Genomic DNA, 56,968 nt, shown 5'->3' with positions numbered 1-56,968 from the left:
GTCGGCGGCGACGGCGGCGGCATGCTCGTCGGACTCGTGGTCGGCGCGGCGGTGCTCGTCGCCGTCGGCGCCGCGGCCTTCGCGGTGGTCCGTGCGCGGCGCCGCCGCCGCACCGACGACGACGGGCTGCCCGAACCGATCCGGCTGCACGTCGCCAAGCTTCGCGCGCTGAGCACCGCCTACGCGCAGGTCGGCGCCGCCGGCAACGCGGTGGCCGCGCAGACCGCGACCGACGTCGCGGGCATCGCGGTCAACGTCGAGGAGCTGTTCGCCCGACTCGACCAGCGCAGCGGCGCCGGCCAGCGCAGCCTCGCCTCGATCGAGCTCGACGCCACGCTCGGCAAGCTGACCGCCGCGCTCGACCGCGACTACCTGCTCGACATCCTCACGCACCCGCAACTGTGGGACGACCCCGACGAGCGGGTCCGCGAGGTGCGCAACGCGACCACCGCGGTCGCCGACGAGCTCGTGCAGAACATCCGGCAGGTCAACGCGCGGCGGGGCCTGCACTTCCAGGTCTCCCTCGACGGGCTCGTCGGCGGCCGCGCCGAACTGCAGGAATGGGAGCGCGCCTTCGAGCGCGCGACCGACGACGGGGAGACCCCGAGCACACCTGCTTGAATCAGAGCATGAACACCCTGCTCAACATCATCTGGCTCGTGCTCTCGGGCTTCTGGCTCTTCCTGGGCTACCTGGCGGCCGGGGTGATCATGTGCGTGCTCATCGTGACCATCCCGTGGGGCATCGCCTCGTTCCGCATCGGGCTCTACGCGCTCTGGCCGTTCGGCCGCACCGTCGTCGCGAAGCCGACGAGCGGCGTGTGGTCCTTCCTCGGCAACGTGATCTGGTTCCTGCTCGCGGGGCTCTGGCTCGCGATCGCGCACCTCGTGTCGGGCGTGCTGCTCTGCATCACGATCATCGGCATCCCCCTCGGCATCGCCGACTTCAAGCTCATCCCCGTCTCGCTCGCCCCGCTCGGCAAAGAGATCGTCGACCTCTGACGAGGCGCCCATGGAACCCCGACCCGCTCCCCCGTCGAACCCGCGAAGCGTCGACCGCGAGATCCTGCGTCTCGCGGTGCCGGCCCTCGGCGCCCTCATCGCCGAACCCCTGTTCCTGCTCGCCGACACCGCGATGGTCGGCCATCTCGGAGCCACCCCGCTCGCCGGACTCGGACTCGCGAGCGCGGTGCTGCAGACGATCATCGGCCTCATGGTGTTCCTCGCCTACGCGACGACGCCCGCCGTCGCACGACGGCTCGGCGCCGGCGACGAGCGCGGGGCCGTCTCGGCCGGCGTCGACGGGCTCTGGCTCGCGCTCGGGCTCGGCGCCCTGCTCGCGGTGCTGGGCTGGTTCGCGGCCCCGTGGCTCGTGCACCTGTTCGGCGCGTCGCCCGAGGTCACGGCCGAGGCATCCGTCTACCTCTCGATCTCGATGCTCGGGCTCCCGGCGATGCTGCTCGTCTTCGCGGCCACGGGCCTGCTGCGGGGGCTCCAGGACACGACCACGCCGCTCTGGGTCGCCGGCATCGGGTTCGCGGCCAACATCGGCCTGAACTTCCTGTTCATCTACGGCCTCGGCCTCGGCATCGCCGGCTCCGCGATCGGCACGGTCATCGCCCAGTGGGGCATGGTGCTCGTGTACGTCGTCGTGGTCGCCCGGCACGCGGCGCGCGTCGGTGCGAGCCCGTGGCCGCACCACGCGGGCGTGCTGAGCGGCGCGACCTCGGGCGGGTGGCTGTTCCTCCGCACGGCGAGCCTGCGCGCGGCGCTGCTGCTCGCGACGTGGGCCGCGACCTCCCTCGGCCCCGACGAGCTCGCCGCCTACCAGGTCGCGATCACGGTGTACTTCACGCTCGGGTTCGCGCTCGACGCCCTCGCGATCGCGGCGCAGGCCCTCATCGGCAAGGGGCTCGGCGAGGGCGACGTCGAACAGGTACGCGCCGTGCTGCGGCGCTGCGTGCAGTGGGGCGTCTGGTCGGGCGTCGCGCTCGGGCTCCTCGTCATCTCGACCGCGTGGGTGCTGCCTGGGCTGTTCACCTCCTCGGCCGAGGTCGCGGCGCTGCTCCCGCCCTCGCTCGTCGTGCTCGGCCTCTCGGCGCCGCTCGGCGGGCTCGTGTTCGTGCTCGACGGCGTGCTCATCGGCGCGGGCGACGCCCGCTACCTCGCGTGGACGGGCCTCGTGAACCTCGCCGTGTTCGTCCCCCTCGCGCTGGGCACGGTGTGGGGGTCGGATGCCGCGGGCCTGCCGAGTGCGGCCTCGCTCGCGCTGCTCACCGGCGCGTTCGCCATCGGCTACCTCGCCGCCCGCGCGGTGACGCTGTCGCTGCGGGCCCGCGGGGCGAGCTGGATGGTCACGGGCGCTCCGGCGGCCTGACGGGCGGCGCGGTGCGCGGCGCGCGGCGGGCGGCGCGCGGCGGGCGGTGCGCGGTGCGCGGCCTCAGCCGGTGCGCGGCGGCGCCGTCGTGTCGCCGACGTGCAGCACGCTCGTGAAGCACACCGACCGGGGGGTGTCGCCCGCGAGCAGGCTCACGACCGCCTCTCCGGCGGCGCGACCCTTCGCGACCGACGGCTGCACGAGGGTCGTGAGGTCGTGCTGCAGCCCGTCGACGCGGATGCCGTCGAACCCGAGCACGCTGAGTTCGGCGGGCACGGCGATGCCGAGCTCTTCGGCGGCCTGGATGACGCCCGCCGCGAGGAGGTCGCTCTGCGCGATGATCGCCGTCGGGCGCGATGACGGATCCGCGAGCAGCGCCCGCCCCGCTTCGAGGCCCTCCTCGATCGAGCTCGCACCGGCGACCCGGCCCGTGACGTCGGGGAACACCTCGCGTGCGCCGGCCAGTCGCTCGCTGGCGGTCTCGGCGGTGCTGCCGTGCTCGAGCTCGGACGTGATGGGCCCCCGGGTGCGCGCCGCGTCGAACGGGAGCGTGACGACCTCGACGCGCGTGTGGCCAAGGTCGCGCAGGTACTCGGCACCGCGACGGGTCGCCTCGCGGTTGTCGATCGAGATCTTCGGGATCCCGTCGCCCGCGTCGCCCTCGATCGCGACGCTCGGGATGCCGCGGCGCCGCAGCACCTCGACCGACTGGCCGAGCCTCGGGCTGCAGCCCACGAGCACGACCGCGTCGACGGGAGCGCTCTCGATGCCGACCGCGTTGCCGCCGGCCTCGCCCGTGTCGGTGAGCAGCAGCAGGCCTGCGCCGAGGGAGCCGATGCCCTCGGTGATGCCGTCGAGCATCTGGATCTTCACGGGGTCGAGGAACGCGGCGCGCACCCGCTCCTCGAGCACGACCCCGACGATGCCGGAACGGCCCCGGCGCAACGACTGGGCCCGCGGGTCGGGGCCCGCGTAGCCGAGCGCCGCGGCGGCCGCGTGCACCTTCTGCTTCGTGGCATCCGATACCGGGCCCGAGCCGCTGAACGCGAGCGAGGCGGTCGATGCCGAGACGCCGGCGCGTGCGGCGACATCGGCCAGCGTGGGGCGCGGGGACTCGGACATGCGGTTCGTTCCTCAGGTGGGCGGTTCGGGTGGGCCGACACGCCCGATCATAGATCATTGCCCTCGAATCGATTCGAGAACGGGCGCGCGGGTGCCGCACGCCCACCGAAGTGCCGAATCGGCGCACGAGTGCGGATACCGCCCCGCCGAATCGGCCCGCGCGCGCCGATTCCGCACTCCGGCACCGAGCGGGCGAGCGGATGCCTCGTGCCGGGCCGGCGCGGACCTGCGGCGTCCGGCCGCGCGCGACGCTGCACGCCTGCACGCCTAGGCTTGGGCGCATGCCCAAGACCGCACTCATCACCGGCGCGAGCTCCGGGCTCGGCGCCGAATTCGCCCGCCAGCTCGCCGCCACCGGAGCCGACCTCGTGCTCGTGGCCCGCGATCGTGCCGCGCTCGAGCGCATCGCCGCCAAGGTGCGTGCTCGGTACGGCGTGACCGTCGAGGTCCTGCAGGCCGACCTGTTGAAGCGGCGCCAGCTCGCGAAGGTCGTGGCGCGGGTGTCCGATGCCGAGCGCCCGATCGACCTGCTCGTGAACAACGCGGGCTTCGGCCTGCCGCTCGACTTCGCGGCGAACGACATCGACGACGAGGTGCGGCATCTCCAGATGCACGTCGAGGTGCCCATGCGCCTGAGCCACGCGGCGCTCGGCCAGATGCTGCCCCGCCACCGCGGACGCATCATCAACGTCGCCTCGGTGGCCGGCTTCATCCCGCGCTCGACCTACGGCGCGTGCAAGGGCTGGCTCATCAGCTTCAGCCGATGGGCGAACGAGCAGTACGCCGTCCGCGGCGTGACCACCACGGCCGTGTGCCCCGGCTTCACGCACACGAACTTCCACGAGCGCATGGGGCTGCCGCCCGGCAAGGAGGGCGTGCCCGCGTGGATGTGGCTCGACGCACGCACCGTCGTCTCGACCGCCCTCCGCGACACCGCCCACGGCAGGGCGGTGTCCATCCCGTCGCTGCGCTACCGCATGCTCATCGCGCTCACGCGGCTGCTGCCCTCGACGCTCGCGATGCGGGTCGGCTCGCGCGGGCGCTGACCTCCCTGCTCACATGAAGGAAACGAGGCGGCATCCCCGCTGTGAGAGGGGGATGCCGCCTCGTTTCCTGCAACTCGGTCGGGACGTGCGCACGAACGCGAGATCAGATCGCCGCGCGCGCCCCCGCGAACGCCTCGACGCAGCGCCGGATCTCGTCCTCGGAGTGCGCCGCCGAGAGCTGCACGCGGATGCGGGCGGCCCCTCGCGGCACGACCGGGAACGAGAACGCCGTCACGTAGACCCCGCGCTCCTGCAGCAGCTCGGCCATGCGCGCCGTGACGACGGCGTCGCCGAACATGACGGGCACGATCGCGTGCTCGCCGGGCAGCAGGTCGAATCCGGCATCCGTCATCAGCTGGCGGAAGAGCGCCGCGTTCGCGTTGAGCCGCTCCCGCAGTTCTCCCGACGACGCGAGCAGCTCGAGCGCCTGCAGCGTGCCCGCGACGATCGCCGGCGCGAGCGTGTTCGAGAAGAGGTAGGGACGCGCGCGCTGGCGCAGCAGGTCGATGATCTCCTGCCTGGCCGCCACGTACCCGCCGGATGCCCCGCCGAGGGCCTTGCCGAACGTGCCGGTCGTGATGTCGACACGGCCCTCGACCCCGCAGAGCTCGGGCGTTCCCCGGCCGTGCTCGCCCACGAAGCCCACGGCATGCGAGTCGTCGACGAACACGAGCGCGTCGTACCGGTCGGCCAGGTCGCAGATCTCGGCCAGCGGGGCGATGTACCCGTCCATCGAGAACACGCCGTCGGTCACGATGACGCGCCGACGGGCATCGGATGCCGCGACGAGCTGCGCCTCGAGGTCGTCGAGGTCGCGGTTCCGGTACCGGTGCCTGCGGGCCTTCGAGAGGCGGATGCCGTCGATGATCGACGCGTGGTTCAGCTCGTCGGAGATGATCGCGTCGTCGGGCCCGAAGAGCGTCTCGAAGACGCCGCCGTTCGCGTCGAAGCACGACGAGAACAGGATGGTGTCGTCGTAGCCCAGGAACTCCGACACCCTGCGCTCGAGCTCGAGGTGCTGCTCCTGGGTCCCGCAGATGAAGCGCACGCTCGCCATGCCGTAGCCCCACTCGTCGAGGCCGCGATGGGCCGCCTCGACGATGCGCGGGTCGTTCGCCAGGCCGAGGTAGTTGTTCGCGCAGAAGTTCAGCACCTCGGCGCCGCCGACCGACACCTCCGACGACTGCGGGCCGGCGATGCCGCGCTCGCGCTTCGTCAGGCCCGCCCGTTCGATCTCGTCGAGCTCGGCCTGCAACTGCGCCTTCACCGATCCGTACATCTCAGACCTCCGTCCAGTCGAGGATGATCTTGCCGACCCCGGCCGCCCTGGCCGTGTCGAACGCCTGACGCCACTCGTGCGCCGGGTACCGCTCGGAGATGATCGACGCGACCCGCTCGCCGAGCACCGGGCTCGTCTGCAGCATCGCGCTCATCGAGTTCCAGGTCTCGAACATCTCGCGGCCGTAGATGCCCTTGACCGTCAGCATGTGCGTGACGACCTTGCCCCAGTCGATCGCGTACGGTTCGCTCGGCAGCCCGAGCATGGCGATGCGGCCGCCGTGGTTCATGTTCTCGATCATCTCGGGCAGCGCGCGGGGCGAACCCGACATCTCGAATCCGACGTCGAAGCCCTCGCGCATGCTGAGCGCGGCCTGCGCGTCGGAGACGCGTTCCCGGGACACGTCGACGACGGCGTCGGCCCCCATCGACCTCGCGAGCTCGAGGCGCGCGGGCGAGACATCCGTCGCCACGATGAATCTGGCGCCCACGTGACGTGCGACCGCGATCGACATGAGCCCGATGGGGCCGCACCCGGTGACGAGCACGTCTTCGCCGACGACCGAGAAGGCCAGCGCCGTGTGCACGGCGTTGCCGAACGGGTCGAAGATCGCCCCGACCTCGGGCGCGACGGGCGCGTGGTGGACCCACACGTTCTCACCCGGGATGACGATGTACTCGGCGAAGGCGCCGTCGCGGTGCAGCCCGACGCCGAGCGTGCGGATGCACATCTGACGGCGGCCCGCGCGGCAGTTGCGGCACATGCCGCACACCACGTGGCCCTCGCCCGACACCAGGTCGCCCACCGAGATGTCGTGCACCAGCGGCCCGACCTCGACGACCTCGCCGAAGAACTCGTGGCCCGGCACGAGCGGCGTCGCGATGTTCGACGCAGCCCAGTCGTCCCACGCCTCGATGTGCAGGTCGGTGCCGCAGATGCCCGTGCGGAGTACCCGGATCTTCACGTCGGCCGGACCCGGATCGGGCTCTGGGCGGTCGGTGTACTCGAAACCTGCGCCCGGGGCGGGCTTGAAGAGGGCCTTCATCGATACCTCGTTGTTCGGTGCAGGGGCCGCTGGGTGCGGCGGCCGCTGCGAAGTGGTCCGGTGGGTGCGCCGGATGGCGGATCCATCGTATCGGGCGGGGGTGGAATCCGGCCGGGCGGATGCGCCGGGGCCGGTTGCGCCGGGCCGGTTGCGCCGGGTGGTTGCGCCGGGCCGGTTGCGCCGGGTGGTCGCGCCGGGTGGTTGCGCCGGGGTGGTTCACGCGATTCGGAGTTCTGGGCGACGCGCCGTGCCGTCCCCCCTGCGGTGCGGCGCGTCGCCCGAATCTCCGAATCCGGCAACTTGGTCGGGCGACGGATGCCCCGGCGGCATGCATCGCGCGCGCGACTCGGATACAGTGGTCGAATCGATTCGACCCCTCAACGATTCGACCCCGAATCGCCGCACCGACGAAGAAGACGAGAAGCATGACCGCCACCACCACGAACCGCCGCGGCCTCACGGCCTGGCGCAACGCCGTCTTCGCGATCTTCTTCCTCTCGGGTCTGAGCCTCGCGAGCTGGGTCGCCCGGCTCCCCGAGGTGCGCGACGAGACGGGGCTCAGCACGCAGGGCGTCGGGCTCGTGATCCTCTCGGGGTCGATCGCCTCGGTGCTCGGCCTCATCGCCGCCCCGCCGCTCATGGCCAGGTTCGGCGCCCGCACGGGCATGGCCGGCGCGCTCGTCGCGGTCTCGGTCGGACTCGTGCTCATCGGCATCGGCGGGTCGCTCGTGCCGTCCGTCCCGCTCATCGCGATCGGGCTCGCGTTCGCCGGCTTCGGCAACGGCGCGGTCGACGTCATGATGAACGTCGAGGGCGCCGAGGCCGAACGCGAGATCGGCCGCACGCTCATGCCGCTCATGCACGCCTTCTTCTCGTTCGGCACGGTCGCCGGCGCCGGCGTCGCGGCCGCGGCATCCGCCCTCGACGTTCCCGTCGTGCTGCACCTGTCGACGATCGGCGCGATCATCGCGGTGGGCGGCGTCGTGGCGGTGCGCTTCGTGCCCAAGCGCGCCGAATTGGGCGACCCCGCGAGCACCGATGCCGACGCCGACGCCGATGCCGACGGACGAGCGGATGCCGCGCCCGCACGCCCCTGGACCGAACGCCTTCGCGACAGCCTCCGGGTCTGGTCCGACGTGCGTCTGCTGCTCATCGGCGTCATCATGCTCGGCATGTCGTTCGCCGAGGGATCCGCGAACGACTGGCTCACGCTCGCGGCGGTCGACGGCCACGGGTTCGACCCCGCCGTCGGCGCGGCGATCTTCACGGTGTTCGCGGTCTCGATGACGACCGCCCGCGTGCTCGGCGGCCCGCTCGTCGACCGCTTCGGCCGGGTCGCGACGCTCCGGGTGCTCGCCGCGACGGGCGTGGTCGGGCTCAGCCTGTTCATCTTCGGCACCGAGGTCTGGGTGATCGTCGTCGGCACCGTGCTGTGGGGCATCGGCGCGTCGATGGGCTTCCCGGTCGGCATGTCCGCGGCGGCCGACGTGCCCGACCGCGCGCAGGCTGCGGCCCGGGTGAGCGCCGTCGCGATCATCGGCTACTGCGCATTCCTCGTCGGCCCGCCGTTCATCGGGTTCCTCGGCGAGCAGTTCGGCCTCCTCAACGCCCTGCTGGTGGTGCTGCTGCTCATGGTCATGGCCGGCCTCGCCGCACCCGCGGCACGCGAGCGCTCGCGCATGCCCGGCGCGACGGGCGGCGAGTCCGACGGACCGGCCGCGTCGGAGGGCGCGACCGGCGCGGCATCCGACCGCTCCGGCTCGTAAACCCGCATACACTCGTCGGGTGCGTCTCGTCATCGCCCGCTGCTCCGTCGATTACGCGGGTCGGCTCTCGGCCCACCTGCCCCTCGCCCAGCGCCTGCTCATGGTCAAGGGCGACGGCTCGCTGCTCGTGCACTCCGACGGCGGCAGCTACAAGCCGCTCAACTGGATGAGCCCGCCGTGCGTGCTCGAGACCGTCGCGCCCGACGAGGCGCAGGCGGCCGCCGGCGTCGTCGAGGTCTGGAAGGTCACGCACAAGAAGACCGCCGACCAGCTCATCGTGTCGATCCACGAGATGCTGCACGACTCCACCCACGAGCTCGGCATCGACCCCGGCCTGCAGAAGGACGGCGTCGAGGCGCACCTCCAGAAGCTCCTCGCCGAGCAGATCGAGCTCCTCGGCGACGGCCACCGGCTCGTGCGCCGCGAGTACATGACGGCGATCGGCCCGGTCGACATCCTGGCGACGGATGCCTCGGGCGCGTCCGTCGCGGTCGAGCTGAAGCGTCGCGGCGACATCGACGGGGTCGAGCAGCTCACCCGATACCTCGAGCTCATGAACCGCGACCCGCTGCTCGCGCCCGTCTCCGGGGTGTTCGCCGCGCAGGAGATCAAGCCGCAGGCCCGCACGCTCGCCGAAGACCGCGGCATCCGCTGCGTGGTGCTCGACTACGACGCGATGCGCGGCCTCGACGACAGCGATTCACGGCTGTTCTGACGGCGGGTGGGCGGCCGGGCGGTGGCGCCGAGGCATCCGCCCCATCGAAACCTGAGTGGCGCTCGCATTCTCGGGACGTAGGATGACACGGTGATCTCCCCCAGCCACACCAGTACCGTCGCGCCCACGAGGACGTGGGCCGCCATCCTCTTCGACCTCGACGGCACCATCGTCGACTCGGCCGCCGACATCACCGACTCGCTCGCGCACATGTTCGCCGAGCTCGGCCTCGACGTTCCCGGCCGCGAGGAGCTGCTCGCCTACGTCGGCCCGCCGCTGCTCGACAGCCTGCGCCTGCTCGCCGGCTTCGACGACGCGGGCGCCGAGCGCGCACTCGCGATCTACCGCAGCGACTACGCCGCCCGCCTCACGCAGTCGCCGGTGTTCCCCGGCGTCGCCGGCGTGCTCGAGCGCGTGCACGCCGCGGGCATCCCGATGGCCCTGGCCACCTCGAAGCCCGAGTCGATGGCCCGCGTCGTGCTCGACCACGCGGGGCTCACCTCGTACTTCACCGTCATCGCGGGCGCCAGCGACGACGAGGTGCGCAGCACCAAGGCCGAGGTCGTCGCCGACGCGCTGCGCCGCCTCCAGGCCGAGGGCGTCGACACCACGCACGCCGTCATGGTCGGCGACCGCGGCTACGACCTGCTCGGAGCCGCCGCCAACGACGTGCCCACGATCCTCGTCGAGTGGGGCTACGGCTCCCCCGCCGAGGCCGAGGGCGCCATCGCGGTCGTGCACTCCGCAGACCAGCTGCGCACGCTGCTCGTCGGCTGACCCGCGGCACAGGCCCGGCACGGGCAGCGCTGGCCGAGCGGCATCCGCGCGCGCCCCGCGGCATCCGCTCGCGCCCCGGCACGGCGCGCGCCCCGTGGCATCCGCTCGCGCTCCTCTCCCTGCGCCCGCGTCGGCCCATGGGTACCGCACACGCGTCGAACGGATGCCACGACATGCGGAACCGACGGCACAGAGCACCGGATGTGCATCGCGCAGCGATCCGGCGCGCACGATCGACGCCACAGCGGATTCGACGCAAATATTCTGCGAATCCATAGCGACAGGGTTTACCCCCCCAGATCGGGGGGTCTAGATTCCCCAGTACGTCCGCCCATCGACGGACGACATCGCGGCCGACGGTCACCTCCGAAGGTCGCATCGAGGGGAGAAGAATGTCTGGAAACTCCAGGCGCGCCCGACGGCGCGCAGTGGCGTTCGTCCCGGTCCTCGCGCTCGCAGCCGCCACGTTGGCGGCGACGGGCGCTGCGGGTGCCGCGACGGCATCAGGATTCGAGCCGCCGGTGATCAGCGACTCCGAGTACTACATGAACTACGTCGAGCCCCGCACCGAAGCGGCGTTCGGCACCGACCTGACGGTCTCCGAGGGCGCCATCGAGGCGCAGGAGCAGCAGGCGGCGCTGATCAAGGCGGACGCGCTCGAACGCAAGTTCACCTCCGGCAATCCCGTCGCGGCCGAGGGGCTCGCGAAGCTGGAGTCGAAGTCGATCCAGACCGGCAAGAGCCCGAAGTGGTTGAAGCACTTCTACAAGACGGCGAAGGACACGCAGACCGCGAAGCTGCTCACGATCCTCGTCGAGTTCGACCCGAACGCAGCCGATGACTTCTCCGACGTGCAGGTCCCGACCGCGTTCGGCGCGACCGACTGCAAGCCGGGCGACGTGCAGAGCGGACCGCTGCACAACAACCTCCCCAACCCGGCGAACCTCGCGAACCTCGACAACAACTCGATGTGGGTCCCCGACTTCTCGCCGAAGCACTACAACGACATGCTCTTCTCGAAGAAGGGCATCACCGAGCGCGTGCGCAAGGACCTGAAGGGCCCCGATGGCAAGAAGGGCATCGACATCTCGGGCTACACGATGAAGGCCATGTACGAGGAGATGTCGCACGGCGCCTACACGGTGACCGGCACCGCGACCCCGTGGGTCACGGTTCCGCACTCCGAGGCGTACTACGGCGCGAGCGTCTGCCACCTCAACGACGAGGGCGTCTACGAGGCGGGCGCGATCCAGGACATGCAGGGCCACCCCGACAACCCGCTCGGCCCGGGCCAGCTCCCGATCGACGCGGTCAACGCGCTCGCCCAGGCGCAGCCCGACTTCCCGTGGGCCGACTACGACATCGAGGACCAGGGCGACCGCGACGGCGACGGCAACTACAACGAGCCCGACGGCGTCATCGACCACGTCGTGCTCGTGCACGCCGGTGCCGACAAGTCCGGCGGCGGCGGCGACGAGGGCACGTACGCCATCTGGGCGCACTCGTCGGCGGTCGCCGGCGGCGCGGACATCCCGGGCACGAACCTCAAGCTGTCGAACTACATCGTGCAGCCTGAAGACTCGGGCGTCGGCGTGTTCGCGCACGAGTACGGCCACGACCTCGGCCTGCCCGACCTCTACGACACCTCGGGCGCCGGCGACTCCGACATCGACTTCTGGGACCTCATGTCCTCGGGTTCGCACTCGGGGCCGATCTTCCAGTCGCTGCCGACCCACATGGGCCTCTGGGACAAGTGGGTGCTGGGCTGGGCCGACCCGGTCGAGTTCAACCCGGGCGACCGCGCGAAGTCGGTGCTGCTCGGCCAGAACTCGCGACCGCTCAAGGGCACGCAGGACGGCGTGAAGATCAACCTGCCCGACAAGGTCGTCACCATGACCACGCCGCACAGCGGCGCGAACGCGTGGTACACCGGCGCCGATCAGGACTGGGGCGACATCCGTCTCTCGCGCAACGTCGACGTGCCGGCCGGCGCGACCGACGCGAAGTTCTGGATGTGGAACGACTACATCATCGAGGAGGACTGGGACTTCGGCTTCGTCGAGATCTCGACCGACGGCGGCACCACCTGGACCGACCAGAAGGTGTTCACCGAGGCCGGCGGCGAGGTCACGACGCCCGACGGCTACCCCGACCCGAACGGCAACCTCGCGACCTTCGGGGGCAAGAAGTACGGCCTCACGGGCACGTCGGGCGGCTGGCGCTACGACTACATCGACGTCTCGGCGTACGCCGGGCAGACGATCGGCGTTCGCCTTCGCCTCGCGACCGACGCCGCCTACCAGGACCGCGGTTGGTTCTCCGACGACTTCTCGCTGGTCGCCGACGGCACCACCACCTGGAGCGACGACGTCGAGGGCGGCGAGAACGGCTGGACGAACGAGGTCGCATCGTGGGCGAGCACCACCGGTCCGGGCTGGCGCATCGACTCGGGCACCTCGACGCAGGCGCAGTACTACCTCGTCGAGTGGCGCAACTTCGACGGCTTCGACGAGGGCCTGAAGTACGCGTACGACACGGTCTACCAGACCGATGAGGGTGCCTGGAAGGTCGACAAGATCAAGTACAACGCCCCCGGCGCACTGGTCTGGTACCGCGACACCACGTACGGCGACGCGAACCACGTGCAGTCCAACCTCACGGCGCTGCCGAGCGGCGGCGCGAAGGGCGGCCTGCTCATCGTCGACAGCCACTTCGACCCGCTGCGTCGCACGGGGGCGGCGGCGACCGTCGACACGTCGACGCTGAAGAACATGCCGTCGAGGGCGCAGTCCTCGAACGCCGCGTTCGGCGTGGTGAAGACGTACCCGTTCAAGGAGTGCGTCACCGACGCCGCCCTGACCGAGTACTGCACCGACGTCGCGGCGCTGCCCGCGGTGAAGTCCTTCAGCGACACGAAGGGCTGGGTCCCCGGACTCGAGTTCCGCAACGGCAATCTCTACTGGCGGTACGCGAACGGTTCCGTCGTCGTGCCCTCGGTCGACGGCGCTCCGTACAGCACGCGCATCGTCAACCCCGACGGCAGCCCGGCCACCGACCTCTACGGCGAGGACCTCGGGTTCACGGTGCTCGGCACCGGCAACCCGGCCGACGACGGTGTGGCCTACGGAACCGGAATGGACGTGCAGCTGCCGCTTCTCGGCAACCGCGCGGCGCTCGTGAAGATCACTCCTCCCCAGGGCTGATCCGAGCGGATGCCACGAAGAGGCGTCGACCCTTCGGGGTCGGCGCCTCCGCGCCGATCGAGGAGCGAAGCGTCTCGAGATCCGCGCCGATCGAGGGGTCTCGAGACGCTCCTTCGTCGCTCCTCGACCGGCGGGATGTGGCATCAGACGCAGCTACGCGACCGCAGCGACGCCCAATCCGTCGAGCAGACGCGCGAGGCCGTCGTCGAAGGGATCGGCGCCTCCGAGCAGGTCGGCCGCCTCGGTGAGCGGATGCTGCGTGGCCTCGGTCCAGAGCGGGGCCGGCGCGTCCGCGGCATCCGCGTCTCGTCCCGTTTCGGAGGCGTCGACCGTGACGGCGCCGAGCACGTAGGCGCGCACGGCCGCGGCGGCGCGGGAGGCGTCGGCGAGCGGCATCCCGTCGCTCGTGAAACCCTCCAGCAGGGTTTCACCGAAGGAGAGCGCGTGCCGGCCGTCGAGCGGGCCGCTCGCGACGAGCACGATCGATCCCTGATGCTCCGCGAAGCGGGCCCGCAGGTCGCCGGCGAGACGGTGCACGCGGGCGCGCCACGCCACGGACGGGTCGGATGCCGCGGCCAGGTCGACGCCCGAGAAGACCTGCTCCACCATGGCGCGCTCCAGCGCGTTCTTCGACGTGAAGTACGTGTACATCGCCGTGGGCGTGAGCCCGAGGCGGGCCGCGACGCCGCGGATCGAGACGGCGTCGCCGCCCTTCTCCTCGAAGATCTCGAATGCGGCGTCGACGATGTCGGCCTGGCTGATGCTACGCCTGGGTCCGGGCTTCATGCGGTGGTGCTCCTCGGGGTCGCGACTACGCTACCCGGCCCGCGCGGCGACCCGTGGCCGGGACTGGCCGCCCTCCGGCGGTTCCCGGTCGGCTCAGTCGCGCGAGAGGAACGTGAGCACCGACCCGTCCTCCACGATCAGCGGCACGAGGGCGGCATTGAACACCGCGCCGTACGGCGCGGAGAGGTGCGCCGCGAACGCCTCCGCGTCGCGGTACTCCTCGGTGACGATGAACCGCGAGCCGACCGGCGCCGGCCCGGCCGCGACGTCGACGGTGGCCGGCGGTGCGACGACGCGATGCGGCTCGAACCCGAGGCACCCCGGTTCCCGGCGCACATCGGCGGCGAGCCCGAGGAGGAGGCGCTCGACCTCCTCCTCGTGACCCGGCAGCGCGGTGAACTCCGCGATGAGCCGAACGACCGGCCCCGCGGCATCCGCCTGCTGCACCTCGGTCATTCGGTCGCCGCGCCCGTCATGATCGCGACCGCGTCGGTCATCGAGTGCGTCTGCGGCGTGATCGTCGCCGCGCGCTTGCCGAGCCGCTGCACGTGGATGCGGTCGGCGACGTCGAACACGTGCGGCATGTTGTGCGAGATGAGGATCACGGGGATGCCTCGGTCGCGGAGCTGCCGGATGAGCTCGAGCACCTGGTTGGACTCGCGCACGCCGAGCGCCGCCGTGGGTTCGTCGAGCACGACGACCCTCGACCCGAAGGCCGCGGCGCGGGCCACCGCCACCGCCTGCCGCTGGCCGCCCGAGAGGTTCTCGACGGGCACGGTCACGTCCTGCAGGGTGGAGATGCCGAGCGCGCTCAGCTCGTCGCGCGCCCGCTGCCGCATGCCCTTCTGGTCCACGACGCGGAACACCGAGCCGAGGATGCCCTTCTTGCGCAGCTCCCGGCCGAGGAACAGGTTCGACGCGACGTCGAGCGCGGGAGAGACCGCGAGGTTCTGGTAGACGGTCTCGATTCCGGCGTCGCGCGCATCCTGCGGCCGCTTGAAGGCCACCCGCTCGCCCTCGAGCCAGATCTCGCCCTCGTCGGGGATCTCGGCACCCGTGAGGCACTTGATGAGCGTCGACTTGCCGGCGCCGTTGTCGCCGATGACGGCGAGCACCTCGCCGGGGTAGAGCTCGAGGCTCGCCCCGTCGAGACCGACCACGCGGCCGAAGGTCTTCACGAGGCGGCGGGCCCGCAGGATCGGCTCGCGTTCGGCGACCGCGGTGGCCGACGGCGCGGCGGATGCCTCGGATGAAGCGGATGCCTCGTGCCGACGGTCACCGGACAGTGCGCCGATGGCCGACGGGTCGGGGGTCTCGGCCGCGCGGTCGTGGCGCGGCGCGCCCTGGTCGTTGGTCATTTCCGAACCTTCCTGATCCACTGGTCGACGGAGACCGCGACCACGATGAGCACGCCGACCGCGAAGGTCTGCCAGAGAACGTCGAGACCGGCGAGCGAGAGCCCGTTGCGGAACACGCCCACGATCAGCGCGCCGAGCAGCGTGCCCCACACGGTCCCCCGTCCGCCGAAGAGGCTCGTGCCGCCGATGACCACCGCGGTGATCGAGTCGAGGTTGAGGTCGGCTCCGGCGTTCGGCGATGCCGCGTTCGTCCGTCCGATCTGGATCCACGCGCCGATCGCGAGGATCGCGCCGGCGGCGAGATACACGCTCATGAGCACTCGGTTCACGCTGATGCCCGCGAGGCGCGCAGCCTCGGGGTCGTCGCCCACCGCGTACACGTGCCGGCCCCACGAGGTCTTCTGCAGGATGAACGCGATCGCGACGTAGAGCAGGAGCATCATGATCACGCCGACGGTGATGTTGACCCCGCCGAGGCTGATGACCGAGCCGGTCCACGTGAGCAGGTCGGGCATCTCGCCGCCGCGCACGGTCGCGCCGTTGGAGTAGAGCAGCGTGAGGGCGATGAAGATGTTGAGCGTTCCGAGCGTGACGATGAACGGCGGCAGCTTCAGCCGCGTCACGAGCCAGCCGTTCAGCGCGCCGGCGCCGAGGCCGACGGCGAGACCGAGCAGGAGCCCGATCACGGCCGGCACGCCGAGGTGCACGGTCGTCTGCGCGGTGACCATGGAGCTGAGCACCATCACGGCGCCGACGGAGAGGTCGATGCCGGCGGTGAGGATGATCAGCGTCTGCGCGATCGCAAGGGTGCCGACGACGGCGACCTGCTGGGTGATGAGCGAGAGGTTCGCGGGGTTGAGGAAGCGCTCGTTGAGCAGGCCGAACACGATGATCGAGAGCACGAGCACGATGGCCGGGCTGATCGCCGGGTACCGGTGCAGCGTGTTGCGGATGCGGCTGAGCGGGGTGGTGCGGTCGAGGAACTCCTCGGCCAGGTCGAGCGCCGAGGTCGGCGGCTCGCCCTCTGGGGTGCGATTCGCCGACGGGGTCGGCGATGCGGTCGTGTGGCTCACGTGTGCTCCGATTTCATTGGTGCGGGAGGCGTGCGGTCGGGGGTGCGGGCGAGTGGGCCGGTCGGCCTGCGGTGAGCGGATGTCTCGGGCGAGGCATCCGCCCACCGATCACGTGCCCGCGGTGGGGATCCCGAAGGTCAGCCCCAGCAGATGTCGCCGCCCTCGGCGGTGTCGATCGACTCGACGCCGTCCTGGGGGTCGTCCGTCACGAGCGCGACGCCCGTGTTGAAGAAGTCGAGTCCTTCGGACACCTCGGGCGTGGTTCCGGTCTCGACGAGGTCGAAGATCGCCTGCACGCCGAGCTCGGCCATCTTGACCGGGTACTGCTGGCTCGTCGCGCCGATCATGCCCTGCTTGACCGCGTCGATGCCCGCACAGCCGCCGTCGACCGAGACCACGATGAGCCCGTCGGTGCTGCCGGCCGCCTTGAACGCCTCGTACGCGCCGTAGGCCGCGGGCTCGTTGATCGTGTACACCACGTTGATGTCGGGGTTCTTCGAGAGCAGGGTCTCGGCTGCGGTGCGGCCGCCGTCCTCGGCACCCTGGGATGCCTCGTTGCCGACGATCTCGTAGTCGCCGCCGCTGTAGCTGCCGGTCGAGTCCTCGTCGCCGTTGGCGCCGTCGTCGGCGAGCTCGATGCCCATGCCGTCGAGGAAGCCCTGGTCGCGCTGCACGTCGACCGACACGATCTTGTCGTCGAACAGGTCGATCATCGCGATGGTCGCCTTCTCGCCGCCGAGCTTGGCGGCCGTCCACGAGCCGATCTCCTGGCCGGCCTCGAAGTTGTCGGTCGCGAAGGTGATGTCGACCGCCTCGGGGTCCGCCGGCGGCGTGTCGAGCGCGATGACGTAGAGGCCGGCGTCGCGGGCCTTGACGAGCGCGTCTTCGACGCCCGGCCCGTTCGGGGTGATCAGGATGCCGGCGTCGCCCTTGGAGATCGCGTTCTCGACGGCCTGGATCTGCGTGTCCTCGTCGCCGTCCTCCTTGCCGGCCGCGAGCGTGAGCTCGACGCCGAGATCGTCGGCCGCGGTCTTGGCGCCCTCCTGCATCGCGACGAAGAACGGGTTGGTGGTGGTCTTGACGATGAGCGAGACGCCGATCGTGTCGCCGTTGCTCGCTCCGCCGTCGGCACTGTCGCCCGACGAGGCGCATCCGGTGAAGGCGAGAGCCGCGGCCGCCGTGAGCGAACCGGCGGCGATGAGGCGGCGTCGGAGTGCGCCGGGTGCTGCGTGATTCATCGGTGAATCTCCTCTGGTTTCTGAGAACCGTTGCCCAATTGACAACGATGTCAGCGTTAGGTCTAGTCGATGAGGATGTGTATAGTCAAGCCCACAACGCACATTGGAGATCGAATCGTGACACCGTTGTCAGACACAGACTCGACGGAGACCGAGCGCGGCGGGGGTCACGTCGACGAATCCGTCGCCGCCGACGCCCGCTCCAAGTCGCGGCCGACCATGCGTCACGTCGCCACCCTCGCGGGCGTCGGCGTGAAGACCGTCTCTCGCGTCATCAACGGCGAGCCCAACGTGTCGGCGGCGACCATCGAGCGCGTGCTGAAGGCCGCCCGATCACTCGATTACGAGCCCGACCTGCACGCCGGCAACCTCCGCCGCGCCGATGGCCGCACCCGCACGCTCGGGCTGCTGGTCGGCAGTGTCGACAACCCGTTCGCCGGCGCCGTGCACCGGGCCGTCGAAGACGCCGCGCTCGCACGAGGAGTCGCGGTCTTCGCCTCGAGTCTCGACGACGACCCCGAACGCGAACAGGCGGCGGTCTCGGCATTCCTCCGACGCCGCGTCGACGGGCTCATCCTCACGACCGTCTCGGAGAACCAGGCCTACCTCGCGCCCGAACTGCGCCGGGGCACCCCCGTGGTCTTCGTCGACCGTCAGCCTGCAGGCGTCACCTCCGACTCCGTCGTGAGCGACAACACCGCGGGCGCCGCACTGGCCACCCGCCACCTCATCGAACAGGGTCATCGTCGCCTCGCCTACCTGGGCGACCGGCACGACATCCGCACCGCGCAGGAACGTCGGCGCGGCTTCCTCGACGAGCTCGGCCGCGCGGGCATCGCGACCGGCGACGCCCCGCTCATCGAGGGCCTCCACGACGAGGAGACCTCCAGGCGCGCGACGCTCGCGCTGTTCGACGGCGAGAACCCGCCCACCGCGATCTTCGGCGCCCAGAACCTCGTGACCATCGGCGTCATCCGCGCCCTCCGCGAACTCGGCCGGCAGCTCGACACCGCACTCGTCGGCTTCGACGACGTGCCGCTCGGCGACCTGCTGGAGCCCGGCGTCACCGTCGTCGCCCAGGATCCCCACGCGATCGGCCGCATCGCCGCCGAACGCGTCTTCGCCCGCCTCGACGGCGACGATTCCCCCGCCGAACGCACCATCGTGCCGACCCGACTGCTGCAACGCGGCAGCGGCGAACTTCTTCCGCGGGTGGACGCTCGATGAGCGCCGGCACGCCGGCGCAGGAGCACCGAGCGCGTGTCGTCGTGATCGGCGATGCCCTCATCGACGAACTGCGCAGCCCCACCGGAATGCGCGAGTTCGTCGGCGGGGCCGCACTCAACGTCGCGGTCGGGCTCTCGCTGCTCGGCGAAGACGTGATCCTGCTGGCGATGGTCGGCGACGACGAACCGGGCCGACGCATCCGCGAATACCTCGACGGCCACCGGGTTCGGCTCATCGCGAGCCCATCCCCCTCTGGCACCTCGCGGGCGGTCTCCGACCGGGCCGACGGCGGCGAGCCGCGGTACGAGTTCAACGACGCCGCCAGGGCGAGGCGCATCTCGTTCGACGCCGAGGCACGCGCCGCGCTCGACGCGGCGGATCTGGTGGTGGTCAGCTGCTTCCCCTTCGACGACATCGAGCAGACGGCCGAACTGCGGGCTGCGGTCGACCGTGCACGCGACCGGCTGGTGATCGATGCGAACCCGCGCGCGGGCATGATGCACGACCGCGGCGAATTCCTCCGCGGATTCGAGCGCATGGCGGGCGAAGCGCTGCTCGTCAAGGTCGGCGACGAAGACGCGGACCTGCTGCTCGGCGCCCCGCTGTCCGAGTTCGTCTCACGGATCAGGCGCGGCGGCCCGGGTGAAGCGACCGGCGGGATCGGCGGGCGCAACCCGGCGGTGCTCGCCACGGCCGGGCGCGACGGGGCCCGGCTCCACGACGACGGCATCGAGGTGCACGCCGGCATCGTCGAGCTGCCGGGACCGGTGATCGACACGATGGGCGCCGGCGACGCGACCCTCTCGGCCGTGGTGCACCGCATCGCGGTCGACGGCGTGCCCCGTACGGATGTCGCCTGGTCGGCGGCCCTGGGCGACGCGATGGCCATCGCCGCGGCGACCGTGCGGCACGAGGGCGCGCTCCTTCGCCGTCCGCGAGAGGGTTCGGCCGCCGCGAGCTGACGCGCGCTCGCAGGCTCCGCCGTCACGAGCCGATCCACGCGTCCGGCAACTCGCCCTTGCATTGTCCGCCGGACACTGCGTAGTGTCGCCGTCGTCTACCTGACAACGATGTCATGGCTCCCCTGCGAGCCACGCGATGAAAGGCGAATCGATCGATGACGACGATATCAATGCGCGGCAGAACGGCCACGGTCGCAGCCGTTGCGGCCCTCACTGCCTCCCTCTTCGGAGGGGCGGTCACGGCGGCATCCGCCGATGAAACTGCACCCGACCCGGCCACGGAGCAGTACCGGCCGGCGGTGCACTTCACTCCCGAGCGCAACTGGATGAACGACCCCAACGGCCTCGTCTACGAGAACGGCACCTGGCACCTGTTCTTCCAGCACAACCCCGGCGGCACCCGCTGGGGCAACATGAGCTGGGGCCATGCCACGAGCGCCGACCTCGTGCACTGGGACGAGCAGCCGCTCGCGATCCCGCAGACCTTCGACGAGGACGGCGTCTCGATCGAGGACATCTTCTCGGGCTCGATCGTGGTCGACGACCAGAACACCAGCGGACTCGGCACCGCCGAGAACCCGCCGATGATCGCGATCTACACGAGCGCGTACACGGCCGCACATCCGACCCTCGCGGGCCGGCAGGCGCAGTCGCTCGCCTACAGCACCGACCACGGGCAGACGTGGACGAAGTACGAGGGCAACCCGGTGTACGACCGCGCGTCGGCGAACTTCCGCGACCCCAAGGTGTTCCGATACACCGATCCCGCGACCGGCGAGTCGTACTGGGTCATGGTCGCCGTCGAGGCGCTCGAGCACCAGGTCGTGATCTCCCGCAGCGACGATCTGAAGACGTGGACGCATCTCAGCGACTTCGGCCCGGCCAACGCGGTCGGCGGGGTCTGGGAGTGCCCCGACCTCTTCCCGCTCGCGGTCGACGGCGATGCGTCGAACACGAAGTGGGTCATGGTCGTCAACCTCAACCCCGGCTCGGTCGCGGGCGGCTCGGGCGGCCAGTACTTCGTGGGCGACTTCGACGGCACCACGTTCACGTCCGAGAGCACCGTGACGGATGACGCGCTGCCGACCGGCGAGGTCTTCGCCGGGTTCGACGACGGCACCTACGACGGCTGGACCGTCTCGAATGAGCCCGGCAACGGGAAGAACGGCCCGTTCGCCGACGCTCCGGCATCCGGCACGCTCGACGGCCAGAACGCCGTGAGCGGATACATCGGCGCCGGGCTCGTCAACGGGTTCCACGACTTCGACTGGCCGGTCGGCACCGTCGAGTCGCCGACCTTCACCGTCGAGGATCCGTTCGTGAACCTGCTCGTCGGCGGCGGCGACCACCCGCACGTCGACGGAACCCGGCTCGACAACGAGGCCCCCGCCGGCCGCCTGCTGTTCGACGGATTCGAGTTCACCGACGGCACGACCCTCGCCGACACCGGCTGGGAGGCCACCGGCGACTTCGCGACCGACCCGAGCCGCACCCCGTCCACCCAGGGCGGCGACTACTACCTCGGGCTGAAGCGCATCAACACCTTCGAGTCGGGGCCCAACGGCGACGACAACCGCGGCGACCTGACCTCGCCCGCGTTCACGATCCAGCCCGGCGAGGACCACCTCTCGTTCCTGCTCGGGGGCGGCAAGCGGTTCGACGGCACGCTCGAGGCGCGACTCCTCGTCGACGGCGAGATCGTGCGCACCGCGACCGCAGCCGACGGCGGCGCGCTCAACTGGAAGGCGTGGGATGTCTCCGAGTTCGCCGGTCGCGACGCGCAGTTCCAGGTGCACGACGACACCAACGGCGGCTGGGGCCACCTCACGGTCGACCACCTCGTGCTCGGCACCGAAGCGGCGCTGCCGCGCTCCGAGGAGACGTCGGTCAACCTCGTCGTCGACGGCGAGATCGTGCGCACCGCGACCGGGCGCAACAGTGAGAACCTCGACTGGGTGAGCTGGGACGTGTCCGAATTCGCCGGCCACGAGGCATCCGTTCGCATCATCGACAACAACCGGTTCGGCTGGGGGCACGTGCTCGCCGATCAGGTGATGTTCTCGGATGCCGCGGCGGCCCCGCGCATCGAGGGCTACGACTGGCTCGATTGGGGTCGCGACTACTACGCGACCGTGTCGTTCTCGAACGCGCCCGACGGCCGGAGGGTGATGCTCGGCTGGATGAACAACTGGGACTACGCGAACGACATCCCGACGGGTTCGTGGCGGAGTGCGATGACGCTGCCGCGCGAGGTCGCGCTCACGTCGACCGATCAGGGGCCCCGGCTCGTGCAGCAGGTCGTGCCCGAGGTCGACGGCCTCGAGCAGGCGGCCGACGCCGTGACGGTCGCCCCGCGCGAGATCGAGGCAGGATCGGCGACGCTCGACGAGGTCGCGGGCGACGTGCTGAAGATCGATGCCGTGTTCGAGCGGGGCGACGCCGACTCCTTCGGCCTCAGCGTGCTCGGCGACGGCGACCAGGCGACGCGCATCGGCTACGACGTCGACGCCGGCCGCCTGTTCGTCGATCGCCGGGAGTCGGGGAACACCGACTTCCATCCCGCGTTCGCGTCGCTCGACGATGCACCGGTCGCGCTCGACGACGACCGATTGGCGGTGACGGTCTACGTCGACCGCTCGTCGGTCGAGGTCTTCACCGCCGACGGCCGCACGACGATCACCGACCAGGTGTTTCCGAACGCCGGGGCCGACGAGCTCGGCCTCTGGGCCGAGGGCGGCACCGCCGACCTCGTGTCGCTCACGGTGACGCCGCTCGCGACGGCCATGTTCGCCGAGGAGCCGGAAGAGCCCGAGGAGCCGCAGGTTCCGACCGACGACGGGGCGATGGCAGTTCCGGCGACGGGCGTGCTCTCGTCGAACAACGGATGGGACACCGGCCTGCACGACGGCGACTTCGACGTCACGATGAACCTGTGGTGGGGCGAGAACGCGAGCCTGTTCCGGCTCTACCGCGACGGCGAACTCGTGCACAGCGAGTTGGTCGATCCGGCGACGCCGAAGGCCCAGCGCGTCGTGGTGCCCGTCAGCGGTCTCGGCAACGGCACCTACGAGTTCGTCGGCGAGCTGCTGAACTCCAAGGGGGCGACGCGCACCAAGCCGCTCACCGTCGCGGTGCGCGACGCGAATCCGGCCGTGCCCGTGCTCAGCCAGGACAACTGGGACGGCGACGGCAACTACCGGGTCGCCGCCAACCTCTGGTGGGGGCAGAACGCGACCTCGTACGCGTTCCTCGAGAACGGCGAGGTCGTCGACGAGGGCGAGCTGACCGCGGCGACCCCGTCGTCGCAGCGCGTCACGCTCGACGTGAGCGGCAAGGCCAAGGGGTCGTACGAGTACACGGTCGAGTTCCGCAACGCGGCCGGCGCCACCTCGAGCAAGGCGATCACCGTGAAGGTCACGAAGTGACGCGCTGACGGCCGGGCCGGATGCCTCGGGGTGCTCGCGCCCCGAGGCATCCGCGGTCCGTGCGACCGCCCGCGGCATCCGTTCGTCCGCGCCCGCCCCGACTGGCACGCGCGACCCCGCAGTGGCACGCTGGGACGATGGCCGTCGAATCCGCACCGTTCACCTCTCCGCTCGCGGAGTCGCTCGCCCCCGCGCTGCTCGAGCGCTTCGACCGGTACGTGCGCGTCGGCACGCAGTCCGACCGTGACGGCGAGGGCACGCCGAGCTCGGCGCGCCAGTTCGACCTCGGGCGGGTGCTCGTCGACGAACTGCTGGCGCTCGGCCTCGCAGACGCCCGGCTCGACGAGCACGGGTTCGTGTACGCCACGCTTCCGTCCACGACCGACGTGGCCGACGGCCCCGCGCCCGTCATCGGCCTCATCGCGCACATGGACACGAGCCCCGACGCCCCGGGCGACGGCGTCGAGCCGATCATGCACCGCGCGTACGAGGGCGGCGTGATCGAGCTGCCCCGCGGCGGCACGGTGCTCGATCCGGCCGAGATGCCCGACCTGCTCGACCACGTCGGGCACGACCTGGTCACGAGCTCGGGCGACACGCTGCTCGGCGCCGACGACAAGTCGGGGGTGGCGGCCATCATGACGGCGCTCGCGCACCTGGTCGCGAGCCCCGAACTCCCCAGCCCGACGCTGCGCATCGCGTTCACGCCCGACGAGGAGCTCGGCACCGGCGTGCGATCGTTCGACGTCGAGGGCTTCGGCGCGCTGTGCGCCTACACGGTCGACGGCTCCGAGGTCGGCGAGCTCCAGGACGAGACCTTCTCGGCCACCGAGGGCATCGTCACGATCGAGGGCCACGAGGTGCATCCCGGCTTCGCGACCGGCAAGCTCGTGAACGCGGCGCGCATCGCGGCCGAGATCGTCGCGGCCCTGCCCGCCGACCTCACGCCCGAGCGCACGTCGGGGCGCGACGGCTTCATCCACGTGTACGAGGTGAGCGGCGGGGCATCCCACGCCGTGGTGCGCACGATCCTGCGCGACTTCGACGACGAGAAGCTCGCCGCGCACGGCGAGGTGCTGCGCCGCACCGTCGACGAGGTGCTCGCCCGCGAGCCCCGCGCGAAGGCGACCGTCACGATCACCCCGCAGTACCCGAACATGCGCACGTACGTCGACGAGTTCCCGCAGGTGACGGATGCCGCGGCGCAGGCGATCCGCGCCGAGGGACTCGAGCCGCTCCGCACCGCGATCCGCGGCGGCACCGACGGATCCCAGCTGAGCGCCATGGGCCTGCCCACGCCGAACCTCTTCACCGGCGGACACGAGTTCCACTCGGTGCGCGAGTGGGCGTCGGTGCAGGAGATGGCGGCGTCGGCCGCGATGCTCGTGCGCCTCGCCGAGGTGTGGACCACGCCCGAGTTCCGCGGCGCCGCGCGCGCCTGACGCTGGCCCGATCCGCCGGAATCCCGTTCGCTCGCGGGAATCCCGCTCGGCCGGGACTCCGGCGCGCGAACGGGATTCCGGCGCGTCCCTGGCCGCGCTGGAATGTCCCCGCACGGGCGCGTGGGATCAGCGCACGTAGCGCAGTTCGCGCACGTGCCAGAGGTCGTCGACCTTCTCGGTGCCGTCGGGCGCGAAGCCGTTTCGGCGGTAGAAGGCCTGGGCTCGCGTATTGCCGTCGAGCACCCACAGGTAGGCGGGTCGACCACCCAGCGCGGTGTCGACGAGCGCCTGGCCGACGCCCGTGCCGTGGTGCTCGTCGAGCACGTAGAGCCCCTCGAGCTCGAGATCGCGCGGACCGTCGGGGTCGCGACCGTCGCTCGTGTTCGCCCAGCCGACGACCTCGCCGTCGACCTCGACGACCCAGACGCGCATCGGACGGAACCCGTCGGGCGGAGGGTAGACGCCGGACGAGATCGCCGCATTCGCCGTCCATGCGAGTACGCGATCGCGCATCGTCCAGTTCTCGACCAGGTCGCGCGCGACCCGCCCCGGCTCGACGTACGTGGTCTGATGGCTTCGCCAGTGCACGCTCGCGATCGCCGGGGCATCCGCCACCGTCGCGGGCCGGACGAGCACCACGGCCGGGGCTATTCCGTGTCGGATGCCGCGGCGGGCTCGCGCGCGGGCGCCGACGCGGGCAGCGCGGCCTCGATCGCGGCGATCACCTCGGGAGCGTCGGGCTCGGTGCGCGGGCGGAACCGCTGCACACTGCGGTCGGCGCCCACGAGGAACTTCTCGAAGTTCCAGCTGACCTTGCCGGCCTTGCCGTCGGCATCCGGAGTCTGCTTCAGCTCGGTGTAGAGCGGGTGCTCCTTCTTGCCGTTGACCTTGACGCGATCGACGATCGGGAACGTGATGCCCCACGTCGTCGAGCAGTACTCGCTGACGGCCTCGTTCGTCGAGAGCTCCTGCAGGAACTGGTTGCTCGGAAAGCCGATCACCGTGAATCCGCGGTCGCCGTACTGCTTCTGCAGTTCTTCGAGCTTGCCGTACTGGGGCGCGAGCCCGCATCGCGATGCGACGTTCACGATCATCACGGCCTTGCCCTCGTAGTCGGCGAGCGAGGCGGTCGCGCCGTCCATCGTCGTGAAGGGGATCTCGTCGAGCGTGGTCATCGTGCCTCCTGGCGGACGTGGGGAACGGGTTCGCATTCACGCTACGCCGGTTGACCGAGGTCAACGACCGACGCGCAGCGAGTTCACAGCACGAATTGCGGATGCCGCGTGCCGCCGTTCACCGCGAGGCCCCGGTCCCGGCGCGGCCTGGCGCCGCCGTCACGGCACGGTCATCGACGCCGACGCCGGCGCTCACGCCGTCGCCGACGCCTACCGCCGCACGCCGGCCCGGTATGCGGCCTCGGTCCGGGTGGACGCGCCGAGCTTGCGCAGGATGGCCGAGACGTGCACGCTCGCGGTCTTGCCGCTGATGTAGAGCCGCTCGCCGATCTGGCGGTTGCTGAGCCCCTCGGCGATGAGCTCGAGCACCTGCCGTTCGCGCGCGGTGAGTTCGTCGATCCCGGCCGCGACCTCGGCGGCATCAGAGGTCGGCGAGCCGGCGATGCCGCCCGACGCATCGGCCGCGCGAGCGGATGCCGCCGTGCGAGCGGATGCCGCCGTGCGAACGGCCGCCCCGCCGCCCACGCCCTCGAGCGCGATGCCGGCGACGGCGGCGACGCGCTCGACCCGGTCGACGACGGCGATGACCCCGCCGGAGATCGCGTGCCCATGCGCGTCTTGGAGGGTGGCCCGTGCCGATTGGCGATCGCCGACCGCGAGCTCGGCCTCGGCCTTTCGGAGCCGGGCGTAGGCGCCGAGGTACCCGGCGGCGTTCGGCAGCGCGGCGAGGCGGACGGCCTCGACCCAGGCCGCGGCGCTCGTTCCGGGAGCGCGACCGGAGGACGAGCCCGCCGAGCCGGACGCACCCCGCGAGCCAGACGCACCCCGCGGGCCGGAATCATCCTGCGCGCCCGACGCGGCCGGGCCGTTCGCACCGCTCGCCGTGGCGAGCTCGGCATCGAAGAACGCGCGCCACAACGCTGCGGTCGGCCAGAACGAGAGGCGATCGAAGAGCTCGAGCACGCGCGGCACGGCGGCATCGATCTCACGGTCGAGCGCCTCGGCGTCGGCATCGGCCGCAGTGCGACCCCGCGCGGCGGCGATGACGCGGCCGGCGACCCAGAGGAACGGCAGCGCGTAGCCCGGCGGCAGCGCCCGCGGGTCGTCGAGCATCTCGAGCACCTCGCGCCAGGCTGCGTGGAGGTCGCCGAGGGCGAGGTCGAGCTCGGCCCCCAGCCGGCCGATGCCGAGCTTTGTCTGCATCTCGGCGGCCATGACCCGTGCCATCGCCGGGCGGATCGCGCGGTAGAGCGCGACGGCGCGGTCGAGTTCACCGCGCCAGAGCAGGCTCCAGATGCGCGCACGGTTCAGGTAGACCGTGAACGGCATGGGCGGATCGAGCGCGAGCGCCCGCTCCATGAGCACGTCGGCGCGCTGCCATTCGCCGAGGGCGAGCAGGGGGTCGACCGCGTTGGAGGCGAGGATCACGCCGGAGCTGCGCTCGAGCCCGAGCCGCCTGGCCTGCTCGAGGCCCTGCTCGGCGAGGCGCACGGCCTCGTCGAAGTTGCCGATGAGGTACTGCATGTCGGATGCGTTCACCCAGTACCGCAGCCGCGTCGCCGGGTCGCCCTCGGCGAGCTCGCCCGATCGGTCGAGCAGCGCCAGTCCGCCCTCGACGTCGCCGTTGTTCGCCCGGCTGATGCCCGCGATGTTCGTCGCGGTCGACGCGTAGCGGGTGCTGCCCAGACGTTCGGAGACGGCGAGCGCCTCATCGGCGACCGTGCTCGCCTCATCGAGCCTCGACTCGATCATGAGCCGGCCCGAGAGCGCGATGAGCACGGTGGCGCGCAGATCGTCGGAACCCTCGTCGCCGAGGGCCTCGAGCGCCTGCTCGAGCAGCGGGATGGAACCCGGCCGGCCGACGTTGGCGAGGTGCATGCCGGTGTCACGCAGCAGTCGGGGATACTGTGGGTCGTCCGGCGGACATTCCTGCAACGCAGCCCTGATGAGGGAGAGCCCGCGTTCTGCCTCGCCCGCGTTGCGCAGGTAGGAGGCGCTGCGGCCCATGAGCTCGAGCTTGCTCATGCCGGCCGTGGTCTCGGGCTCGGGGACCACGTGCCAGAGCCCGATCGCGCGTTCGCCGAGCTGGGCGGCGGATGCGTACGCGGCGGCCGCGCGCGCCTCGCGCATCGCCCGGATCGTGGCGGGGAACGCCCGCACCGCATCGTTGGCGCCGAGCCAGTGATAGGAGATCTCGGCGGCCAGGCGCCTCGACCCGTGCGCGGCGTTCTCGTAGGCGGCCGCGTAGCGCGCATGGAACCGCGCCCGCTCGCCCGGAAGCAGGTCGGCCTGGATCGCCTCGCGCACGAGGGCGTGCCGGAAGGCGTAATCGTCGCCCTCGATGGTGAGCACGCCGCCGAGCACGGCCTCGCGTGCCGCGGCATCGAGGTCGACGTCGCTCGCCTCACCCTCGCGCACGGCGACGAGCAGCGCGTGCGGCACGCGGACGCCGCCGATGGAGAGCAGGCGCAGCAGGCTCTGCGTCGGCTCGGTGAGCCGCTCGTACCTGGCCAGCAGCAGGTCGCGCAGCGTCTCGGGCACCTCGGAGTCGTCGCGGCAGCCGTCGAGGCCGATGAGTTCCTCGATGAGGAACGGCACCCCGTCGCTGCGGCGCACGACCGCCTCGACGCCGCGCTGCGCGGTCTCGGTCTCGGGTCGCAGCGACGCGACCATCGCCACCGCGTCGTCTGGGCTCAGGCGGGCGAGCTCGTGCCGTTCGACCCACCGGTCGCGATCGGCCTCGGCGAGGAACGCCCGCGCCGGATGCCCGCGCGTGACGTCTTCGCTGCGGTAGGTCAGCACCGTGAGCACCCGACTCGAGCCGAGTGCGCGCATGAGGAACCGCAGCAGCGCGAGGCTGGCCGCGTCGATCCAGTGGAGGTCTTCGATGACGAACACGATGGGCTGCTCGTGCGAGAGGGTCTCGAGGAGCACGGCGATGGCTTCGTGCAGCTGGCTGCTCGCCGCGTCGCCGCGCACGGGCGTACCGGACTGCCGCGCACCATCGGCACCGCTGCCGTCGCCCGCACCCGTGTCGTCGTCACCGCGACCCTCGGATGCCGCGAGCTCGGGCAGGAGCGCCACGAGCGCCGCCCGCCCGGGGCCGACCGCCTCGAGCACGCGCTCGGCGCCCTCGTCGGCGACGAGGGCGCGCAACGCCGACTTGACGGGGACGTAGGGCGCGGCCACCGCGCCGAGGTCGACGCACTGGCCGACGAGGACGCGCGCCTCGCCGTCGATGCGACTGGCGAACTCGCGCACGAGGCGCGTCTTGCCGATGCCGGCCTCGCCGCCGATGATCACGGTGAACGGCGCACCGGAGCGCACCCCGTCGAGGCGGGTGAGGAGCCCGGCGAGATCGGCGTCACGGCCGATCATCTCCGGCGCAGACGTGGTCACCCCTTCATGCTGTCACGCCCCGCCGACATCCGCGGCGTCGTCATGGCGAGCACCGAGTCGGGCATCGGAGTGCCGGTCGGGGTCAGCGCCGAGGGTTCCGGCGTGCCCCAGGAGCGGCTGAGCGGCACGACGCCGGCCCAGACCGAGTGGTCCTCCCCGTCATCGGCGGACTCGGAGACGCCCGCCGCGCGCGCCTTCATGACGACGTCGTCGAGGCGGAGCCGGAGCACGCGCGTGGCCGCGACCTCCTTGCGGATCGTCGCCCGCACCTCGGCCGGCCGCCCGGGCATGAGCCGTTCGGAGAGCGCGAGGAGCGCGGCATCCGCCTCGTCGTCGGCGACCGGTTCGAGCACGCCGTAGACCACCGCGCTGCGGTAGTTCATCGAGCTGTCGAAGAGCGAGCGGGCGTAGACGAGCCCGTCGAGGGCGGTGACCGAGAACGCCACCGTCGACTGCTCGGCCGCGGCGCGCAGGGCGAAGCCGCCTCCGGTCGAGCCGTGCACGAGCACGTCGTCGCCGACGCGTGCGAACCCCATGGGCACGACGATCGGCACGCCGTCGACGACCGCCGCGAGGTGGCCGACGAGCTCCTCGTCGAGCAGCGCGTCGACGGCGGCGCGGTCGACGACCTGACGCTCGGAGATGCGGCGGATGCGACGCGCGGGCGGGGCGGGCTGGGCAGGCTGAGCGAGCTGGGCGGAGGGCTTCATGGCTCCAGTCTCGATTCCGCACTGGTCTTGCGATGAGTCCAGTTCGTGCAACACTGGCCAGACCAGTTCTGATCGGAGTCCCATGGACGGCCCGCTGCTCGCCATCGACCGCCTCGACGACCGCCCCGTCATCGTGCAGATCGTCGAGGCCATGCGCGAGGCGATCCTCACGGGTGCCCTGCGGCCCGGCGACCGCGTCGCCTCGACGCGGGTGCTCGCCGCCGAACTCGGCACCTCGCGCAGTTCGGTCGTGAGCGCCTACGAGCACCTCGCGGGCGAGGGCTACCTCGAGCAGCGTCAGGGCGCGCCGACCCTCGTCGCCCGGCTCGACGCGGTCGACGGCGTGCGCCGGGCGGCGGATGCCTCGAGCACGCGCCGCCCCGCGGCATCCGTCGCCCCTTCCGAGACGACCGCACCGACCGCGCCCGCCGCCCAGCACCCCGCAACGGCCGCGTCCGTCGGCGACGGCGGCCGCCCAGACGGCTCCGCCGTTCCGCGCGTCGACCTGCGTCCCGGCCGGCCGTCGACCGCGCGCCTCGACGACCGGGTCTGGCGTGCGGCCTGGCGCCGTGCGGCCGCGATGCCGGTGCCGAGCGACGACCCGCCCCGATTCGGCGAGCCCGTGCTGCGCGAGGCGATCGCCGACCACGTGCGGCACGCCCGAGGCTTCGCCTGCGATGCGGAAGACGTCGTCGTCACCGCGGGCACGAGCGAGGCGATGGGACTGGTCGGCACGGCGCTCGGCGACCTGATGGGCACGCGACCGATCGTCGCCGTCGAGGACCCGGGCTATCCGAACGCCCGACAGGTACTCGCCCGGGCCGGCGCCGCGCTCGTCCCGGTCGAGGTCGGCGACGACGGCCTGCGCGTCGACCTGCTGCGCGGCCTGACGCCGCCGGCCCACGCGATCCTCGTGACCCCGAGCCACCAGTACCCGCTCGGCGGCCGCCTGCCCGTCGCCGAGCGCCTCGAACTGCTCGACCACGCGCGCCGCACGGGCGCGTTCGTCGTCGAGGACGACTACGACAGCGAGTTCCGCCACGTCGGTCCGCCGATGCCGACGCTCGCGTCCCTCGACGGACCGGGACCGACGGATGCCTCGGGCGGCTCTCGCGAGAACCGCCGCGTCGTGCTCATCGGCAGCTTCTCGAAGGTCCTGAGCCCGTGGCTGCGCCTCGGCTACGCGGTGCTCCCCCACGACCGCCGGCTCCGCGACGCCTTCGAACGCGTGCGCGAGGAGAGCCCGTCACCGGTGGCCGGCATCGTGCAGATCGCGGTCGCGCACCTCCTGACCACCGGGGCCCTGCGCCGCCACATCGCGGCCACGCGCCGCGACTACGCGCATCGTCGCCGGCTGGTGCTCGCCGCGCTCGGCGACCTGCCGGGCACGCAGCTCGTCGGCCTCGACGGAGGACTGCACGCCGTGCTGCGGCTCCCCGACCACGACCTCGTCAACGCCGTCATGCGGCGGCTGGATGCCGCGGGCATCGCGGTCGCGCGGCTCGCCGAGTACTCGCTCGACCCCGCCTCCGGCCGGCCCGGCCTCGTGCTCGGATACGCGGGCGTCGGCGATCGGCTGCTCGCCGACGCCCTCGAGCGCATCCGGGCGGCGGTGTCGGAGTCGACCCGATAGCCTCTCCGGATGGATCCCGTCACGGTCACGCTCGAACCCTGGAGCCCATGGCCGCTGATCTACCCCCTGATCGTCATGGTCGCGGGGGCGGTCATGACCTTCTTCGGGCAGTTGCGCAGCCGGCGCTGGATGCGCGACATCGGCACCGTGGTGCTCGTCGGCGGCGGCCTCGCGAGCGTCCTGCTCTTCGCGTTCCTGTCGGGCACGTGGGACCAGGCGCAGCGGACCGCCGCGCTCGAGGAGCTCGGCTACGTCGACCCGACCTTCGGGGGCGGCACCGGCATCGTCGGCGGTCAGCCCGGCGACATCGACTTCAACGCCGTGCGCGACGGCGAGCGCGTCACGGGCAGCCTCCAGTGGCAGGGCGACGACCGGTGGCTCGTGGTCGAGGGCACGGGCTGAGCGCACCGACCGAGCCCGCCGCCTGAAGCCCGCCGGCCGGTCGAACGCCGCCGGCTCAGGCGAACAGCGCCTGCCCCACGTACTCCCCCGAGCGGATGCCGCCGGGCACCGCGAAGATCGCCGACCCGACGTGCTTGAGGTACTCGTTGAGCCCGTCGGCCGCGAGCGAGCGCTGCACGGTGATGAACTGCTCGGGCGAGCGCTGGAACGAGAGGAAGAACAGCCCGGCGTCGAGGCGGCCGAGCTCGTCGTTGCCGTCGACGAAGTTGTAGCCGCGGCGCAGCATCCGCACGCCGCCGTTGACCGTGGGGTGCGCGAGGTGCACATGCGAGGTCGGGGCGATCAGCGGCGCCCCGGTCGGGCCTTCGGCCTCGAAGTCGGGCTCGGTGAACTCGGTGCCGCCCGAGAGCGGCGCCCCCTCGCCCTTCGAGCGGCCGACGAGCGTCTCCTGCTCGCCGAGCTGCACGCGATCCCAGTTCTCGATGATCATGCGGATGCGGCGGGCCACGAGGTACGAGCCGCCCGCGAGCCACGCCGGCCCGTCGCCGTCGTCGACCCACACCTGGTCGTCGACCTCGGTCGTCTCCTCGGCCTTGACGTTGGCGGTGCCGTCCTTGAAGCCGAACAGGTTGCGCGGGGTCGCCTGCGTCGTCGAGGTCGACGAGGTGCGACCGAAGCCGAGCTGCGACCAGCGCAGGCTCGCCCGGCCGAAGGCGATGCGGCTGAGGTTGCGGATCGCGTGCACGGCGACCTGCGGGTCATCCGCGCAGGCCTGGATGCACAGGTCGCCGCCGCTGCGCTCGGGCTGCAGAGCGTCGCCCTGGAATCGGGGCAACGCCTCGAGCCGGGCGGGCCGCCGAGCGGCGATGCCGAACCGGTCGACCCCGTCGGCGTCCTCGAACAGGCCCGGCCCGAAGCCGAACGTGATGGTGAGGCCGCTCGCGGGCAGCCCGAGCGCCTCGCCCGTGTCGGCCGGCGGCGCGTAGTCCGACCCGCCGACGGCGCCGCCCTCGGCGACCTCGAGGCCCTGCGAGAGGCGGGCCGCGGCATCCGTCCAGTCCCGGAGGAGCTCGATCAGGCCGTCGCGGTCGAGCGTGGCCGACACGTCGAACGCGGCGAAGTGCAGGCGGTCTTGGGCGGGCGTCACGATGCCCGCCTGGTGCTCGCCGTAGAAGGGGTATGCGGATGCCGCGGCCCCGGCGCTCGCGTTCGCCGCACCGTTCGACACGGCGACGCCGACGCCCGCCGCCCCGACCGCGACGCCGACCGTCGCACCCGCGGCGCCCGCGCCGAACAGGCCGAGCAGCTGGCGCCGGCTGACCCCGCCGTCCGCCGGTCGAGGAGGCGCGCCAGCGCCATCCGCCGGTCGAGGAGGCGCGCCAGCGCCATCCGCCGGTCGAGGAGGCGCGCCGGCGCCGTCTCGAGACCCGACCTCGTCGGACCTCGACACGCTCGCTGCTTCGTCGCGGCCTGCTCGACCCGCGGACCCCTCGGTCATCAGACCCCGAGAATGGTGCTCGTCAGCTGGGAGAGCGGCTCGGCGAGCGCGTTGACCTGGTCGCTCAGCGCCTTCTTGTCGGCGTCGGTGAGCTCGGCGTAGTTCACGAAGCCCTCGTCGAGCGAGCCGTAGGTGCCGAGCAGGCCGTTGAGCGCGGTGAACTGGTCGTCGATCTCCGTTGCGAGTGCTGCGCCGTCGTCGCCCTTCGACTCGGCGAGCGCGCGCACCGCGCCGAACGCGACGTACGCGCCCTGCACGTTGGCCGAGAAGTCGTAGAGGTCGGTGCCCGACCACCAGTCCTCCTCGCCGGTGATCTTGCCGGCGGCGACCTCGTCGAGCAGGCCGATGGCGCCGTTCGAGATGTCGGCGAGGCTCACCGTGAAGTCGTCGGCGGTCACGAGGGTGTGCAGTTCGGTGATGTTCTCGACCAGGCCGTCGGCGTACGCCTGGCGCTCTTCGGGCGTGGACGGCGCCCAGTCGAGGAACGCGTCCTGACCGTCGGAGTTCAGGTCGCCCTGCGCCGGCGGCCAGAGGTCCTTCTCGATGCGGTGGAAGCCGGTCCAGTCGATGCCGTCGGCCACGGCGTCGACCTCGCGGAAGTCGATCTTCGGGTCGAGGTCGCCGAACGCCTCCGCCGTGGGCTCGATGCGCTCGTAGGGCACACGGGTCGTGGCGAAGAGGGCGCGAGCGGCCTCGTCGTCGCCGGCCGCGTACGCGTCGGCGAGCTCCTGCACGAGGGGCAGCAGTTCGGAGGTCTGCGAGCGCACGTACGCGAGGTACTCGGTGACGGCCTGGTCGCTGAGCTCCTGCTCGTCGGCCGAAACCTCGGACGCCTCGCCCGTGACGGTGAAGGCGGCGAGCCCGACGGGCGCGCCCACCTGCTGGAACTTGCAGGCGGTGTAATACTCGCCCGGCTCGAGCTGGGCGACGAAGTCGACCTTCTGGCCCGGGGTGACGTTCTCCTTCTCGCCCACGATGCGCAGCTGGTCGTCGGCGAGGATCTCGAACTCGTTGACATCGGTGCCGGTGTTCTCGAGCGAGAAGGTCACGGCGCCCGCGGCGGCGGTGTCGACCGAGACGGCGCACGCGTCGTCGGTGATGTCGACGGCCACGGCGTCGGCGAGGTCGGCCTTGGCCACGCACCCCGAGAGGGCGAGCGCGAAGACGATCGCGGTGGCGGATGTCGCGAGGACACGTCGATTCATGGGTGCTCCGGTCTGTGGAGGGGCGGATGTCGCGGGTCGGTCAGTGGGTGTCGACGGGCGTCGGTTCGAGCGCCGCCGGCTCAGGGGGCGCGGATGCCTCGGCCGTCGTGGTCTTCGCGGCTGCGGCGGCGGCTCGCGCCCGCCCGCGCCGACGCAGCATGAGCAGGTACAGCGGCACGGTGACCGCCACGTAGCCGACCCACGCGAAGACCTGCGCCCAGGTCGGCTCGGGCGTGAAGTTGAAGATGCCGGCGAGCACGGTGCCGTACCAGCTGCCCGGCGGCACGAGGCCGGTGAGGCTGTAGGCCGGTGCGCCCCAGCCGGGGATGACGGATGCCTCCTGCAGATCGCCCACCCCGTAGGCGAGCACGCCGGCGGCGACGAAGATGAGGAAGAGGCCGGTCCACGTGAAGAAGCGGCCGAGGTTGAAGCGCACGAGGCCGCGAGAGATGCCCCACGAGATGACCACGGCGGTGAGGATGCCGAGCACGGCGCCGAGCGTCGCGTAGAGCGGTTCCGCCCCGCCGGCGGCGTTCGCCCACACGAAGAGCGCGGTCTCGATGCCCTCGCGCCCGACGGAGAGCGCTCCGAGCAGCACGATCGCGAACCACGAACGGTCGATCGCGGCATCCATGCTGCTGCGCAGTTCCTTCGACAGGGTCGCGCCGTGCGAGCCCATCCAGAACGTCATCCAGGTGACCATCGCGACGGCGACGATCGAGAGCGTGCCGCCGAGGATCTCCTGCGCCTGGAACGTCATCGCGTACGGGCCCCACGTGAGGGCCGCGCCGACGCCGAGCGCGACGGCGATCGCGAGGCCGATGCCCGCCCACAGCCGGCCGAGCAGGTCGCGGCGGCCGAGCTTGCCGAGGTACGCCACCAGGATGCCGACGACGAGACCCGCCTCGAGGCCCTCGCGGAGGCCGATCAGGTAGGTGGCGAGCACAGCGGTCTCCGGAAATGGTCTGGCGGGAGGGGTAGCGAAGGCTTACCTTACTCCTCTGCCACGGCGCCGCAAATCGCGCTTTTCAGGAGCCCATGTGGGCAGCAGGGCCGTTTCGGGGTCGATGCGACGCCGAACGGCCCCGCGAGCCCACATGGGCTCCTGAAAAGAGACACGGTGTACGGCGGAGGACGCACGCCGTAGCGTGGAGCTGTGCTGACTCCTCCGAACACCCCGAAGCGCCCCATCGAACGCACGCACCACGGCGACACGGTCATCGACGACTACGAGTGGCTGCGCGCGAAGGACGACCCAGAGGTCATCGCTCACCTCCACCAGGAGAACGCGTACACGAACGCGCGCACCGAGCACCTCTCCCTGCTGCAGGAGCAGCTCTTCGAGGAGATCCGCGCCCGCACGAAGGAGACCGACCTCTCGGTGCCGACACGCGAGGGCGACTGGTGGTACTACTCGCGCACGGTCGAGGGTCAGGAGTACGGCATCCACTGCCGGGCCCCCATCGCCGGCCCCGACGACTGGACCCCGCCGGCGCTCGAGGCCGATGAGGCGTCGGTCGAGCCCGTCGAGGCCACGGCTGGTCTCGAGACGCGTCCTCCTGCGTCGGGCGCTCCTCGACCGGCGGAACCGTCGGGCGCTCCTCGACCGGCGGAACCGTCGGGCGCTCCTCGACCGGCGGCGGCGGCCGGCCTGCCCGGCGAGCAGGTGCTCCTCGACGACAACCTCGAGGCCGAGGGGCACGAGTTCTACTCGCTCGGCAGCTTCGACGTGACCGCCGACGGCGCCACGCTGCTCTACGGCGTCGACGTCGAGGGCGACGAGCGGTACACGCTGCGGTTCCGCGCCCTCGACGACCCCGAGCGCACCATCGACGACGTCATCGAGGGCACGAGCGGCGGCGCGATCTTCGACCCCTCCGGTCGCTACGTGTTCTACGCGACGGTCGACGAGTCGTGGCGGCCCGACACCATCTGGCGGCACGAGGTCGGCACCGGGGCATCCGCCGACGTGCAGGTGCTGCACGAGCCCGACGAACGGTACTGGCTCGGCGTCGGCCTCACCCGCAGCCGTCGCTACCTCGTCATCGAGGCCGGCTCCAACATCACGAGCGAGACCCGCCTGCTCGACGCCGACGACCCGACCGGCGAGCCCCGCATCGTCTGGCCGCGCAAGGAGGGCGTCGAGTACGACGTCGAGCACGTCGTCGCGGGCGGCAAGGACCGCCTGCTCATCGTCCACAACGACGGCGCCGTGAACTTCGAACTCGTCAGCGTCGCGGCATCCGACCCCCAAGGGCCACGCCGCATGCTGCTGCCGCACAACGAGCAGGTGCGCATCGAGGGCGTCGACGCGTTCCGCGACTTCGTCGCGCTCGAGTACCGGCGCGACGGGCTGTCGCGGGTCGCGATCGCGAAGCTGCCCCCGGCGGGCATCCCGGCCGACGCGACACCCGACGACACCCTGCACGAGCTCGCGTTCGACGAGGAGCTCTTCACCGTGGGCCTGCGCGGCAACCCCGCGTGGGAGCAGCCGATGCTGCGGCTCGGATACACGAGCTTCGTGACGCCCTCGACGGTGTTCGACCTCGTCGTCGCGACCGGCGAACGCATCGTCCGCAAGCGCCAGGCCGTGCTCGGCGACTACGACGCGACCCGTTACGCGCAGCGACGCGAGTGGGCCGTCGCCAAGGACGGCACCCGCGTCCCGATCTCGCTCGTCTACCGGCACGACCTCGTGAACCTCGGCGAGCCCGCGCCCACGCTGCTCTACGGGTACGGCTCGTACGAGGCATCCATGGACCCCGGCTTCGGCATCCCCCGCCTGTCGCTCCTCGACCGCGGCATGGTCTTCGCGATCGCGCATGTGCGCGGCGGCGGCGAGATGGGCCGCCTCTGGTACGAGCACGGCAAGAAGCTCGAGAAGCGCAACACCTTCACCGACTTCGTGGCGGCGGCGCGCCACCTGATCGAGGAGGACATCACCGCCCCCGACCGGCTCGTCGCCCAGGGCGGCAGCGCCGGCGGACTGCTCATGGGCGCCGTCGCGAACCTCGCGCCGAAGTACTTCTCGGGCATCCTCGCCGAGGTGCCGTTCGTCGACCCGCTGACCTCGATCCTCGACCCGTCGCTGCCGCTCACCGTCATCGAGTGGGACGAGTGGGGCAACCCGCTCGACGACGAGGAGGTGTACCACTACATGAAGTCGTACTCCCCCCTCGAGAACGTGCACGCGGTCACGTACCCGCCGATCCTCGCGGTCACCTCGCTCAACGACACCCGCGTGCTCTACGTCGAGCCCGCGAAGTGGGTCGCGAAGCTGCGCGAGGTCGGGGCCGACCCGCTGCTGAAGATCGAGATGGCCGCCGGTCACGGGGGCGTCTCGGGCCGGTACTCGGCCTGGCGCGAGCGGGCGTTCGCCTATGCGTGGGTCATCGACCGGGCCGGAGCGCACCCGAGCGGGGAGTAGGACGGTACACCGAGGCAGGGCGGATGCCGCGTGGCAGGCGCCCGCCTCGGCGAGATCAGCGCACGACCTCGTACGTGACGTGCGTGGCGAGCGGCGTCGCAAGCACGTCGACCGGCTTCAGGGCGATGCCGCCGGCGCCGCCGAGCTGCACCCCGTCGAAGAGCCGCTCGCCGGCGCCGAGCGTGATGGGCGCGATGCTCAGCACCAGGCGGTCGAGCAGGCCCGCGTTCAGGGCCTGCCGCACGGTGCTCGCGCCGCCCGCGATCGAGATGTGCCCCGTGGGCCCGGCCGCCTCACGGGCCCGCGCGAACGCCTCCTCGATGCCCCCGGTCACGAAGTGGAACGTCGTGCCGCCCTCCATGACCTCGGGCTCGCGGGCGTAGTGCGTGAGCACGAAGACCGGCGCGTGGTACGGCGGATCTTCGCCCCACCACCCGCGCCACGAGGCATCCGGCCACTCGCCCCGGATCGGCCCGAACATGTTGCGCCCCTGCACGACGGCCGCCACGCCCAGGATCGTGTCGATGATCGACTGGCTGGAGTCGGGATCGTCGAACATCCAAGCGTGCAGGCGTTCGGCGCCCTCGCCGAGGGGGTTCTCGAGCGACTGGTTCGGCCCGGCCACGAACCCGTCGAGCGAAGCGGTGATGGTCGCGACCGCGAGGCCGTCGTCGATGCTCATGCGCGGGACGCTACTCCGGGCCTCCGACAGCGGGCAGACCGGTTGCCGTCGGAACGCGCCGACCAGTCGGCTACCAGCCGCCGAAGGCGTCGTCGAGGGCGTCGCGCTCCTCGCGCCGCTGCCGCACCTCGCCGAGGTCGCGCATGAGGTCGGCCGCGACATCCGCCATGCGATCGTCGCGCTCGGCGATGTAGGCCTCGTCGATCTCGATGTCGGGCCAGTCGCGAGCCAGGCGCTGCTCGATCGCGTCGGAGAGCTCGGCCCAGGCATCTTGACGGGCGCGCTCGGCGAACTGCGCCAGGTACTCGTCGTCGGCGCGGAGCTCGCCGAGGCGCTTCGCCACGGCCTCGTTGACCCGCTCGCGCAGCCGCAGGTTCCAGGAGTCGGCGCGGTGGTAGTCGTGCTGATGCGCGGAACGGCCCTCACGCCTCGCCGCGGACTCGCGCTCGGTCTCGGCCCACTCGGCGACCTGGTCGAGCTCGTGGATGAGCTCGCGCAGCACCTCGCGCGCCTCGGCCGACGCGCGCTCGCTGTCGAACGGCTCGTCGCCGCGAAGCGCCCGCACGATGATGCGGTTCTTCAGGGCCATGCGGCCGGCGGCCTCGGCGACGATCACACCCTCGTTGAAGGTCTCCTCGAAGGTCAGGGGCTCGGCCTCGGGCAGCGCGGAGCGGTCGAACGGGGTGAACCGTCGACGCTTGCGCCTGCTCCACCACGCCATGCCGTTCACCTCGCCTCCGTCGCCTTCGGGCACCCGCCCCGACGCCGCGAGATCGCCGCGGACCGTCGATCGAGCCTATCGCGCGCCCCTCATCTCGGCCCCGATCGTGTGGGCGGTCCCGCGTAGCCTGCTGGCATGCAGCGAGCGGATGCCTCAGGGCAGGCCTGTCGGCTCACCGACGCCTCCGGCGTGCGGTGCGGGCGACCCGTCGCGGCATCCGTCCGGGGGCCGAGGCACGACGAGCCCGCGGCATCCGGCGCCCTCGACCTCGCCGACGACCTCGCCGACGACCTCGGACTGTGCGCGATGCACCTGCTCGGGGCGTACGATCGCGTCGCCGCCGAGGTCGGCGTGACCGATCTCGCGCCCTCGCCATGTCGGGCGTGCGGATGCCGCGTGGGCGTGCGCTACCCCTCGGGCTGGCTCTGCGCCGACTGCGAGTGGGCCGCCGGCGAGGTGCCCGACCCCGAGCTGCTGCCCGTGCGCGTCGAGATCGTCTACTACGTGCGCCACCGCGACCAGGTCAAGATCGGCACGTCGGCGAACCCGCGCCAGCGGCTCTCGGTCGTGCCGCATGAGGAGGTGCTCGCGTTCGAGCCGGGCGGGCGACGCGTCGAGCGGCGCCGGCACGAGCAGTTCGCCGAGCACCGGTTCGCGGGCACGGAGTGGTTCGCGCGGCATCCGGCGCTCACCGAGCACATCGAGGCCCTCGCGCTCGGCGTCGACGACCCCTGGGCCGAGTACGACCGCTGGGTGAGCCGGCGGCACGCCGCGCGCGGCTGACCCGCCTGGCGCGCGGCCACGCACGCCCACCAGTCGCAGAAATTCAGGAGCATCGGCTGCACAGGGTGCTCACCGCACCCGTGCCCCCGGATCTCCTGAATTTCGTGGAGGAACAGCTCGTTCGATGCCCGGGCTGTGGCGCCCCGCGTCAGGCCATGCCCTCGGCGGTCTGCTCGAGGTCGGACTTCGGCCGCTCGCGCTGGGTCGCGATGGCGGTGCCCGCCGCCCCGCAGACGATCGCGATCGCCAGCACCTCCACGAGCGTGAAGGTCTCGGAGAGCACCAGCCATCCGAAGATCGCCGCGATGACGGGGCCGAAGCTCGTGATGATCGAGTACAGCCGGGGCGAGATGCGCCGCAGGATGAACGTGTCGAGGCTGTACGGCAGCGCCGAGGAGAGCACCCCGACCCCGAGCAGGAGCAGCACGACGCCCCAGTCGAAGGCGGCCGGGTCGAAGGTCGCCACCGCGAACGGCACGAGCAGCACGAGGCTCACGATGCTCGCGACGGTCAGGCCCTCGAGGCCCGGCAGGCCGACGGCGACGCGGCGGGTGAGCACGATGTAGAGGGCCCAGGTCGCGGCCGCGGTGAGGGCGAGCGCGACGCCCCACGGGTCGACGGCCGAGGCATCCGACGCTCCGGGCCCGATGAGCAGCACGACGCCCAGCCCCGCGGCGACGGCGCAGCCCACGTCGAGCAGCCGGCGCGACGTGGCGAGCGCGATCGCGAGGGGGCCGAGGAACTCGATGGTCGCCGCGATGCCGAGACCGAGCAGGTGCACGGACTCGTAGAACGCGATGTTCATGACCGCGAGCACGACGCCGAGCGCGAGGGCGGGCCACAGGCGCGACCAGGTGAGCTCCGCCCGCTTCGGACGGTAGAAGGGCAGCACCGCGACGAGCATCACGAGCTGGCGCACGGCGACGACCACGAACGATCCGACCACCGGGATCACGAGGCCCGCGAGCGAGGAGCCGAAGTTGATCGACACCTCCGTGCCGAGCTGGGTCGCGGCTCCGGTGAGGCGACGGCGCTGCAGCGCGGCATCCGTCATCGCGGGCGTCGGTGAGGAATCGGGCACCGTACGAAGATACGTGCATCCGCAGACTGGCCATCACAAATGTTAGCGACTAACATTCAAGGCATGGAGCACCCCACGAAGCGCGAGCGCACCACCGCCGCGCTCGTGCACGCCGCGCTCGACCTGTTCGAACGAGGCGGCTACGAGCAGACCACCGTCGGCGAGATCGCGCGCGCGGCCGGCGTGACCGAGATGACGTTCTTCCGCCACTTCCCGACGAAGGAGGCGGTGCTGCTCGACGACCCCTACGATCCCGAGCTCATCGCGGCCGTCGGGGCCCGCCCGGCGAGCGAACCGCCGTTCCTCCGAGCCGCGCGGGGCGTGCGCGGCGCCTGGCGCTCGCTGCCCGAACCCGAGACGCCGGTCATCCGCCGCCGCATCCGCATCATCGCGCTGACCCCGTCGCTTCGGGGTGCCATGTGGCGCTCGACCGGCAACACCGAGCGGGCGCTCGTCGAGCAGCTCGTCGCCGACGGCGCGGCGCCCGCCGTCGCGCGGGTCGCCGCGGCATCCGTGCTCGCCGCGCTCGTGAGCGGGCTGTACGCCTGGGCCGAGGCCCCCGACGGCTCCCTCGCGGAGGCGATCGAACTCGCCCTCGACGTCATCGACGTGCGGCCGTGAAGGCCGTGCGGCGAGCGGTCCTCGAGGCCCGCGCCATCGCGCGGGAGTTCCCCGGCGGCGCGGGCGTGCGGGGCATCGACCTCACCGTCGCGGCGGGCGAGATCCACGCCGTCGTCGGGCTGAACGGCGCCGGCAAGACGACGCTGATGCGCCTGCTGCTCGGGATGCTCCGCCCGCAGGCGGGCACGGTGCGACTCGACGGCGTCGAGATCGCGGATGCCGCGCCGCAGGCCTGGGCGGGCGTCGGCCATCTCGTCGAGCACCCGCTCGCCTACCCCGAGCTCGACGTGCGCTCGAACCTGCTCGTGTCGGCGCGCCTGCACGGCATCCCGCGCGAGCGGGCCGAGGCGCTCGTCGCGCGAGCCCTCGCCGAGTTCGACCTCGAGCGGTACGCGCGCGTGCGGGCGAGCCGACTGTCGCTCGGCAACCGGCAGCGCGTCGGCCTCGCCGGAGCCCTACAGCACGACCCGGGCCTCATCGTGCTCGACGAACCCACCAACGCCCTCGATCCGGCCGGGGTGATCCTCCTGCGCGAGGCGCTCCTCCGCCGCGCCGGCGCCGGCGCGGGCGTGCTCGTTTCGAGCCATCACCTCGACGAGGTGGCCCGCATCGCCGACCGCGTCACCGTCGTCAACGCGGGGCGCGTGATCGGGAACCTCGATCCGGCGGGCGTCGACCTCGAGCGGGCGTTCTTCGCGCTCGTGCACGCCGACGACGTCGAACGACCGCGCGCATGAACGCGATGCTCGGCACCGTCGTCGCCGTCGAGGCGCGCAAGGCGCGTGCCTCGCGGGTCATGATCTGGATCACCGTGATCCTCGTCGGCGGCCTCGTCGCGCTCACGGGCGGCATGCTGCTCGGCGCGGCATCCGGCGACGAGCAGGTGCTCGCGAAGCTCGGCCCCCTGGCCGCGACCGGCGGATGGGCGGGCCTCGTCGGCGTCGTCGTGCAGATCGCGGCCGCCGGCGGGCTGCTCGCGTTCGGCGTCGCCCTCAGCTGGATCTTCGGCCGCGAGTTCGCCGACGGCACGGTCTCGGGCCTCTTCGCGCTGCCCGTGCGGCGACCGACGATCGCGGTCGCGAAGCTCGTCGTCTTCGCCGTCTGGGCGCTCGGCGTCGCCGTCGTGCTCACGATCGCGGTCGCGCTCATGGGGCTCGCGCTCGGCTACGGGGCGACGGATGCCGCGGGCGCCGCGGAGCTCCTGCGCGTGCCCGTGCTCGTGGTGCTCACCGCCCTGCTCGCCGTGCCCGCGGCATGGGCGGCGACCCTCGGCCGCGGTCTGCTCCCGGGCATCGCCGCCACGGTCGGCATCATCGTCGTCTCGCAGGTCTCCGCCGTCATCGGCGTGGGCGTGTGGGTGCCGTTCGTGGCGCCCGCCCTGTGGGCCATCGCGCCGTCGCAGGTGCCGCCGGTCGCGCTGCTCGCCGTCTCGTCGGTGCCGTTCGTGTTCGGCTCGCTATGCGCGCTCGCGTGGGGGCGTCTGCAGCTCGACCGGTGAGCGGCGCCGGGCGCGGTGAGCGGCGCCGGGCGCGGTGAGCGGCGTCGGGCGCGGCGTGCGATGTGGGGCGGGCCTCCGCGGCGCCGGGCGCGGTGTCGCAGGCCGGTCGTAGGCTCGCAGCGTGGCCACCCTCGACGATCTGCGCCGCACCGCCGACCGGCTGCCCGGCAGTGAGGAGCGCGCCGCCACGGGCGGTGCCGCGTGGTTCGTGCGCAACAAGCTCTACGCGTGGGAGTGCCACCCGTGGCCGAGCATCCCCGAAGACGTGCGCGCCATCGTCGCGACCGAGCTCGTGGTCGGCGTCAAGGTCGCCGACCCGGTCGACGCCCTCGCCCTCGTGCAGATGGCGCCCGACGTGTTCCTGCGCACCACGACCCCGTGGGGCGAGCCGAAGATCGCGTTCCGCATGGCGGGCATCGAGGGCGACCACCTCGCCGAACTCGTGACCGAGGCGTGGCGGGTGCAGGCCCCGAAGTACCTCGTGCGCGAGTTCGACGAGCTCGACCGGGGTTGAACGCTAGGCGCGTTCGACCGGCATCCACAGCTCGCAGGTCGCGGTGCTGAAGTCGTCGGCGCGCTCGAGCACCGCCACGATCGAGGGGCCCGGCCGCAGGCGCCACGGGTTCGAGGGGAACCAGTCGGTGGCTGTCGCCGCCCACGTCGACTGGAGGGCGGCCGGATACGGGCCCTCGGTTCGGAACACCGCCCAGGTTCCGGCAGGCACGTCGATCGCATCGAGACCATCGGGCACCTCCGACGACTCGACCACGGCGACGCCGTGCAGGTAGGTCAGTTCGCTGCCCTCGGCGAAATCGGCGTCCACGTCGGCGCTCACCTGGAGGAGGCCGGCCGGTTCGGTGTCGCCCAGCGCCTTCAGTCGAGCGTGCTCGGTCGCGGGCAGCGAGGCGATGAACGCCTGGATGTGCGGGTTCGCGCCCTCGTGGATCAGCGGCACCCGGGCCGAATGCCCGATGAGTCGGAAGGCGGGGCGGTCTGCGATGCGGGTGTCCATGGGGGTGTTCCCTTCTACGGTCAGGCGGAACCTGAGCTGCGGTTGCGTGCGAAGGGGGCCGCCATCTCGGCGCACGTCAGCCGGGTTGACGCCGTGCACCGACCGGAACGCCCGGTTGAACGCCTCGGTCGATCCGTATCCGAATCGCACCGCGATGCCCAGCAGGTCGCCCTCGCCGAGCACGTCGGCCACGGCGACCGACATGCGACGTCGCCGCACGTACTCGGACAACGGCATGCCCGCCAACGAGGAGAACATCCGCCGCAGGTGGTATTCCGTGGTGCCCGAGTCGCTCGCCAGTTCTGCGAGGTCGATCTCCTCCGTGAGGTGCTGGTCGACGAATTCGACGAGGCGGTTGAGAACGCCGATCACGGTTTCTCCCTTCGTGTTGTCTCAAGCCTGCGCTCCCGGCTCGACCCGCACCCGACTTTCACGGACCGGTTCGATCGTGTGCACCCGCCGTCGTTCGGCGACCACGAGCCGGCAGGGAGTTCAGTCGGTCGGCGGGCGCCGCAGGCGCTTGACGTCGGTGCGCCGCCTCTTCGCGCTCAGCCGGCGCTCCTTGGAGCCGCGAGTCGCGCGGGTCGGTCGCCTCGTCGGCGACGGCGGCCGCATCGCCTCGGCCACGATCTCGGCGAGTCGAGCGCGCGCGGCATCCCGGTTGCGCAGCTGCGCACGGTGTTCGGATGCCGCGATCGTCAGCACTCCGTCGACCAGGCGACTGCTCAGGCGCTCGAGGATCCGTTCGCGTCGGATCGGCGTGAGGGCGGCCGAGCCGGCCACGTCCCACACGAGTTCCACCCGGGAATCGGCGGTGTTCACGCCCTGGCCGCCGGGCCCCGACGACCGCGAGAACCGCCAGGAGAGCTCGGACTCGGGGATCGTGAGTCCGGCGTCGACCCGGAGGCCGGGGCGGTGGGCAGCGGGCATGAGCCCATCATCCTCGCTCCGGTCAGCCCCCGGCGAGCCGGGCACGCGCCGCGGCGAGCGCGGCACCCGTTCCGGGCGACGGCACCTCGGCCACGATGAAGCCGTCCCGCCGCACGAGGTAGACCCGGTAGCGGCGCAGCCGGCCGTGCGGGTCGGGGCCGAACACGTGCGCCTCGACGCCCAACTCCCCCGCGATGCGTCGCACCGCGCGCTCCGGCACGCCGTATCCGTGCAGCTGCCAGCGCATCGACCGCAGCGCGTCGAAGTTGTCGCCCGTCCACGGCAGACGGATGCCGAGCAGCCCGTCGTCGCAGGCGGGAGACGTCGCGCCCGCGACATCCGGAAGCCCATAGCGGATGCGCGTCTGCGAGACGAACCCGAACACCCGCGGCAGGCCCAGGAGGCGAGGGATCAGCCGCACCGCGACGGGGCCGACCGCCGGGACCACCCGCGACCGCATGAGCCGCGCCCGGCGCGTGTCGCTCGTCACCAGCCCGAACAGGCGGTCGGTCGTGTCGACGAGCGTCTTGCCGACGGGCCGGCGCTCGGCCTCGTAGCGATCGAGCCGCGCCTCGGGCATGCCGTCGACGAGCACGTCGGCGAATGCGCAGGCGAGGTTGTGGGCGTCCTGGAGGCCGGTGTTCATGCCCTGCCCGCCGACCGGCGAGTGGATGTGCGCGGCGTCGCCGACGAGGAAGCACGGACCGTTGCGGAATCGGGCGGCGAGCCGGTGGTGCAGCCGGTAGGTCGTGAACCACGCGGATGCCTCGTACTCGACGCCGAACTCCCGCCGGAAGACCCCGCGCGACTCCTCCTCGGACGCCTCCCCGTCGGGGCCGAGGTCGTCGTCGCGCACGACGCCGATGAGGCGTGCGCGATCGCCGCCCATGCCGAATCCGAGCATGATGTGCCGCTCGCTGAACCGCACGTTGATCGCCTGCGGCTCGAGGCCGCGCATGCCGATCGCGTCGGCCAGCGTGAACGTGAACGCGTTCGTCTCGCCCTCGAACGGGATCTCGAGCTCGCGCCGCACCGTCGAGTGCGCGCCGTCGGCGCCGACGCAGTACCGTGCGCGCACGGTGACGGTCGCGCCGCCTTCGCCAGAGACATCGCCCGTCGCGAGCGTGGCCAGAGCGGATGCCGCGGAGTCGGCCGACCCGTCGCCCGGCTCGATCGACAGCCGTTCGAGGCGGTGCCCCCACCGCACCTCGCGTCCGAGTTCGCCGAGCGCGTCGACGAGGAGGCGCTCGTTCGCGGACTGCTCGAACACGGTGATCTCGGAGTGGGGCGTGACGTCGCGCCCGGCGAGGGCGAGGTCGACGCGGCCGAGCTCTCGATGCCCGGCGCCCGGGATGAAGGTCGTCGCCGGGGAACGCCGCGCGAGCACGCGGTCGACGAGGCCGAGCTGGTCGTAGAGCTCCATCGACCGCGCCTGCACGACGAGCGCGCGCGACTCCCGGGTCGGTCCGTCCTTGCCGTCGACGACGATCGCGTCGACCCCCAGGCGAGCGAGGCAGACGGCGAGCATGAGCCCGCTCGGGCCGGCACCGACGATGAGCACGTCGGTGACGAGCGGGGCGGATGCGTCGGCCGGAGCTTGCGGCGCCATGCGTCCCACCTTGGCACCGCGGTGCCGCCGCACTCAAGGCCCCACGAGCGGCGCCGCGGTGCCAGACTCGTACCCGTGGCAGAAGACGGATCCGGCAGCGCGACGCCGTCGGGCGAGACGGCGCCCTCGGGCGACTCGCTCGTCACCGTGATCGTCGCCCTCGTCGTGAACGCGCTCATCGCGCTCGCGAAGTCCGTCGCGGCCGCGCTGACCGGCTCCGCGTCGATGGTCGCCGAGGCGGCTCACTCCTGGGCCGACACCGGCAACGAGGTGCTGCTCGTGATCGCGGAGCGCCGCTCGCGGCGGCCGTCGGATGCGCGGCATCCGCTCGGCTACGGCAAGGACGCCTACGTGTGGTCGATGTTCGCCGCCTTCGGGCTCTTCACGGTGGGCGCGGCGGTGTCGATCCAGCACGGCATCTCGGAGCTCGTCGACCCCGAGCCGGCGAGCGACTACGTCGTCGCCTACGCCGTGCTCGGCCTCGCGTTCGTGCTCGAGGGGATCTCGTTCATCCGCGCCTTCCGGCAGGCGCGCAGCGACGCGCAGCGACGCCGGGTGGGCACGCTGCACCACGTCTCGCAGAGCTCCGACCCGACCCTCCGGGCGGTGTTCGCGGAGGATGCAGCCGCGCTCATCGGCCTCGCGATCGCGTTCCTCGGCATCCTGCTGCATCAGGTCACGGGGTCGCCGGTCTACGACGCGATCGGGTCGATCGCCGTAGGCGTGCTGCTCGGGGTCGTCGCGGTGCTGCTCATCGGCCGCAACCGGGCGTTCCTCATCGGCGAGGCGGTGCCGCCCGAGGTGCGCTCCGACATGCTCGGCGAGCTCCTCGCGCTGCCCGCGGTCGATCGGGTGTCGTTCCTGCACATGGAGTTCATCGGCCCGGGCCGGGTGCTGCTGATCGCGGCGGTCGACCTCGTCGGCGACCGCGGAGAGGCGGATGCCGCACGCGAGCTGCGACGGCTCGAGGCAATGCTCGAGGCCGACGCCCGGGTCGAGCTCGCCTCGCTCACCCTCGCGGCGCCCGGCGGCCCGGCCCTGCGCCCGACGGCCGAGTAGGCCGCCCGCGCCCCGCCCGCCGGTCGAGGAGGCCGCCGCGGCCACGCCCGCCGGTCGAGGAGGCGCGCCAGCGCCGTCTCGAGACCCCTGCCCTCACAGGTCTCGAGACGCTTCGCTCCTCGACCGGCGGCACCGGGTCGTCTCGAGACGCTTCGCTCCTCGACCGGCGGCACCGCGTCGTCTCGAGACGCTTCGCTCCTCGACCGGCGGCAGCGCACGCCTCAGAGCATGAGGTCGGATTCCCCGTAGAGCCGACGCCACCCTGCGGCGGCGAGGGTCTGCGGCAGCACGTCGGCGACGACGAGGTCGGGCATCGAAAGCCCGGTGATCGCGGCGATGTCGGCGACGGGCACCTGGAACGTGCGGAACGGCCCGAGCGGCGGCGCCTCGCCGGGCGCGGGCGCGACGATCTCACTCGTGTCGACGAGCGGCGACTGGTCGAGCACGAATCCCGCGGTCGCGAGCTCGCCGGCGCCCGGGCCGCCCGCGCCCGACCGGTTCCAGGCCGCGATCTTCCAGAAGCGCAGGGGCACGCGGATGCCCCGATACGGCGGATCGTCGTGCCCGAGCACGGGCGCGGTGAACACGCTGAGCCGCAGATCGTTGGCCTCGGCGTGCTCGAGCACGTGGTCTTCGAGGCCGAGCCAGAGCTCTGGGGACTGGTTGAACCCGCCCGCCTGCGGTGCCGCGTTCGTGAAGTGGAACGTGTCGCTGTTCGCACGGGCGGCGACCTCGGGCGCGCCCCACACGGGGTCGCGGCGGCGCACGAGGTGCCCGCGGTCGAGGTCGTTGCGGGCGTAGACCGCGGGGCCGGCCTGCCAGTCTTCGGGAACACGCTCGTCGTAGCGCCAGTCGTCGCCGCGCGGCACGTCTCGCAGGGCGGCGCCGTCGATGTTGACGCCCGTGACGCGCGCGAACCGCCGCACCGAGTCGAGCACCACGGTGAAGTGCACGTAATCGAGGCCGACGGATGCCGCGGCATCCGCCTCGCTCACTCGCGGCAGCGCCGCATCGATGCCGAGGAAGCGTTCGTCGAAGCCCATGCCCCCACTCGACCACACACCGCCGACATCTGCCAGGTGCCGGCCCGGGGTCTCGAGACGCTGCGCTCCTCGACCGCCGAAACCCGTCTCGAGACCAGCCCGGCCCCGACCGCCGGTCGAGGAGGCCGCCCGCGGCCGTCTCCAGACCAACCCGGCCCCGACCGCCGGTCGAGGAGGCCGCCCGCGGCCGTCTCGAGACCAACCCGGGGTCTCGAGACGCTGCGCTCCTCGACCGCCGAAACCCGTCTCGATCCGCGAGTATCTCCAACCCAAGCCCGTCCAGACGCACGAATTCTGCGCATGATTCACGTTCGACGCGTGATATTGCGCGTATCGGGGCCGTATGCGACGCTGAATCCCATGAGCACCGACCGACGCACCGGCACCGCACCGGCCGACCCCACGCGCATGCACGCCGTCACCGACGAGACCGAGGCCATCGTCGATCTCGTCCTCGACTACTCGCGGCGCCGCATGCTCGCCGAGGACACGCCCCTCGACAAGCCGTTCTCCCCGGCCGAGCTCAACCGCCTCGCGGGCCGCACGATCGACGAGCAGGGCATCGGCGCACGCCGCGCGCTCGCGATCTTCGAGCACGTGCTCGCGCCCGCCTGCATCACGACCGACCACCCCGAGTACCTCTCGTTCATCCCGATCGCGCCGACGAACGCGGCGACGGCGTTCGACCTCGTGGTCTCGGCCTCGGCCATCTACGGCGGCTCTTGGCTCGAGGGGTCGGGCGCCGTGCACGCCGAGAACGAGGTGCTGCGCTGGCTCGCGAACGAGTTCGGCTTCCCGTCCACCGCGGGCGGCGTCTTCGTGCAGGGGGGCACGCTCGGCAACCTGTCGGCGCTCGTCGCCGCACGCGAGAGCGCGCGGGCCCGTCTCGCGGCGGCCGACCCCGAGGCATCCGCCCCCCGCTGGAAGGTCGTCTGCAGTTCCGAGGCGCACTCCTCGATCGCCTCGGCGACCCGCGTCATGGACGTCGACATCGTCGCCGTGAAGCCCGGCCCCGACGGACAACTGCGCGGCGACGCGGTGCGCGCCGCGCTCGAGGAGCACGGGGCATCCGTCTTCGCCGTGGTCGCGACCGGCGGGTCGACGAACTTCGGCATCGTCGACGACATCGCCTCGATCGCGGCCCTGAAGGACGAGTTCGACTTCTGGCTGCACATCGACGGCGCCTACGGGCTCGCGGCCATGCTCTCGCCGCTCGCGCGCGACCGGTTCGCGGGCGTCGAGCGCGCCGACTCCGCGATCGTCGACCCCCACAAGTGGCTGTTCGCCCCGTTCGACGCGTGCGCGCTCATCTACCGCGACCCCGACGCCGGCCGCCGCGCGCACACCCAGCACGCGGAGTACCTCGACACCCTCACCGAGACCCCCGAGTGGAGCCCGAGCGACTACGCGATCCACCTCACGCGACGGCCGCGCGGCCTGCCCATGTGGTTCTCGCTCGCGACGTACGGCGGGGCGGCGTACCGCGAGGCGATCGGGTCCTCGCTGCAGCTCGCGCAGGACATCGCCGACGAGATCCGGCGACGCGACGGCTTCACGCTCGTGCGCGACCCGCAGCTCTCGGTCGTCGTGTTCGAGCGCGACGGCTGGACCCGCGAGCAGTACGCCGCCTGGTCGGCGAAGCTGCTCGACGACCAGCACGCGTTCGTCACGCCGAGCTCGCACGGCGGCCGGCCGAACACGCGGTTCGCGATCGTGAACCCGCTCACCACGTTCGAGCAGCTGACGTCCATCCTCGACACGATGCAGTAGGCGGCCGCCTCGGCTCCATCCGGCGCCGAGTTGCAGGAAGAATCGGGCGACACGCGCACGGCGCCCGGGCGCACACCGGCGTTTCGCTCAGTCCTTCCTGCAATACGACGACGAGCAGGGCGGATGCCGCAGCGCGGCCGGCTACGCGATGTTCGCGTTGTCCCGGAAGAGGTTGTCGGGGTCGACGCGGCGCTTGATCTCCCGCAGGCGCTCGAGCGTGGCGGGCGGATACGCCGCCGCGACGTGCTCGGGACCGACCTCGGTCTCGAAGCTCAGGTAGGCGCCCGCCATGTGCGGGGCCATGAGCTCGTTCCAGCGTTCGTTCGTGGCGTGCCTCGCGGACCCGATGGCCGAGACCGAGAACTCCGCGTCGCGGTGCGCGTACGCCGTCGCGTCGGCGGGCACGTCGTGCACGGCTCCGCCGGCCGCGCGGATCTGGAAGAACGGCGTCGCGCCACTCTCGAGGAACCTTGCGGCATCGCGCGCGAACTCGGGGGTGATGCGGCCGACGAGTCCGGATCGCGCCATCGGCTCCCCCTGACCCGCGTGCGTCGTGTCGGCCGCGTTCGAGATGACGGCCTCGTAGGTCGTGAGGCGCACCTCCTGGCCGACGAGTGGCGCGACCTCCGCGAGCGGCTGCAACCGCGCGAGGATCGTGTCGGGGTCGGCCGAGTCGACCACGGCCATGACCTGCGCGATCATCGGCTGACCCGGCCGGGGCGCGCCCATGAGCAGGAAGCTCGTGAGGTCGCGCGGCGCATCGACGACCCAGTCGCCCCACGCCTGCAGGAACCCGGCGGCATCGCTCGCGTCGAACGCGAGCTGCGCGAACCCGATCTCGCCGACCTCGTCGACCTCGAACTCGAAGGCCGTCGCGATGCCGACGTTCGCCCCCGCACCGCGGGCGGCCCAGAAGAGATCCGGATGCTGCGCGGCATCCGCTCGCACGATGCTCCCGTCGGCGAGCACGAGCTCGACGGCCCGCACGTGATCGATCGTGAGGCCGTGCTCGCGCACGAGCCAGCCGATGCCGCCGGCCGTCGCGAGCCCGCCCACGCCGACGCCGCCGTAGTCGCCCGAGGAGAGCGCCCAACCGTGCGGTGCGAGGAACGCGGCGACGTCCATCCAGCGGGCGCCCGCCTCGACGCGCACGAGCCGGCGCTCGGCGTCGAGCACCCGGAGGTCGCGCATGCCCGAGAGGTCGATCACGATGCCGCCGTCGTTCGTCGACCGGCCGCTGATGCCGTGGCCGCCGCTGCGGACCCCGAGCGGCACGGCGGGGTGCCGTCGGGCGAACGCGACGGCGTCGGCGACCTCGGCGGGCGTGGTCGGCTGCAGCACGATGCCGGGCGTGCCGCCCCGCATGTAGGTCGACTTCACGCGCGAGTATCCGGCGTCGCCCGGTTCGACGGCCTTGGCGGCAAGCGACGCCGGGACGCCCTCGTAGTCGATGCCGTCGCGGCGCTTGGCGCGCACCGCTGAGCTGCGCATCTCGCCGGCCGTCGCGGTCGCCCGCGGTGCGGCATCCGCGCCCCGCCCGTCGGCACCGACCGCGCCCGCGGCATCCGTCGCCGAAGCATCGCTCCGGAGCTCGTCCGCGACCGCCTCGCGGAGGGCCGGCGCGACCTCCTCGGCGAAGTGCACGATCGTCGACGGGTCGTCGCTCGCGAGGATGAAGGTGCCGATGCCGTCGTCGAGCACGAGGCCGAGCATGTGCTCGACCCACTGCTCGGCCGGCCCGTCGAACGGGCCGCGCCCGCGAGCGCCCGAGAACCGGCCGCCGATGTTCAGCAGCCGACGGATCTCGCGCGGGTCGCGCCCTGCCGCGATCGCGGCCTCGTCGATCGCCGCGTTGCCGCGTGCGAGATCGCCGGACTGCAGGTACCCGTACGAGGGCAGCCATCCGTCGCCCTTGCGCCCGATGAGGCGGAGCATGCGGGGCTTCAGCGCGCCGATCCAGATCGGGATGTTGTGGGCGGGCGCCGGCCCCCGCTTGGCGCCGTCCACGCGGTGGTAGGTCCCGTCGACGACGAACCGGGTGCGTTCCTCGGCATCCCACGTGCCGCGGATCACGTCGATGGCCTCCGAAAGCGCGTCGACCGCCTGCCCCGGCGTGAGGTGCGGCCCGCCCATGGCGGCGATCGGGTCCCAGAACCCGCCGGCGCCGAGCGCGAGGTCGAAGCGCCCGCCCGACAGGAGGTCGAGGCTCGCGGCCGCGCGGGCCAGCACGGCGGGCGGTCGCAACGGCACGTTGGCGACGTTCGCGGCGACGTGGATGCGCTCGGTGCGCGCGGCGACCCAGGTCAGCAGCGTCTGCGTGTCGTGGAACGCGGGCTGGTACGGGTGGTCCTGGAACGTCACGAGGTCGTAGCCGCTCGCCTCGGAGAGTTCGGCGAGTCGCACCGCCGCCTGGGGCGGGTCGTTCCTCGGGGTGATGAAGGTTCCGAACCGCAGGTCGTGTCCGTAGTGCATGCTGCTCCGATCTCGTATGCACCCTCGACTCTGCCGCACCGGGACCGTCGATGGCGAAACACTGGTAAGCTGCTTACTTATGGGAAGCACTTCAGGGAGCGACCGAGCGGATGCCGCGGCGGCCGACGCCCCGCACGACGACCTCGCCCAGCACCGCGCCCGCCTGCACGAGCTCGGTCGGATCGACGAAGCCGCATGCCGGCGCTTCCAGCATTCGGTGGAGTTCGCCGGACGCAAGTGGAACGCCGCGATCCTGCTCGCGGGCGTCCGCGGCGCGCGACGGTTCAGCGAGTACCGCATGGCCGTCGACGGCATCTCCGACCGACTGCTCGCGGCCAGGCTCAAGGAGCTCGAGGACGAGGGCGTGATCGAGCGGCACGTGCGCGCGACGACGCCCGTCACGATCACCTACACGCCGAGCGCGTCGGGCCTGCGGCTCATCGAGGTCCTGCAGCCGCTCGTCGAATGGGGCGCCGGGCACGACGCCGCCCGCGCCGGCATCGGCAAGGAGCCCGCCGCCGGCTGAGGCATCCGCTCCCCGCGACGACACCGCGGCGCGACCGCGCTCAGCCGCCGGCGCCCGCCCCCGCGAGCCGCTCGGCGACCCAGCGCGCCTGCCGCGGCCAGTGCGCGCCCGAACCGCCCTCGTGCTCGTTGAACGCGTATTCGACGATGTCGGCCGCGGGCGTCGAGCCCGACGAGGCCCCCCAGCGATTGCGGGCGGCGTAGACCGTCGAGGGCGGGCACACCGGGTCCATGAGCGCCACCGAGAACAGCGCCGGAGCGGTGGCCCGGGCGGCGAAGTTCACGCCGTCGAAGTACGAGAGGGTCTCGAACACGCGAGCCGCGGCATCCCGATGCACCGACAGGTAGCGCACGACCTCTTGGTACGGGTCGCGGTCGGTCAGGCCGACAGCGCGCTCGAAGTGGCAGAGGAACGGCACGTCGGGCATCGCGCCGACGAGGCCGTCGCTGAGCCCGGCGGCGGCGATCGCGATGCCGCCGCCCTGGCTGGTGCCGCTCACGCTCACACGTTCGGCGTCGACCTGCGGGAGCGAGCGCACCGCGTCGACGGCGAGCACCGCGTCGGTGAACACCCGGCGGTAGAAGTAGGTGTCGGGGTCTTCGACGCCGCGGGTCATGAATCCCGAGACCGACGGTCCCGTGCCGTGCGGGTCGGCCGTCACGCCCCCCGTGCCCCATCCGCTGCCCTGGCCGCGGGTGTCCATGAAGAAGTGGGCGTAGCCGGCGCTCGCCCAGGCCAGCCGCTCGTGGGGCAGGCCGCGCCCGCCGTTGTAGCCGTTGAACTCGACGATCGTCGGCAGCGGCCCCTCGGCGCCGGCGGGCACGATGAACCAGCCGCCCACCGGGTCGCCGCCGTACCCGCTGAACGTGACGTCGTACACGTCGACCGTCGTGAGGCCGGCATCGACCGGCGTGAGCCGCGGCGCCTCGGACCGCGCGCGCGACTCGGCGAGCGTCGAGCGCCAGAACGCGTCGAAGTCGGCGGGCTCGGCCACGTCGGGCCGGTACGCGCGAAGGTCGGCGGGAGGCAGGTCGAAGCGGGGCATGGCGTCCTTCACGATCGGATGCCGCGGCCGGGCCGCCGTCGGCGACGCCCAGCGTAGTCCGGCTCGCCGGGGCGGCGCATCAGATCGCGCGGTGGTCGACGAACGGCATGCGCGGGCCGCGCTTGGGCTTGCCCGCCACTCCGGCCAGGCCGAGCAGGCGCACGACGCGATGCCGATGCCCCTGCCACGGCGCCATCGCCTCGACCATCTCGTCGTCGGTCATGTCGCGCCCCCAGAGCGCGTGCCCGACGTAGTTCGAGAGGTGGTAGTCGCCCACCGCGAGCGCGTCGGCGTCGCCGAACGCGCGCTGCGCGACCTCGGCGGCGGTCCACTCGCCGACGCCGTCAAGGGCCCGGAGGCGGGCCGCGGCGTCGGCCGGAGTCATGGCCGACGCCTCCTCGAGGCGCGGCGCCCGGCGCACCGCGGTGACGATGGTGCGTGAGCGGCGGGGGTCGACGCCCGCGCGGTGCCACTCCCATGACGGCACGCGCGCCCACTGGTCGGGGCTCGGCGCGACCTTCAACGGCCGCCGCGCCCCGCCGTCGACGGGCACGCCGGGCCCCGGCGCCTCCTCGCCGAAGCGGTGCACGAGCGAGCGCCACGAGTCGTGCGCCTGCAGCGTGATGACCTTCTGCTCGAGGATCGCCGGCACGAGCGCCTCGACGACGCGGGCGGTGCGGAGCATGCGCAGCCCGGGGTTGCGTCGGTGCGCCTCGGCGATGAGCGCGATGCGCGGCTCGAAGCCGCCTGGATCGTCGGCCTCGCCGAGCACCCCGGGAGCCTCGTCGACGCACTCGGCCGCGCCCGGGCCCCATGCGTCGACGCGCAGCTCGTCGCGCGCGACCTGCGCGTAGCGCACCGTCGCGATGCCGGAGGCGGTGCGGGTCGCCCGCCAGGCCGCGCCGTCGGCGCCGCGCCGGAACGTGGGGTCGCCGGGGCCTCGCCGGAGCGTGCCGACGGTCTGCCAGAGATCGGTCGGATGCCGCGGACGCCAGGTGCGGGAATGCTCGGCGGTCACGCATCCAGTGTGGCCCCGCCCGCTGACAGCCACCCGACTCCGCCGGTCGAGGAGCGAAGCGTCTCGAGACCCCCGCCGGTCGAGCAGCGAAGCGTCTCGAGCCCCCCGCCGGTCGAGGAGCGAGCCTCTCGCCGGTCGAGGAGCGAAGCGTCTCGAGACCAGCCGGTGCAGTGTCGGATGCCGGGTGCAGACTTGATGCATGTGCGGGCGATTCGCGAATGACGCAAAGGTCGACGAGCTCATCCAGGAGTTCGTCGCCGAGGGCGGGGACTTCCGCGACTGGAGGCCGCAGTACTCCATCGCCCCCACCGAGGTCGTGCCCATCGTGCGCGAGCGGGCGAACCGCGAGACCGGTGAGATCACGCGCATGCTCGACGCCGCCGCGTGGAACTTCCATCCGCCGTTCCTGAAAGACGCCAAGCGGCCGCAGTTCAACACCCGCATCGAGACCGTGGCGACCAACGGCCTCTGGAAGGGCGCGTTCGCCTCGTCCCGATGCCTCGTGCCGATGCGCGGCTACTTCGAGTGGACAGGCGAGCCGGGCAAGAAGCGAGCATGGTTCCTGCACGGCGACCGGCCGCTGCTGGCTGCCGCGGGCATCTGCACGGCGCGCAGGGTCGACGACGGATGGCGGGTCTCGACCTCGATCATCACGCGAGAGGCGACGGATGCCTCGGGCGAGGTGCACGACCGCATGCCGGTATTCCTCGAGGCCGACTTCTGGGGCGAGTACCTCGACCCCGTCAAGCTCGACGAGGGCGGCAAGGCGCGCATGGTCGAGCGGTTGGCGGTCGAATCCGACCGGGTCG

49 protein-coding genes (2 of these 49 only partly in view) are annotated in these 56,968 nt (G+C 72.2%); 24 read left to right on the top strand and 25 right to left on the bottom strand.

Annotated elements, in window-relative coordinates; translation table 11 throughout:
- The 3 genes in view from GQQ92_RS07445 to GQQ92_RS07435 are tightly spaced (at most 10 nt apart) and all read left to right on the top strand, a layout consistent with a single transcriptional unit that may run on beyond the window.
- On the top strand, window positions 1–621 hold the 3' portion of the coding sequence (locus GQQ92_RS07445) for a hypothetical protein (RefSeq protein WP_156998582.1). 465 nt of this gene lie to the left of the window's left edge; 621 of the gene's 1,086 nt are visible here — the last part of the coding sequence; its start codon lies beyond the left edge, outside the window; it ends in the stop codon at window positions 619–621.
- An 8-nt stretch (window positions 622–629) separates the two neighbouring features.
- Window positions 630–1,001, top strand: coding sequence for a YccF domain-containing protein (locus tag GQQ92_RS07440; protein WP_156998581.1), 372 nt, complete (start codon window positions 630–632; stop codon window positions 999–1,001).
- Window positions 1,002–1,011: 10 nt separating this feature from the next.
- Entirely contained in the window at window positions 1,012–2,376 is a 1,365-nt protein-coding gene (locus GQQ92_RS07435; protein ID WP_156998580.1) for an MATE family efflux transporter, read from the top strand.
- Window positions 2,377–2,439: 63 nt separating this feature from the next.
- On the opposite strand, the gene GQQ92_RS07430 is transcribed toward GQQ92_RS07435, so the two are convergent.
- Window positions 2,440–3,498, bottom strand: a complete 1,059-nt coding sequence (locus GQQ92_RS07430; RefSeq protein WP_156998579.1) for a LacI family DNA-binding transcriptional regulator — start codon at window positions 3,496–3,498, stop codon at window positions 2,440–2,442.
- Between the two features lie 281 nt (window positions 3,499–3,779).
- Here GQQ92_RS07430 and GQQ92_RS07425 point away from each other — a divergent pair, with 281 nt between their 5' ends.
- Window positions 3,780–4,544 (top strand): SDR family NAD(P)-dependent oxidoreductase, encoded by a 765-nt coding sequence (locus GQQ92_RS07425; RefSeq protein WP_156998578.1) that lies wholly within the window; start codon window positions 3,780–3,782, stop codon window positions 4,542–4,544.
- 103 nt (window positions 4,545–4,647) lie between these two features.
- Here the strand turns inward: GQQ92_RS07425 and GQQ92_RS07420 are convergent, their stop codons facing one another.
- Together GQQ92_RS07420 and tdh are read right to left on the bottom strand one after the other, a co-directional pair.
- Window positions 4,648–5,823 (bottom strand): glycine C-acetyltransferase, encoded by a 1,176-nt coding sequence (locus GQQ92_RS07420; protein WP_156998577.1) that lies wholly within the window; start codon window positions 5,821–5,823, stop codon window positions 4,648–4,650.
- Window position 5,824: 1 nt separating this feature from the next.
- Window positions 5,825–6,868, bottom strand: coding sequence for an L-threonine 3-dehydrogenase (gene tdh, locus GQQ92_RS07415; protein ID WP_156998576.1), 1,044 nt, complete (start codon window positions 6,866–6,868; stop codon window positions 5,825–5,827).
- A 425-nt stretch (window positions 6,869–7,293) separates the two neighbouring features.
- On the opposite strand from tdh, the gene GQQ92_RS07410 reads away from it, so the two are divergent.
- The 4 genes from GQQ92_RS07410 to GQQ92_RS07395 all read left to right on the top strand — a co-directional run bounded on the left by GQQ92_RS07410 (window position 7,294) and on the right by GQQ92_RS07395 (window position 13,329).
- Window positions 7,294–8,634: an MFS transporter gene (locus GQQ92_RS07410; RefSeq protein ID WP_156998575.1), complete on the top strand. Its 1,341-nt coding sequence runs from the start codon at window positions 7,294–7,296 to the stop codon at window positions 8,632–8,634.
- 19 nt (window positions 8,635–8,653) lie between these two features.
- Window positions 8,654–9,349: an endonuclease NucS gene (nucS, locus tag GQQ92_RS07405; RefSeq protein WP_156998574.1), complete on the top strand. Its 696-nt coding sequence runs from the start codon at window positions 8,654–8,656 to the stop codon at window positions 9,347–9,349.
- 90 nt (window positions 9,350–9,439) lie between these two features.
- Complete coding sequence (locus GQQ92_RS07400; RefSeq protein ID WP_232057559.1) at window positions 9,440–10,126, top strand: HAD hydrolase-like protein; 687 nt, start codon at window positions 9,440–9,442, stop codon at window positions 10,124–10,126.
- A 428-nt stretch (window positions 10,127–10,554) separates the two neighbouring features.
- Window positions 10,555–13,329, top strand: a complete 2,775-nt coding sequence (locus tag GQQ92_RS07395; RefSeq protein WP_232057558.1) for an immune inhibitor A domain-containing protein — start codon at window positions 10,555–10,557, stop codon at window positions 13,327–13,329.
- 153 nt (window positions 13,330–13,482) lie between these two features.
- On the opposite strand, the gene GQQ92_RS07390 is transcribed toward GQQ92_RS07395, so the two are convergent.
- The 5 genes from GQQ92_RS07390 to GQQ92_RS07370 form a co-directional block, all read right to left on the bottom strand.
- Complete coding sequence (locus tag GQQ92_RS07390) at window positions 13,483–14,115, bottom strand: TetR/AcrR family transcriptional regulator (RefSeq protein WP_156998572.1); 633 nt, start codon at window positions 14,113–14,115, stop codon at window positions 13,483–13,485.
- A gap of 93 nt (window positions 14,116–14,208) precedes the next feature.
- Complete coding sequence (locus GQQ92_RS07385) at window positions 14,209–14,571, bottom strand: putative quinol monooxygenase (protein WP_156998571.1); 363 nt, start codon at window positions 14,569–14,571, stop codon at window positions 14,209–14,211.
- Window positions 14,568–15,473 carry an ATP-binding cassette domain-containing protein gene (locus GQQ92_RS07380; protein WP_156998570.1) on the bottom strand — a complete coding sequence of 302 codons (906 nt, stop codon included), beginning with the start codon at window positions 15,471–15,473 and terminating at the stop codon, window positions 14,568–14,570. The genes GQQ92_RS07385 and GQQ92_RS07380 overlap by 4 nt, the downstream gene beginning before the upstream one ends.
- On the bottom strand, window positions 15,470–16,468 hold the full coding sequence (locus tag GQQ92_RS07375) for an ABC transporter permease (protein WP_156998826.1): 999 nt from the start codon (window positions 16,466–16,468) through the stop codon (window positions 15,470–15,472). Before GQQ92_RS07375 ends, GQQ92_RS07380 begins: the two co-directional genes overlap by 4 nt.
- 215 nt (window positions 16,469–16,683) lie before the next feature.
- Window positions 16,684–17,784 carry a substrate-binding domain-containing protein gene (locus tag GQQ92_RS07370; protein ID WP_156998569.1) on the bottom strand — a complete coding sequence of 367 codons (1,101 nt, stop codon included), beginning with the start codon at window positions 17,782–17,784 and terminating at the stop codon, window positions 16,684–16,686.
- A gap of 219 nt (window positions 17,785–18,003) precedes the next feature.
- Here GQQ92_RS07370 and GQQ92_RS07365 point away from each other — a divergent pair, with 219 nt between their 5' ends.
- The 4 genes from GQQ92_RS07365 (at window position 18,004) to pepT (ending at window position 24,840) form a co-directional block, all read left to right on the top strand.
- Window positions 18,004–19,011, top strand: coding sequence for a LacI family DNA-binding transcriptional regulator (locus GQQ92_RS07365; protein ID WP_156998825.1), 1,008 nt, complete (start codon window positions 18,004–18,006; stop codon window positions 19,009–19,011).
- Complete coding sequence (locus tag GQQ92_RS07360; protein ID WP_156998568.1) at window positions 19,008–19,973, top strand: PfkB family carbohydrate kinase; 966 nt, start codon at window positions 19,008–19,010, stop codon at window positions 19,971–19,973. The genes GQQ92_RS07365 and GQQ92_RS07360 overlap by 4 nt, the downstream gene beginning before the upstream one ends.
- 155 nt (window positions 19,974–20,128) lie before the next feature.
- Window positions 20,129–23,398, top strand: a complete 3,270-nt coding sequence (locus GQQ92_RS07355) for a GH32 C-terminal domain-containing protein (protein WP_269149155.1) — start codon at window positions 20,129–20,131, stop codon at window positions 23,396–23,398.
- A 137-nt stretch (window positions 23,399–23,535) separates the two neighbouring features.
- Window positions 23,536–24,840 carry a peptidase T gene (gene pepT, locus GQQ92_RS07350; protein WP_156998567.1) on the top strand — a complete coding sequence of 435 codons (1,305 nt, stop codon included), beginning with the start codon at window positions 23,536–23,538 and terminating at the stop codon, window positions 24,838–24,840.
- Between the two features lie 126 nt (window positions 24,841–24,966).
- Here pepT and GQQ92_RS07345 read toward each other — a convergent pair whose 3' ends face one another.
- The 4 genes from GQQ92_RS07345 to GQQ92_RS07330 all read right to left on the bottom strand — a co-directional run bounded on the left by GQQ92_RS07345 (window position 24,967) and on the right by GQQ92_RS07330 (window position 30,124).
- Window positions 24,967–25,479: a GNAT family N-acetyltransferase gene (locus GQQ92_RS07345; protein WP_156998566.1), complete on the bottom strand. Its 513-nt coding sequence runs from the start codon at window positions 25,477–25,479 to the stop codon at window positions 24,967–24,969.
- Window positions 25,480–25,487: 8 nt separating this feature from the next.
- On the bottom strand, window positions 25,488–26,015 hold the full coding sequence (locus tag GQQ92_RS07340) for a glutathione peroxidase (protein WP_156998565.1): 528 nt from the start codon (window positions 26,013–26,015) through the stop codon (window positions 25,488–25,490).
- 210 nt (window positions 26,016–26,225) lie between these two features.
- Entirely contained in the window at window positions 26,226–29,414 is a 3,189-nt protein-coding gene (locus tag GQQ92_RS07335; protein ID WP_156998564.1) for a helix-turn-helix transcriptional regulator, read from the bottom strand.
- A complete protein-coding gene (locus GQQ92_RS07330) occupies window positions 29,411–30,124 on the bottom strand; it encodes a pyridoxamine 5'-phosphate oxidase family protein (RefSeq protein ID WP_156998563.1) in 714 nt (237 codons plus the stop codon). The genes GQQ92_RS07335 and GQQ92_RS07330 overlap by 4 nt, the downstream gene beginning before the upstream one ends.
- Window positions 30,125–30,206: 82 nt before the next feature.
- On the opposite strand from GQQ92_RS07330, the gene pdxR reads away from it, so the two are divergent.
- On the top strand, window positions 30,207–31,757 hold the full coding sequence (pdxR, locus tag GQQ92_RS07325; protein ID WP_197738132.1) for a MocR-like pyridoxine biosynthesis transcription factor PdxR: 1,551 nt from the start codon (window positions 30,207–30,209) through the stop codon (window positions 31,755–31,757).
- Window positions 31,758–31,766: 9 nt separating this feature from the next.
- A complete protein-coding gene (locus GQQ92_RS07320; protein WP_156998561.1) occupies window positions 31,767–32,159 on the top strand; it encodes a hypothetical protein in 393 nt (130 codons plus the stop codon).
- 55 nt (window positions 32,160–32,214) lie between these two features.
- On the opposite strand, the gene efeB is transcribed toward GQQ92_RS07320, so the two are convergent.
- Genes efeB through efeU form a run of 3 tightly spaced genes read right to left on the bottom strand, consistent with a single transcriptional unit; the run spans window position 32,215 to window position 35,808 of the window.
- Window positions 32,215–33,609 carry an iron uptake transporter deferrochelatase/peroxidase subunit gene (gene efeB / locus GQQ92_RS07315; RefSeq protein WP_269149154.1) on the bottom strand — a complete coding sequence of 465 codons (1,395 nt, stop codon included), beginning with the start codon at window positions 33,607–33,609 and terminating at the stop codon, window positions 32,215–32,217.
- A 47-nt stretch (window positions 33,610–33,656) separates the two neighbouring features.
- Window positions 33,657–34,862, bottom strand: coding sequence for an iron uptake system protein EfeO (gene efeO, locus GQQ92_RS07310; protein ID WP_156998559.1), 1,206 nt, complete (start codon window positions 34,860–34,862; stop codon window positions 33,657–33,659).
- A gap of 40 nt (window positions 34,863–34,902) precedes the next feature.
- Window positions 34,903–35,808: an iron uptake transporter permease EfeU gene (efeU, locus tag GQQ92_RS07305; protein WP_156998558.1), complete on the bottom strand. Its 906-nt coding sequence runs from the start codon at window positions 35,806–35,808 to the stop codon at window positions 34,903–34,905.
- A gap of 210 nt (window positions 35,809–36,018) precedes the next feature.
- Between efeU and GQQ92_RS07300 the strand changes: the two genes are divergently transcribed.
- Window positions 36,019–38,289, top strand: a complete 2,271-nt coding sequence (locus GQQ92_RS07300; RefSeq protein WP_156998557.1) for a S9 family peptidase — start codon at window positions 36,019–36,021, stop codon at window positions 38,287–38,289.
- Between the two features lie 55 nt (window positions 38,290–38,344).
- Here the strand turns inward: GQQ92_RS07300 and GQQ92_RS07295 are convergent, their stop codons facing one another.
- Both GQQ92_RS07295 and GQQ92_RS07290 read right to left on the bottom strand, forming a co-directional pair.
- Window positions 38,345–38,971 carry a dihydrofolate reductase family protein gene (locus GQQ92_RS07295; protein WP_156998556.1) on the bottom strand — a complete coding sequence of 209 codons (627 nt, stop codon included), beginning with the start codon at window positions 38,969–38,971 and terminating at the stop codon, window positions 38,345–38,347.
- 70 nt (window positions 38,972–39,041) lie between these two features.
- Complete coding sequence (locus tag GQQ92_RS07290) at window positions 39,042–39,692, bottom strand: hypothetical protein (RefSeq protein ID WP_156998555.1); 651 nt, start codon at window positions 39,690–39,692, stop codon at window positions 39,042–39,044.
- A 135-nt stretch (window positions 39,693–39,827) separates the two neighbouring features.
- Between GQQ92_RS07290 and GQQ92_RS07285 the strand changes: the two genes are divergently transcribed.
- A complete protein-coding gene (locus GQQ92_RS07285; protein WP_308206749.1) occupies window positions 39,828–40,475 on the top strand; it encodes a GIY-YIG nuclease family protein in 648 nt (215 codons plus the stop codon).
- A 148-nt stretch (window positions 40,476–40,623) separates the two neighbouring features.
- Here the strand turns inward: GQQ92_RS07285 and GQQ92_RS07280 are convergent, their stop codons facing one another.
- The gene (locus GQQ92_RS07280; RefSeq protein ID WP_232057557.1) at window positions 40,624–41,556 is read right to left on the bottom strand and encodes an EamA family transporter; all 933 of its coding nucleotides are present in this window, start codon (window positions 41,554–41,556) and stop codon (window positions 40,624–40,626) included.
- A 63-nt stretch (window positions 41,557–41,619) separates the two neighbouring features.
- Between GQQ92_RS07280 and GQQ92_RS07275 the strand changes: the two genes are divergently transcribed.
- The 4 genes from GQQ92_RS07275 to GQQ92_RS07260 all read left to right on the top strand — a co-directional run bounded on the left by GQQ92_RS07275 (window position 41,620) and on the right by GQQ92_RS07260 (window position 44,189).
- Complete coding sequence (locus GQQ92_RS07275) at window positions 41,620–42,177, top strand: TetR/AcrR family transcriptional regulator (protein WP_156998554.1); 558 nt, start codon at window positions 41,620–41,622, stop codon at window positions 42,175–42,177.
- Window positions 42,174–42,914 carry an ABC transporter ATP-binding protein gene (locus tag GQQ92_RS07270; protein ID WP_232057556.1) on the top strand — a complete coding sequence of 247 codons (741 nt, stop codon included), beginning with the start codon at window positions 42,174–42,176 and terminating at the stop codon, window positions 42,912–42,914. Before GQQ92_RS07275 ends, GQQ92_RS07270 begins: the two co-directional genes overlap by 4 nt.
- Entirely contained in the window at window positions 42,911–43,675 is a 765-nt protein-coding gene (locus tag GQQ92_RS07265) for an ABC transporter permease (protein WP_156998553.1), read from the top strand. The genes GQQ92_RS07270 and GQQ92_RS07265 overlap by 4 nt, the downstream gene beginning before the upstream one ends.
- Before the next feature lie 121 nt (window positions 43,676–43,796).
- The gene (locus tag GQQ92_RS07260; RefSeq protein ID WP_156998552.1) at window positions 43,797–44,189 is read left to right on the top strand and encodes an MmcQ/YjbR family DNA-binding protein; all 393 of its coding nucleotides are present in this window, start codon (window positions 43,797–43,799) and stop codon (window positions 44,187–44,189) included.
- A 3-nt stretch (window positions 44,190–44,192) separates the two neighbouring features.
- Here GQQ92_RS07260 and GQQ92_RS07255 read toward each other — a convergent pair whose 3' ends face one another.
- The 3 genes from GQQ92_RS07255 to GQQ92_RS07245 all read right to left on the bottom strand — a co-directional run bounded on the left by GQQ92_RS07255 (window position 44,193) and on the right by GQQ92_RS07245 (window position 47,226).
- Complete coding sequence (locus tag GQQ92_RS07255) at window positions 44,193–45,059, bottom strand: AraC family transcriptional regulator (RefSeq protein WP_156998551.1); 867 nt, start codon at window positions 45,057–45,059, stop codon at window positions 44,193–44,195.
- A gap of 120 nt (window positions 45,060–45,179) precedes the next feature.
- Complete coding sequence (gene arfB / locus GQQ92_RS07250) at window positions 45,180–45,617, bottom strand: alternative ribosome rescue aminoacyl-tRNA hydrolase ArfB (protein ID WP_156998550.1); 438 nt, start codon at window positions 45,615–45,617, stop codon at window positions 45,180–45,182.
- 22 nt (window positions 45,618–45,639) lie between these two features.
- Window positions 45,640–47,226, bottom strand: a complete 1,587-nt coding sequence (locus GQQ92_RS07245; protein WP_156998549.1) for an FAD-dependent monooxygenase — start codon at window positions 47,224–47,226, stop codon at window positions 45,640–45,642.
- Between the two features lie 75 nt (window positions 47,227–47,301).
- On the opposite strand from GQQ92_RS07245, the gene GQQ92_RS07240 reads away from it, so the two are divergent.
- Window positions 47,302–48,285 carry a cation diffusion facilitator family transporter gene (locus tag GQQ92_RS07240; protein ID WP_156998548.1) on the top strand — a complete coding sequence of 328 codons (984 nt, stop codon included), beginning with the start codon at window positions 47,302–47,304 and terminating at the stop codon, window positions 48,283–48,285.
- A 221-nt stretch (window positions 48,286–48,506) separates the two neighbouring features.
- Here the strand turns inward: GQQ92_RS07240 and GQQ92_RS07235 are convergent, their stop codons facing one another.
- Window positions 48,507–49,328 (bottom strand): DNA/RNA non-specific endonuclease, encoded by an 822-nt coding sequence (locus GQQ92_RS07235; protein ID WP_156998547.1) that lies wholly within the window; start codon window positions 49,326–49,328, stop codon window positions 48,507–48,509.
- Window positions 49,329–49,688: 360 nt separating this feature from the next.
- Here GQQ92_RS07235 and GQQ92_RS07230 point away from each other — a divergent pair, with 360 nt between their 5' ends.
- Complete coding sequence (locus GQQ92_RS07230) at window positions 49,689–51,098, top strand: pyridoxal phosphate-dependent decarboxylase family protein (protein WP_156998546.1); 1,410 nt, start codon at window positions 49,689–49,691, stop codon at window positions 51,096–51,098.
- Between the two features lie 141 nt (window positions 51,099–51,239).
- Here the strand turns inward: GQQ92_RS07230 and GQQ92_RS07225 are convergent, their stop codons facing one another.
- Window positions 51,240–53,570, bottom strand: coding sequence for an LLM class flavin-dependent oxidoreductase (locus tag GQQ92_RS07225; RefSeq protein WP_156998545.1), 2,331 nt, complete (start codon window positions 53,568–53,570; stop codon window positions 51,240–51,242).
- 79 nt (window positions 53,571–53,649) lie between these two features.
- On the opposite strand from GQQ92_RS07225, the gene GQQ92_RS07220 reads away from it, so the two are divergent.
- Window positions 53,650–54,096 (top strand): winged helix-turn-helix transcriptional regulator, encoded by a 447-nt coding sequence (locus GQQ92_RS07220; RefSeq protein ID WP_156998544.1) that lies wholly within the window; start codon window positions 53,650–53,652, stop codon window positions 54,094–54,096.
- A 40-nt stretch (window positions 54,097–54,136) separates the two neighbouring features.
- On the opposite strand, the gene GQQ92_RS07215 is transcribed toward GQQ92_RS07220, so the two are convergent.
- A complete protein-coding gene (locus tag GQQ92_RS07215; protein ID WP_156998820.1) occupies window positions 54,137–55,141 on the bottom strand; it encodes an acetylxylan esterase in 1,005 nt (334 codons plus the stop codon).
- A 79-nt stretch (window positions 55,142–55,220) separates the two neighbouring features.
- Window positions 55,221–56,159, bottom strand: a complete 939-nt coding sequence (locus GQQ92_RS07210; protein ID WP_156998543.1) for a DNA-3-methyladenine glycosylase family protein — start codon at window positions 56,157–56,159, stop codon at window positions 55,221–55,223.
- Between the two features lie 199 nt (window positions 56,160–56,358).
- Here GQQ92_RS07210 and GQQ92_RS07205 point away from each other — a divergent pair, with 199 nt between their 5' ends.
- Window positions 56,359–56,968, top strand: partial view of an SOS response-associated peptidase gene (locus tag GQQ92_RS07205; RefSeq protein ID WP_156998542.1) — the 5' portion only. It continues 95 nt past the right edge of the window; the window shows 610 of its 705 coding nt (coding positions 1–610); it begins with the start codon at window positions 56,359–56,361; the stop codon falls past the right edge of the window.

It is taken from the genome of Agromyces terreus, assembly GCF_009749465.1.
GTDB classification, from domain to species: Bacteria; Actinomycetota; Actinomycetes; order Actinomycetales; family Microbacteriaceae; genus Agromyces; species Agromyces terreus.
Note: the sequence above shows the minus strand (reverse complement) of the source record. Positions and strands in the feature narration are given on the sequence as shown.

Bases quoted from the DNA above. Each gene is read 5' to 3' on its own strand.
- GQQ92_RS07440 (WP_156998581.1), top strand. From the start codon at position 630: ATGAACACCCTGCTCAACATCATCTGGCTCGTGCTCTCGGGCTTCTGG.
- GQQ92_RS07435 (WP_156998580.1), top strand. From the start codon at position 1,012: ATGGAACCCCGACCCGCTCCCCCGTCGAACCCGCGAAGCGTCGACCGC.
- GQQ92_RS07430 (WP_156998579.1), bottom strand. From the start codon at position 3,498: ATGTCCGAGTCCCCGCGCCCCACGCTGGCCGATGTCGCCGCACGCGCC.
- GQQ92_RS07425 (WP_156998578.1), top strand. From the start codon at position 3,780: ATGCCCAAGACCGCACTCATCACCGGCGCGAGCTCCGGGCTCGGCGCC.
- GQQ92_RS07420 (WP_156998577.1), bottom strand. From the start codon at position 5,823: ATGTACGGATCGGTGAAGGCGCAGTTGCAGGCCGAGCTCGACGAGATC.
- tdh (WP_156998576.1), bottom strand. From the start codon at position 6,868: ATGAAGGCCCTCTTCAAGCCCGCCCCGGGCGCAGGTTTCGAGTACACC.
- GQQ92_RS07410 (WP_156998575.1), top strand. From the start codon at position 7,294: ATGACCGCCACCACCACGAACCGCCGCGGCCTCACGGCCTGGCGCAAC.
- GQQ92_RS07390 (WP_156998572.1), bottom strand. From the start codon at position 14,115: ATGAAGCCCGGACCCAGGCGTAGCATCAGCCAGGCCGACATCGTCGAC.
- GQQ92_RS07385 (WP_156998571.1), bottom strand. From the start codon at position 14,571: ATGACCGAGGTGCAGCAGGCGGATGCCGCGGGGCCGGTCGTTCGGCTC.
- GQQ92_RS07380 (WP_156998570.1), bottom strand. From the start codon at position 15,473: ATGACCAACGACCAGGGCGCGCCGCGCCACGACCGCGCGGCCGAGACC.
- GQQ92_RS07370 (WP_156998569.1), bottom strand. From the start codon at position 17,784: ATGAATCACGCAGCACCCGGCGCACTCCGACGCCGCCTCATCGCCGCC.
- GQQ92_RS07365 (WP_156998825.1), top strand. From the start codon at position 18,004: ATGCGTCACGTCGCCACCCTCGCGGGCGTCGGCGTGAAGACCGTCTCT.
- GQQ92_RS07360 (WP_156998568.1), top strand. From the start codon at position 19,008: ATGAGCGCCGGCACGCCGGCGCAGGAGCACCGAGCGCGTGTCGTCGTG.
- GQQ92_RS07355 (WP_269149155.1), top strand. From the start codon at position 20,129: ATGACGACGATATCAATGCGCGGCAGAACGGCCACGGTCGCAGCCGTT.
- pepT (WP_156998567.1), top strand. From the start codon at position 23,536: ATGGCCGTCGAATCCGCACCGTTCACCTCTCCGCTCGCGGAGTCGCTC.
- GQQ92_RS07340 (WP_156998565.1), bottom strand. From the start codon at position 26,015: ATGACCACGCTCGACGAGATCCCCTTCACGACGATGGACGGCGCGACC.
- GQQ92_RS07330 (WP_156998563.1), bottom strand. From the start codon at position 30,124: ATGAAGCCCTCCGCCCAGCTCGCTCAGCCTGCCCAGCCCGCCCCGCCC.
- pdxR (WP_197738132.1), top strand. From the start codon at position 30,207: ATGGACGGCCCGCTGCTCGCCATCGACCGCCTCGACGACCGCCCCGTC.
- GQQ92_RS07320 (WP_156998561.1), top strand. From the start codon at position 31,767: ATGGATCCCGTCACGGTCACGCTCGAACCCTGGAGCCCATGGCCGCTG.
- efeO (WP_156998559.1), bottom strand. From the start codon at position 34,862: ATGAATCGACGTGTCCTCGCGACATCCGCCACCGCGATCGTCTTCGCG.
- GQQ92_RS07295 (WP_156998556.1), bottom strand. From the start codon at position 38,971: ATGAGCATCGACGACGGCCTCGCGGTCGCGACCATCACCGCTTCGCTC.
- GQQ92_RS07290 (WP_156998555.1), bottom strand. From the start codon at position 39,692: ATGGCGTGGTGGAGCAGGCGCAAGCGTCGACGGTTCACCCCGTTCGAC.
- GQQ92_RS07285 (WP_308206749.1), top strand. From the start codon at position 39,828: ATGCAGCGAGCGGATGCCTCAGGGCAGGCCTGTCGGCTCACCGACGCC.
- GQQ92_RS07275 (WP_156998554.1), top strand. From the start codon at position 41,620: ATGGAGCACCCCACGAAGCGCGAGCGCACCACCGCCGCGCTCGTGCAC.
- GQQ92_RS07265 (WP_156998553.1), top strand. From the start codon at position 42,911: ATGAACGCGATGCTCGGCACCGTCGTCGCCGTCGAGGCGCGCAAGGCG.
- arfB (WP_156998550.1), bottom strand. From the start codon at position 45,617: ATGCCCGCTGCCCACCGCCCCGGCCTCCGGGTCGACGCCGGACTCACG.
- GQQ92_RS07245 (WP_156998549.1), bottom strand. From the start codon at position 47,226: ATGGCGCCGCAAGCTCCGGCCGACGCATCCGCCCCGCTCGTCACCGAC.
- GQQ92_RS07235 (WP_156998547.1), bottom strand. From the start codon at position 49,328: ATGGGCTTCGACGAACGCTTCCTCGGCATCGATGCGGCGCTGCCGCGA.
- GQQ92_RS07230 (WP_156998546.1), top strand. From the start codon at position 49,689: ATGAGCACCGACCGACGCACCGGCACCGCACCGGCCGACCCCACGCGC.
- GQQ92_RS07225 (WP_156998545.1), bottom strand. From the start codon at position 53,570: ATGCACTACGGACACGACCTGCGGTTCGGAACCTTCATCACCCCGAGG.
- GQQ92_RS07220 (WP_156998544.1), top strand. From the start codon at position 53,650: ATGGGAAGCACTTCAGGGAGCGACCGAGCGGATGCCGCGGCGGCCGAC.
- GQQ92_RS07215 (WP_156998820.1), bottom strand. From the start codon at position 55,141: ATGCCCCGCTTCGACCTGCCTCCCGCCGACCTTCGCGCGTACCGGCCC.